Annotated in this window: 51 protein-coding genes; 20 read left to right on the top strand and 31 right to left on the bottom strand. The window is 64.2% G+C overall.

Annotated elements, in window-relative coordinates; all coding sequences use genetic code 11:
- The first annotated feature begins 11 nt into the window (after window positions 1-11).
- The 4 genes from JV551A3_RS07885 to JV551A3_RS07870 all read left to right on the top strand — a co-directional run bounded on the left by JV551A3_RS07885 (window position 12) and on the right by JV551A3_RS07870 (window position 5,161).
- Window positions 12-2,603 (top strand): glycosyltransferase, encoded by a 2,592-nt coding sequence (locus JV551A3_RS07885; RefSeq protein ID WP_133970530.1) that lies wholly within the window; start codon window positions 12-14, stop codon window positions 2,601-2,603.
- Window positions 2,604-2,802: 199 nt separating this feature from the next.
- A complete protein-coding gene (gene dapE, locus JV551A3_RS07880; protein WP_133970529.1) occupies window positions 2,803-3,954 on the top strand; it encodes a succinyl-diaminopimelate desuccinylase in 1,152 nt (383 codons plus the stop codon).
- Window positions 3,954-4,766 (top strand): putative RNA methyltransferase, encoded by an 813-nt coding sequence (locus tag JV551A3_RS07875; RefSeq protein ID WP_133970528.1) that lies wholly within the window; start codon window positions 3,954-3,956, stop codon window positions 4,764-4,766. The genes dapE and JV551A3_RS07875 overlap by 1 nt, the downstream gene beginning before the upstream one ends.
- A 17-nt stretch (window positions 4,767-4,783) precedes the next feature.
- Complete coding sequence (locus tag JV551A3_RS07870; RefSeq protein WP_112251022.1) at window positions 4,784-5,161, top strand: hypothetical protein; 378 nt, start codon at window positions 4,784-4,786, stop codon at window positions 5,159-5,161.
- A 117-nt stretch (window positions 5,162-5,278) separates the two neighbouring features.
- On the opposite strand, the gene JV551A3_RS07860 is transcribed toward JV551A3_RS07870, so the two are convergent.
- Window positions 5,279-5,488: a cold-shock protein gene (locus JV551A3_RS07860; RefSeq protein WP_003252255.1), complete on the bottom strand. Its 210-nt coding sequence runs from the start codon at window positions 5,486-5,488 to the stop codon at window positions 5,279-5,281.
- Window positions 5,489-5,720: 232 nt separating this feature from the next.
- Between JV551A3_RS07860 and plsB the strand changes: the two genes are divergently transcribed.
- The 4 genes from plsB (at window position 5,721) to JV551A3_RS07840 (ending at window position 10,189) form a co-directional block, all read left to right on the top strand.
- Window positions 5,721-8,207 (top strand): glycerol-3-phosphate 1-O-acyltransferase PlsB, encoded by a 2,487-nt coding sequence (gene plsB, locus JV551A3_RS07855; protein WP_133970527.1) that lies wholly within the window; start codon window positions 5,721-5,723, stop codon window positions 8,205-8,207.
- 80 nt (window positions 8,208-8,287) lie between these two features.
- Window positions 8,288-9,001, top strand: coding sequence for a hypothetical protein (locus tag JV551A3_RS07850; RefSeq protein ID WP_133970526.1), 714 nt, complete (start codon window positions 8,288-8,290; stop codon window positions 8,999-9,001).
- 70 nt (window positions 9,002-9,071) lie between these two features.
- Window positions 9,072-9,470, top strand: coding sequence for a YbaY family lipoprotein (locus JV551A3_RS07845; RefSeq protein WP_133970525.1), 399 nt, complete (start codon window positions 9,072-9,074; stop codon window positions 9,468-9,470).
- 32 nt (window positions 9,471-9,502) lie between these two features.
- Window positions 9,503-10,189, top strand: coding sequence for a DUF4197 domain-containing protein (locus JV551A3_RS07840; protein WP_133970524.1), 687 nt, complete (start codon window positions 9,503-9,505; stop codon window positions 10,187-10,189).
- A 43-nt stretch (window positions 10,190-10,232) separates the two neighbouring features.
- On the opposite strand, the gene JV551A3_RS07835 is transcribed toward JV551A3_RS07840, so the two are convergent.
- The 3 genes from JV551A3_RS07835 to JV551A3_RS07825 all read right to left on the bottom strand — a co-directional run bounded on the left by JV551A3_RS07835 (window position 10,233) and on the right by JV551A3_RS07825 (window position 14,883).
- On the bottom strand, window positions 10,233-10,610 hold the full coding sequence (locus tag JV551A3_RS07835) for a hypothetical protein (protein WP_133970523.1): 378 nt from the start codon (window positions 10,608-10,610) through the stop codon (window positions 10,233-10,235).
- 100 nt (window positions 10,611-10,710) lie between these two features.
- A complete protein-coding gene (locus tag JV551A3_RS07830; RefSeq protein ID WP_133970522.1) occupies window positions 10,711-13,776 on the bottom strand; it encodes an efflux RND transporter permease subunit in 3,066 nt (1,021 codons plus the stop codon).
- Between the two features lie 6 nt (window positions 13,777-13,782).
- The gene (locus tag JV551A3_RS07825) at window positions 13,783-14,883 is read right to left on the bottom strand and encodes an efflux RND transporter periplasmic adaptor subunit (RefSeq protein ID WP_133970521.1); all 1,101 of its coding nucleotides are present in this window, start codon (window positions 14,881-14,883) and stop codon (window positions 13,783-13,785) included.
- Window positions 14,884-15,051: 168 nt separating this feature from the next.
- Between JV551A3_RS07825 and JV551A3_RS07820 the strand changes: the two genes are divergently transcribed.
- On the top strand, window positions 15,052-15,693 hold the full coding sequence (locus tag JV551A3_RS07820; protein ID WP_133970520.1) for a TetR/AcrR family transcriptional regulator: 642 nt from the start codon (window positions 15,052-15,054) through the stop codon (window positions 15,691-15,693).
- 129 nt (window positions 15,694-15,822) lie between these two features.
- On the opposite strand, the gene JV551A3_RS07815 is transcribed toward JV551A3_RS07820, so the two are convergent.
- The gene (locus JV551A3_RS07815; protein ID WP_133970590.1) at window positions 15,823-16,599 is read right to left on the bottom strand and encodes a class I SAM-dependent methyltransferase; all 777 of its coding nucleotides are present in this window, start codon (window positions 16,597-16,599) and stop codon (window positions 15,823-15,825) included.
- Window positions 16,600-16,702: 103 nt separating this feature from the next.
- Between JV551A3_RS07815 and JV551A3_RS07810 the strand changes: the two genes are divergently transcribed.
- Entirely contained in the window at window positions 16,703-17,323 is a 621-nt protein-coding gene (locus tag JV551A3_RS07810; protein ID WP_112251004.1) for an energy transducer TonB, read from the top strand.
- Between the two features lie 12 nt (window positions 17,324-17,335).
- Here the strand turns inward: JV551A3_RS07810 and JV551A3_RS07805 are convergent, their stop codons facing one another.
- From JV551A3_RS07805 to ppc, 7 genes are all read right to left on the bottom strand, one after another.
- Window positions 17,336-18,025, bottom strand: coding sequence for an extensin-like domain-containing protein (locus tag JV551A3_RS07805; RefSeq protein WP_133970519.1), 690 nt, complete (start codon window positions 18,023-18,025; stop codon window positions 17,336-17,338).
- Window positions 18,025-18,855 (bottom strand): isocitrate lyase/PEP mutase family protein, encoded by an 831-nt coding sequence (locus JV551A3_RS07800; protein WP_133970518.1) that lies wholly within the window; start codon window positions 18,853-18,855, stop codon window positions 18,025-18,027. The genes JV551A3_RS07805 and JV551A3_RS07800 overlap by 1 nt, the downstream gene beginning before the upstream one ends.
- A gap of 28 nt (window positions 18,856-18,883) precedes the next feature.
- A complete protein-coding gene (locus JV551A3_RS07795) occupies window positions 18,884-19,753 on the bottom strand; it encodes a DUF72 domain-containing protein (protein ID WP_133970517.1) in 870 nt (289 codons plus the stop codon).
- Between the two features lie 3 nt (window positions 19,754-19,756).
- Window positions 19,757-20,047, bottom strand: a complete 291-nt coding sequence (locus JV551A3_RS07790) for a hypothetical protein (RefSeq protein WP_133970516.1) — start codon at window positions 20,045-20,047, stop codon at window positions 19,757-19,759.
- Between the two features lie 131 nt (window positions 20,048-20,178).
- Window positions 20,179-20,853 carry a tRNA (adenosine(37)-N6)-threonylcarbamoyltransferase complex dimerization subunit type 1 TsaB gene (gene tsaB, locus JV551A3_RS07785; RefSeq protein ID WP_133978553.1) on the bottom strand — a complete coding sequence of 225 codons (675 nt, stop codon included), beginning with the start codon at window positions 20,851-20,853 and terminating at the stop codon, window positions 20,179-20,181.
- Window positions 20,854-21,143: 290 nt separating this feature from the next.
- Window positions 21,144-21,794, bottom strand: a complete 651-nt coding sequence (adk, locus tag JV551A3_RS07780) for an adenylate kinase (protein WP_112250993.1) — start codon at window positions 21,792-21,794, stop codon at window positions 21,144-21,146.
- Window positions 21,795-22,052: 258 nt separating this feature from the next.
- The gene (ppc, locus tag JV551A3_RS07775; protein WP_133970514.1) at window positions 22,053-24,680 is read right to left on the bottom strand and encodes a phosphoenolpyruvate carboxylase; all 2,628 of its coding nucleotides are present in this window, start codon (window positions 24,678-24,680) and stop codon (window positions 22,053-22,055) included.
- Between the two features lie 281 nt (window positions 24,681-24,961).
- Between ppc and JV551A3_RS07765 the strand changes: the two genes are divergently transcribed.
- The 3 genes from JV551A3_RS07765 to JV551A3_RS07755 all read left to right on the top strand — a co-directional run bounded on the left by JV551A3_RS07765 (window position 24,962) and on the right by JV551A3_RS07755 (window position 26,840).
- Window positions 24,962-25,306 (top strand): pilin assembly protein, encoded by a 345-nt coding sequence (locus tag JV551A3_RS07765; RefSeq protein WP_133970512.1) that lies wholly within the window; start codon window positions 24,962-24,964, stop codon window positions 25,304-25,306.
- A 278-nt stretch (window positions 25,307-25,584) separates the two neighbouring features.
- Entirely contained in the window at window positions 25,585-25,998 is a 414-nt protein-coding gene (locus JV551A3_RS07760; RefSeq protein ID WP_133970511.1) for a DUF4398 domain-containing protein, read from the top strand.
- A 50-nt stretch (window positions 25,999-26,048) separates the two neighbouring features.
- Window positions 26,049-26,840, top strand: a complete 792-nt coding sequence (locus tag JV551A3_RS07755; RefSeq protein WP_133970510.1) for an OmpA family protein — start codon at window positions 26,049-26,051, stop codon at window positions 26,838-26,840.
- 246 nt (window positions 26,841-27,086) lie between these two features.
- Here JV551A3_RS07755 and JV551A3_RS07750 read toward each other — a convergent pair whose 3' ends face one another.
- The 15 genes from JV551A3_RS07750 to JV551A3_RS07675 form a co-directional block, all read right to left on the bottom strand.
- Window positions 27,087-27,413: a hypothetical protein gene (locus JV551A3_RS07750; protein ID WP_133970509.1), complete on the bottom strand. Its 327-nt coding sequence runs from the start codon at window positions 27,411-27,413 to the stop codon at window positions 27,087-27,089.
- Window positions 27,410-28,333: an alpha/beta hydrolase gene (locus JV551A3_RS07745; protein WP_133970508.1), complete on the bottom strand. Its 924-nt coding sequence runs from the start codon at window positions 28,331-28,333 to the stop codon at window positions 27,410-27,412. The genes JV551A3_RS07750 and JV551A3_RS07745 overlap by 4 nt, the downstream gene beginning before the upstream one ends.
- Entirely contained in the window at window positions 28,305-29,582 is a 1,278-nt protein-coding gene (locus tag JV551A3_RS07740) for a flavohemoglobin expression-modulating QEGLA motif protein (protein WP_085601946.1), read from the bottom strand. The genes JV551A3_RS07745 and JV551A3_RS07740 overlap by 29 nt, the downstream gene beginning before the upstream one ends.
- Window positions 29,583-29,717: 135 nt before the next feature.
- Window positions 29,718-30,266 (bottom strand): hypothetical protein, encoded by a 549-nt coding sequence (locus tag JV551A3_RS07730; RefSeq protein ID WP_003258915.1) that lies wholly within the window; start codon window positions 30,264-30,266, stop codon window positions 29,718-29,720.
- A gap of 29 nt (window positions 30,267-30,295) precedes the next feature.
- On the bottom strand, window positions 30,296-31,000 hold the full coding sequence (locus tag JV551A3_RS07725) for a TetR/AcrR family transcriptional regulator (protein ID WP_133970506.1): 705 nt from the start codon (window positions 30,998-31,000) through the stop codon (window positions 30,296-30,298).
- Between the two features lie 205 nt (window positions 31,001-31,205).
- Entirely contained in the window at window positions 31,206-32,708 is a 1,503-nt protein-coding gene (gene lysS, locus JV551A3_RS07720) for a lysine--tRNA ligase (RefSeq protein WP_114170942.1), read from the bottom strand.
- Window positions 32,709-32,800: 92 nt separating this feature from the next.
- A protein-coding gene (prfB, locus tag JV551A3_RS07715) for a peptide chain release factor 2 (RefSeq protein WP_133970505.1) occupies window positions 32,801-33,896 on the bottom strand; the annotation gives its coding sequence in 2 pieces (ribosomal slippage) (window positions 32,801-33,823 and window positions 33,825-33,896; 1,095 coding nt in all).
- A gap of 261 nt (window positions 33,897-34,157) precedes the next feature.
- Window positions 34,158-35,162, bottom strand: a complete 1,005-nt coding sequence (gene wspR / locus JV551A3_RS07710) for a Wsp signal transduction system regulator diguanylate cyclase WspR (protein WP_133970504.1) — start codon at window positions 35,160-35,162, stop codon at window positions 34,158-34,160.
- A 51-nt stretch (window positions 35,163-35,213) separates the two neighbouring features.
- Window positions 35,214-36,227, bottom strand: a complete 1,014-nt coding sequence (gene wspF / locus JV551A3_RS07705; protein ID WP_133978551.1) for a Wsp signal transduction system protein-glutamate methylesterase WspF — start codon at window positions 36,225-36,227, stop codon at window positions 35,214-35,216.
- Window positions 36,224-38,521 carry a hybrid sensor histidine kinase/response regulator gene (locus JV551A3_RS07700; protein WP_133970502.1) on the bottom strand — a complete coding sequence of 766 codons (2,298 nt, stop codon included), beginning with the start codon at window positions 38,519-38,521 and terminating at the stop codon, window positions 36,224-36,226. Before JV551A3_RS07700 ends, wspF begins: the two co-directional genes overlap by 4 nt.
- Window positions 38,518-39,180 (bottom strand): chemotaxis protein CheW, encoded by a 663-nt coding sequence (locus JV551A3_RS07695; protein WP_133970501.1) that lies wholly within the window; start codon window positions 39,178-39,180, stop codon window positions 38,518-38,520. The genes JV551A3_RS07700 and JV551A3_RS07695 overlap by 4 nt, the downstream gene beginning before the upstream one ends.
- Entirely contained in the window at window positions 39,177-40,451 is a 1,275-nt protein-coding gene (locus JV551A3_RS07690) for a CheR family methyltransferase (protein WP_133970500.1), read from the bottom strand. The genes JV551A3_RS07695 and JV551A3_RS07690 overlap by 4 nt, the downstream gene beginning before the upstream one ends.
- Window positions 40,448-40,954 (bottom strand): chemotaxis protein CheW, encoded by a 507-nt coding sequence (locus JV551A3_RS07685; RefSeq protein WP_133970499.1) that lies wholly within the window; start codon window positions 40,952-40,954, stop codon window positions 40,448-40,450. Before JV551A3_RS07685 ends, JV551A3_RS07690 begins: the two co-directional genes overlap by 4 nt.
- Before the next feature lie 5 nt (window positions 40,955-40,959).
- The gene (locus JV551A3_RS07680; protein WP_133970498.1) at window positions 40,960-42,582 is read right to left on the bottom strand and encodes a methyl-accepting chemotaxis protein; all 1,623 of its coding nucleotides are present in this window, start codon (window positions 42,580-42,582) and stop codon (window positions 40,960-40,962) included.
- Between the two features lie 391 nt (window positions 42,583-42,973).
- Window positions 42,974-43,666, bottom strand: a complete 693-nt coding sequence (locus tag JV551A3_RS07675) for a tellurite resistance TerB family protein (protein ID WP_133970497.1) — start codon at window positions 43,664-43,666, stop codon at window positions 42,974-42,976.
- A gap of 217 nt (window positions 43,667-43,883) precedes the next feature.
- Between JV551A3_RS07675 and ydcS the strand changes: the two genes are divergently transcribed.
- The 5 genes from ydcS to JV551A3_RS07650 all read left to right on the top strand — a co-directional run bounded on the left by ydcS (window position 43,884) and on the right by JV551A3_RS07650 (window position 49,368).
- Window positions 43,884-45,035 (top strand): putative ABC transporter substrate-binding protein YdcS, encoded by a 1,152-nt coding sequence (gene ydcS, locus JV551A3_RS07670; RefSeq protein ID WP_133970496.1) that lies wholly within the window; start codon window positions 43,884-43,886, stop codon window positions 45,033-45,035.
- Between the two features lie 150 nt (window positions 45,036-45,185).
- Entirely contained in the window at window positions 45,186-46,217 is a 1,032-nt protein-coding gene (locus JV551A3_RS07665) for an ABC transporter ATP-binding protein (protein WP_133970495.1), read from the top strand.
- Window position 46,218: 1 nt separating this feature from the next.
- Window positions 46,219-47,130: an ABC transporter permease gene (locus tag JV551A3_RS07660; RefSeq protein ID WP_133970494.1), complete on the top strand. Its 912-nt coding sequence runs from the start codon at window positions 46,219-46,221 to the stop codon at window positions 47,128-47,130.
- Window positions 47,120-47,926, top strand: coding sequence for an ABC transporter permease (locus JV551A3_RS07655; RefSeq protein ID WP_133970493.1), 807 nt, complete (start codon window positions 47,120-47,122; stop codon window positions 47,924-47,926). Before JV551A3_RS07660 ends, JV551A3_RS07655 begins: the two co-directional genes overlap by 11 nt.
- 17 nt (window positions 47,927-47,943) lie before the next feature.
- Entirely contained in the window at window positions 47,944-49,368 is a 1,425-nt protein-coding gene (locus JV551A3_RS07650) for a gamma-aminobutyraldehyde dehydrogenase (protein ID WP_133970492.1), read from the top strand.
- Between the two features lie 126 nt (window positions 49,369-49,494).
- Here the strand turns inward: JV551A3_RS07650 and JV551A3_RS07640 are convergent, their stop codons facing one another.
- The 3 genes from JV551A3_RS07640 to JV551A3_RS07625 all read right to left on the bottom strand — a co-directional run bounded on the left by JV551A3_RS07640 (window position 49,495) and on the right by JV551A3_RS07625 (window position 53,266).
- Entirely contained in the window at window positions 49,495-50,601 is a 1,107-nt protein-coding gene (locus tag JV551A3_RS07640) for an NADH:flavin oxidoreductase/NADH oxidase (protein ID WP_133970491.1), read from the bottom strand.
- Window positions 50,602-51,006: 405 nt separating this feature from the next.
- Entirely contained in the window at window positions 51,007-52,716 is a 1,710-nt protein-coding gene (gene recJ, locus JV551A3_RS07630; protein WP_133970489.1) for a single-stranded-DNA-specific exonuclease RecJ, read from the bottom strand.
- A 7-nt stretch (window positions 52,717-52,723) separates the two neighbouring features.
- Complete coding sequence (locus JV551A3_RS07625; protein ID WP_013971198.1) at window positions 52,724-53,266, bottom strand: YaeQ family protein; 543 nt, start codon at window positions 53,264-53,266, stop codon at window positions 52,724-52,726.
- A gap of 131 nt (window positions 53,267-53,397) precedes the next feature.
- Here JV551A3_RS07625 and JV551A3_RS07620 point away from each other — a divergent pair, with 131 nt between their 5' ends.
- Complete coding sequence (locus JV551A3_RS07620; RefSeq protein WP_133970488.1) at window positions 53,398-54,597, top strand: CaiB/BaiF CoA transferase family protein; 1,200 nt, start codon at window positions 53,398-53,400, stop codon at window positions 54,595-54,597.
- A 20-nt stretch (window positions 54,598-54,617) separates the two neighbouring features.
- Complete coding sequence (locus tag JV551A3_RS07615; RefSeq protein WP_133970487.1) at window positions 54,618-55,493, top strand: TIGR02285 family protein; 876 nt, start codon at window positions 54,618-54,620, stop codon at window positions 55,491-55,493.
- A 68-nt stretch (window positions 55,494-55,561) separates the two neighbouring features.
- Here the strand turns inward: JV551A3_RS07615 and JV551A3_RS07610 are convergent, their stop codons facing one another.
- Window positions 55,562-56,392 carry an IS3 family transposase gene (locus JV551A3_RS07610; RefSeq protein ID WP_235874553.1) on the bottom strand — a complete coding sequence of 277 codons (831 nt, stop codon included), beginning with the start codon at window positions 56,390-56,392 and terminating at the stop codon, window positions 55,562-55,564.
- Window positions 56,393-56,588: the final 196 nt, after the last annotated feature.

Genomic DNA, 56,588 nt, shown 5'->3' with positions numbered 1-56,588 from the left:
TATGGACGACAATGTCTTCACGTAAATTCGGCCTGAACCTGGTCGTGGTCCTGGCCATCGCCGCGTTGTTCACCGGGTTCTGGGCACTGATCAACCGCCCGGTCTCCGCCCCCGCCTGGCCAGAGCAGATCTCTGGTTTCTCGTATTCACCGTTCCGTCTGGGCGAAAGCCCGCAGAAGGGGCAGTACCCCAGTGACGACGAGATGCGCCAGGACCTGGAACAGTTGAGCAAACTGACCGACAGCATCCGGATCTACACCGTGGAGGGCACCCAGGCGGATATCCCGCGTCTGGCCGAGGAATTTGGCCTGCGGGTGACGCTGGGCATCTGGATCAGCCCGGACCTGGAGCGCAACGAACGCGAAATCGCCACGGCCATCCAGCTGGCCAACAACTCGCGCAGCGTGGTTCGGGTAGTGGTCGGCAACGAAGCGCTGTTCCGTGAAGAAGTCACCCCGGAAAACCTGATCAAGTATCTCGACCGGGTACGCGCAGCCGTCAAGGTGCCGGTGACCACCAGCGAGCAATGGCACATCTGGAAGGAAAACCCGCAGCTGGCCAAGCACGTCGACCTGATTGCCGCACACATCCTGCCGTACTGGGAGTTCGTGCCGATGAAGGATTCGGTCGAGTTCGTGCTCGACCGCGCCCGCGAGCTGAAGCACCAGTTCCCGCGCAAACCCCTGCTGTTGTCGGAAGTCGGCTGGCCGAGCAACGGCCGCATGCGCGGTGGCGCCGATGCCACCCAGGCCGACCAGGCCATCTACCTGCGCACCCTGGTCAACACCCTCAACCGGCGTGGCTACAACTACTTCGTCATCGAAGCCTATGACCAGCCGTGGAAGGCCAGCGACGAAGGCTCGGTGGGTGCCTACTGGGGCGTGTACAACGCCGAGCGCCAGCAAAAATTCAACTTCGACGGCCCGGTGGTGGCGATTCCGCAATGGCGGGCCCTGGCAGTCGCCTCGGTGGTGCTGGCGATGATTGCCCTGATGGTGCTGTTCATCGACGGTTCGGCCCTGCGCCAGCGAGGCCGCACCTTCCTGACCTTCATCACCTTCCTGTGCGGGTCGGTGCTGGTATGGATCGCCTACGACTACAGCCAGCAATACAGCACCTGGTTCAGCCTTACCGTAGGCGTGTTGCTGGCCCTCGGCGCGCTGGGCGTGTTCATCGTGCTGCTGACCGAGGCCCACGAACTGGCCGAGGCGGTGTGGATACACAAGCGCCGTCGCGAGTTCCTGCCGGTGCAGGCCGACAGCGCCTACCGGCCCAAGGTGTCGGTGCATGTGCCGTGCTACAACGAGCCGCCAGAGATGGTCAAACAGACCCTCGATGCCCTGGCCGCGCTGGACTACCCCGACTACGAAGTGCTGGTGATCGACAACAACACCAAGGACCCGGCCGTGTGGGAGCCGCTCAAGGCCCATTGCGAGAAGCTCGGCGAGCGCTTCAAGTTCTTCCACGTCGCACCCCTGGCCGGCTTCAAGGGCGGGGCGCTGAACTACCTGATCCCGCACACCGCTAAGGACGCCGAAGTGATCGCGGTGATCGACTCGGACTACTGCGTCGACCGCAACTGGCTCAAACACATGGTGCCGCACTTCGCCGACCCGAAGATTGCCGTGGTGCAGTCGCCGCAGGACTACCGCGACCAGCACGAAAGCGCCTTCAAGAAGCTGTGCTACAGCGAGTACAAGGGCTTCTTCCACATCGGCATGGTCACCCGCAACGACCGTGATGCGATCATCCAGCACGGCACCATGACCATGACCCGGCGCAGCGTGCTGGAAGAGCTGGGCTGGGCCGAGTGGTGCATTTGCGAGGACGCCGAACTTGGCTTGCGAGTGTTCGAGAAGGGCCTGTCGGCCGCCTATGCCCACAACAGCTACGGCAAAGGCCTGATGCCAGACACCTTCATCGACTTCAAGAAGCAACGCTTCCGCTGGGCGTATGGTGCCATCCAGATCATCAAGCACCATGCCAGCGCCCTGTTGCGCGGCAAGGGTAGCGAGCTGACCCGCGGCCAGCGCTACCACTTCCTGGCCGGCTGGCTGCCATGGATCGCCGATGGCATGAACATCTTCTTCACCATCGGTGCGCTGCTGTGGTCGGCGGCGATGATCATCGTGCCGCACCGAGTCGACCCGCCGCTAATGATCTTTGCCATTCCGCCGTTGGCGCTGTTCTTCTTCAAGGTCGGCAAGATCATCTTCCTCTACCGCCGCGCGGTAGGGGTGAACCTGAAAGATGCCTTTGCTGCGGCACTGGCGGGGCTGGCACTGTCGCATACCATTGCCAAGGCGGTGCTGTACGGGTTCTTTACCAGCAGCATGCCGTTCTTCCGCACGCCGAAAAACGCCGACAGCCATGGGTTGCTGGTGGCGATTTCCGAGGCGCGGGAAGAGCTGTTCATCATGTTGCTGTTGTGGGGCGCGGCGCTGGGTATCTACCTGGTGCAGGGCCTGCCGAGTTCGGACATGCGCTTCTGGGTGGCGATGTTGCTGGTGCAGTCGTTGCCTTATGTGGCGGCGCTGGTGATGGCGTTCCTGTCGTCGCTGCCCAAGCCCGGGGAAAAGGCCGTCGAGGCGCAGCAGGCTTGAGATCGTGGGGGCGCTTTGCGCCCCGTTCGCGACACAAGGCCGCTCCTACACCGGATCGCATCCTGTCAGATGTGGCGCGATCGCCTGTAGGAGCGGCCTTGTGTCGCGATGGGCCGCAAAGCGGCCCCATTGGCCTGACGGTTTGATATAAGATAACGCCCCTCAGATTTCCCCGCCTTGCCTTGCCCCGGAGTCCCCCATGACGGCCCCTGCCGAGCTCTCGCCCACCCTACAACTGGCCTGTGACCTGATCCGCCGCCCCTCGGTCACCCCCGTCGACGCCGACTGCCAGGCGCAGATGATGAATCGCCTGGGCGCCGTGGGCTTCCAGCTGGAACCGATGCGCATCGAGGACGTCGACAACTTCTGGGCCACTCACGGCAACCAGGACGGTCCGGTGCTGTGCTTCGCCGGCCACACCGATGTGGTACCCACCGGCCCGGTACAGCAATGGCAGCATGAGCCGTTCGAAGCGCTGATCGACGCCGATGGCATGCTCTGCGGCCGTGGCGCCGCTGACATGAAAGGCAGCCTGGCCTCCATGGTGATTGCCAGCGAGCGCTTCGTGCAGGACTACCCGAACCACCGCGGCAAGGTCGCGTTCCTGATCACCAGCGACGAGGAAGGCCCGGCCCACCATGGCACCAAGGCCGTGGTCGAGCGCCTGAAAGCACGCAACGAGCGCCTGGACTGGTGCATCGTTGGCGAGCCCTCCAGCACCACCTTGCTGGGTGACGTGGTCAAGAACGGCCGCCGTGGCTCGTTGGGCGCCAAGCTCACAGTGCGCGGCAAGCAGGGCCATGTGGCCTACCCGCACCTGGCACGCAACCCGATCCACCTGGCCGCACCGGCCCTGGCAGAACTGGCGACGGAGCACTGGGACGAAGGCAATGCGTTCTTCCCGCCGACCAGCTTCCAGATCTCCAACCTCAATTCCGGCACCGGTGCCACCAATGTGGTCCCGGGCGACCTGACCGCACTGTTCAACTTCCGCTTCTCCACCGAGTCGACTGTCGAAGGCCTGCAGGCGCGGGTATCGGCAATCCTCGACAAGCATGAGCTGGACTGGTCGATCGACTGGGCGCTGTCGGGCCTGCCGTTCCTTACCGAACCGGGCGAATTGCTGGACGCCGTTTCGGCCAGCATCAAGGGCGTCACCGGTCGCGACACCCAGCCGTCGACCAGCGGCGGTACCTCCGATGGCCGCTTCATCGCCACCATGGGTACCCAGGTGGTCGAACTCGGCCCGGTCAACGCCACCATCCACCAGGTGGATGAGCGGATCCTGGCCAGCGACCTCGACCTGCTCACCGAAATCTACTACCAGACCCTGGTCCGGTTGCTCGCCTGATGCTCGCCTGCCCTCTTTGCCAGGCGCCACTGAGCCGGCTCGACAACGGTGTGGTGTGCCCGGCCGGCCACCGCTTCGACCGGGCCCGCCAGGGTTACCTGAACCTGCTGCCGGTGCAGCACAAGAACAGCCGCGACCCCGGTGACAACCAGGCCATGGTCGAAGCCCGCCGCGATTTCCTCGACGCCGGCCACTACGCGCCGGTGGCGCGCCGCCTGGCCGAGCTGGCCGCCGAGCGCCAGCCCGGGGCCTGGCTGGACATCGGCTGCGGCGAGGGTTACTACACTGCGCAGGTCGCCCAGGCTCTGCCGGCTGCCGACGGCTACGCCCTGGACATCTCTCGCGAGGCAGTCAAGCGTGCCTGCCGCCGCGCGCCCGAGGTTACCTGGATGGTCGCCAGCATGGCCCGCGTGCCGCTTGCCGACGCCAGCTGCCAGTTCATCGCCAGCGTGTTCAGCCCGCTGGACTGGGCCGAGGCCAAGCGCCTGCTCGGCCCAGGCGGTGGCCTGATGCGGGTCGGCCCCACCAGCGGCCACCTGATGGAACTGCGCGAAGTGCTCTACGATGAAGTACGCCCTTACGCCGACGACAAACACCTGGCCCTGGTCCCCGAAGGCATGGCCCTTGCCCACAGCGAAACCCTGGAGTTCCGCCTGAGCCTGGCCGCACCCAAGGCCCGCGCCGACCTGCTGGCCATGACCCCGCACGGCTGGCGTGCCAGTGCCGAAAAGCGTGCCCGGGTGATCGACCAGCCCGAGCCGTTCGAGGTCACGGTTTCCATGCGTTATGACTATTTCGTGCGCCAAGACTGAGCAAACCCGGAGCCCTTATGCGCCAACCTGATATCGAGATCTACCTGAAGGACGCCGACGTCGACCACAAGCAGATTGCCGAATGGCTCGCCCAGGCAATCGGCCCATGCAGCGAATGGAAGCAGAAAGGCCATACCTTCAAATGCCTGGCCGGTAACATTCCGGTCACCTGGCTACCCAAGGCTGTAGGGAAATGGAACAGCCTGTACCTGGAAAGCGACCAGACGCCGTGGGCCGATGACGTCGCCTGCGCCCGCGCCGCATTTGCTGCACTGGGTGTGGAAGTGCGTTGCGCGCCAGGTGGCTGGGTGGAGGAAGATGGGGAAGAAGATGCCGACCGCTGGGTCCGCATCAGCGCCGACGGTGAAGAGGAAATCACCTGGCGCACCGCTTGAGCGGTATTTTTTGTGGGAGCCGGCTTGCCGGCGATGCAGGCAACACGGTGCCTGGCACCGGCTTCGCCGGTGATCGCCGGCAAGCCGGCTCCCACACAAACCGTTACAGCTTGAGGCTCAGAGGCCCACTACGTCTTCGGCTTGCAGGCCTTTCTGGCCCTGCACGCAGGCGTATTCCACCCGCTGCCCTTCGACCAGGGTACGATGCCCCTCACCGCGAATCGCCCGATAGTGGACGAAGACATCCGCACCACCTTCGCGCTGAATGAAGCCATAACCCTTGGCATCGTTGAACCACTTTACATTCCCAGTCTCACGAGACGACATCTGAACTACTCCGGATTTTTATTGTGAAGATCGCCTTGCAGACACAGGGTCTGCTCCCTGTGTCGACGCCGCTTGCGCAAATATCTTGCAAGTGGCAGGCCGAGTATATGACACAGAACAAAAAAATTTGATGACCGTCGCGCCGTTCGGCGATTTTTGCTGAACTTGCGCGGATACGGCAGACTAAATGGCTGGATACCCACCTGAAAATCACACCCAGGGCACACACCCCATGACCCGTTCCCCCCTGCGCCGCCTGATCTTCGGCGCCCTGCGTCGCCTGTTGTACCTGTGGGTACGCTCCGAGACCATCAACCAGTCCTCCCTCACCCTCAAGCTCGACCGCAGCCGCCCGGTGTTCTACGCCTTGCCCTCGCCCGCACTCACCGACCTGGCCGTGCTCGACCATGAATGCACCAAGGCAGGCTTGCCGCGCCCGGTGCTGCCAGTAGCGGTTGGCCCGCTGCAGGAACCGGCGGCATTCTTCTACCTGACCCCGGACCCGGACTGGCTCGGCCGCCATGACAAGCGCGGCGCCCCGCCCACCCTGGAGCGCCTGGTCGCCGCCGTCAGCCAGCATGCCGAAGAGGATGCGCAGATCATTCCGGTCAGTGTGTTCTGGGGCCAGACCCCGGCGAGTGAATCCAGCCCGTGGAAGTTGCTGTTCGCCGACAGCTGGGCAGTTACCGGACGCCTGCGCCGGCTGCTGACCGTACTGATCCTCGGGCGCAAGACCCGGGTGCAGTTCTCCGCGCCCATCCACCTGCGCGAACTGGTACAGCACAACAAGGGCCACGAGCGCACCGTGCGCATGGCCCAGCGCCTGATGCGCGTGCACTTTCGCAACCTCAAGACCGCCGTTATCGGCCCGGACATCTCGCACCGGCGCAACCTGGTCAAGGGCCTGATCCACGCTCCCCAAGTGCGCCAGGCCATCGTCGATGAGGCGCAGCGCGAGAACCTGCCGCTGGCCAAGGCCGAAGCCCAGGCTCTGCGCTATGGCAACGAGATCGCCTCGGACTACACCTACACCGCCATCCGCTTTCTCGAAGTAGTGCTGAGCTGGTTCTGGAACAAGATCTACGATGGCATCAAGGTCAACCACATCGAGCAGGTGCAGGGCATCGCCCCTGGCCACGAAGTGATCTACGTACCGTGCCATCGCAGCCACATCGACTACCTGCTGCTGTCGTACCTGTTGTTCCGCAACGGCCTGACACCGCCGCATGTGGCTGCGGGCATCAACCTCAACATGCCGCTGGTGGGTAACCTGCTGCGCCGTGGTGGTGCCTTCTTCATGCGCCGCACGTTCAAGGGCAACCCGCTGTACACCGCAGTATTCAATGAATACCTGCATACCCTGTACACCAAGGGTTTCCCGGTCGAATACTTCGTCGAAGGCGGCCGCTCGCGCACCGGGCGCATGCTGCAGCCACGCACCGGGATGCTGGCCATTACCTTGCGCAGCTTCCTGCGCTCGTCGCGCACGCCGATCGTGTTCGTGCCGGTGTACATCGGCTACGAGCGCGTGCTCGAAGGGCGCACCTACCTGGGCGAACTGCGCGGTGCCAGCAAGAAGAAAGAGTCGATCTTCGACATCTTCAAGGTATTCGGCGCGCTCAAGCAGCGCTTTGGCCAGGTGTACGTGAACTTCGGCGAGCCGATCCGCCTGGCCGGCTTCCTCGACCAGCAACAGCCCGGCTGGCGTGAACAGGACCACGGCCCGCAATACCGCCCTGCCTGGCTCAACGCCGCCACCACCCGCCTGGGCGAAACCGTGGCCCGCCACCTCAACGAGGCGGCCGCGATCAACCCGGTCAACCTGGTGGCCCTGGCGCTGCTGTCCACCAGCCGCCTGGCCCTGGACGAGCGCGCCCTGACCCGCGTGCTCGACCTGTACCTGGCCTTGCTGCGCCAGGTGCCCTATTCGCCGCACACCACCCTGCCCGAGGGCGATGGCCAGGCGCTGATCGAACACGTGCGCGGCATGAACCTGGTCGCCGAGCAGAAGGACGCCCTTGGCCGCATCCTGTACCTGGATGAAGGCAACGCGGTACTGATGACCTATTACCGCAACAACGTGCTGCACATCTTCGCCCTGCCGGCGCTGCTGGCCAGCTTCTTCCTCAGCAGCTCGCGCATGAGCCGCGAACTGCTGGGCCAGTATGTGCATGCGCTGTACCCCTACCTGCAGGCCGAACTGTTCCTGCGCTGGACGCCGGAGCAACTGGATGCGGTGATCGACCAGTGGCTGGCCGCCCTGGTCGAGCAAGGGCTGCTGCGCCAGGACAACGATACTTACATTCGCCCGCCACCCAGCTCGCGGCAGTTCGTATTGCTCACCCTGCTCGCTCGCACCATCACCCAGACTCTGCAGCGCTTCTACATGGCCACTTCGCTGCTGCTCAACAGCGGACAGAACAGCCTCAGCGCCGAAGAACTGGAAGACCTGTGCGTGATGATGGCCCAGCGCCTGTCGATCCTGCACGGCCTGAACGCCCCGGAGTTCTTCGACAAGACGCTGTTCCGCCATTTCATCCAGACCTTGCTCGAGCAAGGCGTGCTGCACGCCGACGCGCAAGGCAAGCTGGGTTATCACGACAAGCTCGGCGAGTTGGCAGAAGGCGTGGCCAAGCGCGTGTTGTCGGCCGAGCTGCGCCTGTCGATCCGCCAGGTCGCACTGCACCGTGATGAACCCACGGACGTCACGCAAGGATAGGGTTTCCAGCTCCACCAGGATGCCTCAGGGGGCCAGGATTGCGCTACCGCAATCCTATCCCCCACACCTGAGTAACAAACATGTCCGATACACTTGAAATCCGCGGTACCCTCTTTGCCCCCTTCGTCCCCGCGGTTGCCGAGCCCCCGACACGCCTTTGCATAATCGTGACAGGCTTGCTGGAAGGCGAAGAACAGATGCTCGCCACTTGCAGCTCACAAGCCACTGGGGCACCGCTGCCTTTTCGCTTGCACCTTGACCGCAACAGCCTGGGTGATATCGCAGAACTCACCCTCGAGGCTCGTTGCACGGCGGGCATAGGTGAGGATGCCGTGCTAGCCCGCACGACGCAGAAGGTACTCATTACCGATGTCCTGCAGGGCATTGCCTTGGAACTTAACCTGGTCGCTATGGATAGTGCCCCCGTGGATCCGGAAAAACATCCACTGCCACCGACCGTCATCGAGCTGACCGGGTTAGTGAGTATTCCACCTGAGTTATGCCAGGAGGTGGCCTATCTGGATGCCACTTTGTTGGTCGTTCAGGAAGATGGCCATAGCACCCGTTACAGCAGCAACCTCGCAGAGCACTCCCTGTACTTGAAAGGTGAGAGTGCACCGTTCTCGTTGTTCATCGACGTCGCAACGCTCCCGAAAGATCGCCCCACCAAGCTGCATCTAGGGTTGTACAACTTGGAGCGTAATACTATTTACGCAGGTAACGTGCTCAAGAACCTGGACTTTTCCAACCCACCTGACCTGTCCATGATTGCCTTGCGCAAGCCACGCCGCTGATTGATCGAGGAAAATCCGCTAAAGTCCTTGGCGTTGGCCACAAGCCAACGCCAAGGACCACGGAGATTCCATGAAAAAGCTCTTTATGCTGTGTTGCGCATCATTGCTTGCAGCCTGTTCCAGCCAAACCCCGTCCAACCAGGCCAGCCTGGATGGCGAAGTCTTCTACCTGCAGCGCATCGCCCTGCCACCTGCCGCCACCCTGAGCGTCGAGTTGCAGGATGTCTCGCTGATGGACGCCCCCGCCTTGATCCTTGCCCGCCAGGCTGGCCCGGTAAAAGGCAACGTGCCGCTACCGTTCCACCTCACTTACGACCCGGCCCAGGTCAAGCCAGGCCACCGCTATGCGGTCAGCGCGCGGATTGAACTGGGCGGCAAACTGCTGTTTATCAACACCGAACACCAAGGCGTCGCACTCGACGGCAGCGACCAGCAGCCGGTACGGGTCAAAGTCGACCCGGTGCGCTGAGCCCGCCCCACTTCATCGATAAGGAAATACCCATGATTCGCGCTTCCCTGCGCTTCACTACCCTGTGCACCGGCCTGCTGCTGTCGGCCAGTGCTCTGGCCCTGTCGCTTGGTGACCTGAGCCAGTCCGACGCCACCGGCGGCCTGAAGGATGCCCTTACCCAAGGCGCGCAGATTGCCGTCAAGCAGTTGAGCACGCCAGGCGGCTTCAGCAACAACCCTGATGTGCGCATCGAGCTGCCGGGTAACCTCGGCAAAGCCGCCAAAGCCATGAAGATGTTCGGCAAGGGCGACCAGGTCGAAGCCCTGGAAACCAGCATGAACAAAGCCGCCGAAGCCGCCGTGCCGCAGGCCCAGGCGATTCTGGTGGATGCTGTGAAGAAGATGACCGTGACCGATGCCAAGGGCATCCTCAGCGGTGGTCAGGACTCAGCCACCCAGTACCTGAACAAGAGCAGCCGCGAGCAGATCCGCGCCAAGTTCCTGCCGATCGTCAAGCAGGCAACCGACAAGGTCGGTGTCGCCCAGCAGTACAACGCCTTCGCCGGCCAGGCCAAGGGTCTGGGGCTGATCAAGGATGACGCCAACATCGAGAACTACGTGACCGAGAAGGCGCTGGATGGCCTGTTCGAGATGATTGCCAAGCAGGAAGAGAGCATCCGCCAGAACCCAGCGCAGGCAGCTACCAGCCTGGCCAAGAAGGTTTTCGGCGCCCTGTGATGCCGGAGGAAGGACTGCCTGCAGCCCTTCCTTACCTCAGAACCTACGCGACGTTGACAGAGTCCAACTTGAGCGTCACCTTGGAATTCATCTCGCCTACCGTATGGCTAGTGAATGTCCTATCGCGATAAAGCACTCGTTCCTCATCATGCAATTTGCCGTTGATGTACACGGCGGGAGTGCGAATTTCTACACTGATCGCCATTTCATCAAGTGAACGTACGAGTCGGGAGTCGTAGTACAACCGCATATGGATTGGCGTAGGCCCCTCGTAACGCTGACGCAGCTCGACAATGGTCCTGTCGGTATCCATAAGGAAAGCGTCATACAGACTCAGATGCACGAATGTGCTTCGTTCAAAATTGTCTTTGGGCGTGGTGACTATTTCAACATCAAGCCATTTGTAGTGTGATCCGGTCATGGGAATGCTCTGTTGGGGGTTATAAACGCATGTCGCAGGCTGATCTTCAGCCTTCCAGCTTCCCCCTGGCATCCCGACAAATTTCCCTCCCCTGCACTCGTCAACCTTTCTTCACTCTGAACCACGCTGCATAAAGCGCCGGCAGGAACAGCAACGTCAACGCCGTGGCCACGATCAACCCGCCCATGATCGCCACCGCCATCGGCCCGTAGAACACGCTACGCGACAACGGAATCATCGCCAGCACCGCCGCCAGTGCAGTCAGCACGATAGGGCGGAACCGCCGCACCGTGGCTTCGATGATCGCCTGCCAGCGCTCCAGCCCCGCCGCGATGTCCTGCTCGATCTGGTCCACCAGGATCACCGAATTGCGCATGATCATCCCCGCCAGGGCAATGGTGCCGAGCATGGCGACAAAGCCGAACGGCTGGCGGAACACCAGTAGGAACAAGGTCACGCCAATCAGCCCCAGAGGCGCAGTGAGGAACACCATCACCGTGCGCGAGAAGCTGCGCAGCTGGATCATCAGCAAGCTCAGCACCACCACCACGAACAGCGGCATACCGGCATTCACCGACTTCTGCCCGCGCTCGGAGTCTTCGACCGTGCCGCCGACTTCCAGCAAATAGCCATCCGGCAGCTTGGCGCGGATGTCACGCAGAGTCGGCTCTATCTGCTTGACCAGCGTCGCCGGCTGCTCCTTGTCGTAGATATCGGCGCGCACGGTCACCGTCGGCAGGCGGTTACGGTGCCAGATGATGCCTTCCTCGAAGCCGTACTCCAGGGTCGCGACCTGCGACAGCGCCACGCTCTGGCCATTGTCGGTCGGCAGTGCCAGGCTGCCGAGGTTGCCCAGCTCGCTGCGCTCCTGCCGGGTGCCGCGCAGCAGGATCTCGATCAGCTCGTTGTCTTCGCGGTACTGGCTGACCGTGGTGCCGGTCAGCGAGCTTTGCAGGAAGCTCGACAGGTGCGCGGTGCTCACGCCCAGGGCGCGGGCGCGGTCCTGGTCAATCTCGAGGAACACCGCCTTGCTCGGTTCTTCCCAGTCCAGGTGAACGTTGACCACATGCGGGTTCTGGCGCACCTTGTCGGCCACTTCACGGGCCAGCGCACGAGCCTTCTCGATGTGCTCGCCAGTCACCCGGAACTGCACCGGGTAACCCACGGGCGGGCCGTTTTCCAGGCGCGTGACCCGGCCACGCAGGTCGGGGAACTGCTGGTCCATGGTGCTGATCAGCCAGCTGCGCAGGCGCTCGCGGTCCTCCATCGACTCGGCCAGTACCACGAACTGGGCGAAGCTGGCCGCCGGCAGCTGCTGGTCCAGCGGCAGGTAGAAACGCGGCGAACCGGTGCCCACGTAGGCCACGTAGTTGTCGATACCTTCCTGCTGCTTGAGCAGCGCCTCCAGTTGCTTGACCCGCTCGGCGGTGTTGGCCAGCGAGGCACCTTCGGCCAGTTTGAGGTCGACCATCAACTCCGGGCGCCCGGAAGCCGGGAAGAACTGCTGGGGCACGAAACGGAACAGCAGGATACTGCCGACAAAGGCGGCAATGGTCAGCAGGATCACAGTCTTGCGCCGCCGCACGCACCACTCCACCACACGCCGTACGCGCTGGTAGAACGGTGTGGCGTAAGGGTCTGGCGCGTGGCCGTCCTTGCCATGGCGGGCGGCATGCAGCTTGGCCAGATCTGGCAGCAAGCGCTCGCCCAGGTAAGGCACGAATACCACCGCGGCCACCCAGGAGGTCAGCAAGGCGATAGTCACCACCTGGAAGATCGAACGGGTGTATTCGCCCGTACTGGAGGCTGCCGTGGCAATGGGCAGGAAGCCCGCCGCCGTGATCAGGGTGCCGGTGAGCATCGGGAACGCAGTGCTGCTCCAGGCGTAGCTGGCCGCCTTGAGGCGGTCGTAGCCCTGCTCCATCTTGATCGCCATCATCTCCACGGCAATGATCGCATCATCGACCAACAAGCCCAGGGCCAGCACCAGCGCGCCAAGGGAGATCTTGTGCAGGCCGATGCCGAAGTAGTTCATGGCGGCGAAGGTCATGGCCAGCACCAGCGGGATGGCCAGCGCCACTACCAGCCCGGTGCGCAGGCCCAGGGAGAAGAAGCTCACCAGCAGCACGATGACCAGTGCCTCGACCAGCACCTGGACAAACTCGCCCACGCCGGCCTTGACCGCCGCCGGCTGGTCCGAAACCTTGCGCAGCTCCATGCCGGCCGGCAGGCTGCGGGCCAGGCGTTCGAACTCGCTTTCCAATGCCTTGCCCAGAACCAGGATGTCGCCGCCGTCCTTCATCGACACCGCCAGGCCAATGGCATCCTCGCCCATGAAGCGCATGCGTGGTGCGGGCGGGTCGTTGAAGCCGCGGTGCACTTCGGCCACATCGCCAATTCGGAAGGTGCGATCGCCCACGCGGATGGGGAACTGGCGAATCTGCTCGACGCTGTCGAAGCGCCCGCTCACCCGCAGTTGCAGGCGATCGCTGGGCGTTTCGAAGAAGCCGGCGGTGCTGACCGCATTCTGTTCCTGCAGGGCCTGCTGCACGGCCTCCAGCGGCACGCCGAGGGTAGCCAGCTTGAGGTTTGACAGCTCGATCCAGATTTTCTCGTCCTGCAGGCCGATCAGCTCGACCTTGCCCACATCCTTGACCCGCTGCAACTGGATCTGGATACGGTCGGCATAGTCCTTGAGCACCGCGTAGTCGAAGCCATCACCGGTCAGGGCATAGATGTTGCCGAAGGTGGTGCCGAACTCGTCATTGAAAAACGGGCCCTGGATTTCCGGCGGCAAGGTGTGGCGGATGTCCGCAACCTTCTTGCGGATCTGGTACCACAGCTCGGGGATGTCCTTGGAATGCAGCGAGTCGCGGGCCATGAAGGTGACCTGCGATTCGCCCGGGCGGGAGAACGAGACAATCCGCTCGTACTCACCGGTTTCCATCAGCTTCTTCTCGATGCGCTCGGTGACCTGCCGCGACACTTCCTCGGCAGTGGCACCAGGCCACAGAGTACGAATGACCATGGCCTTGAAGGTGAACGGCGGGTCCTCGCTCTGGCCGAGCTTGGTGTAGGACATGGCGCCAATGGCCGCCAGCAGGATCATCAGGAACAGGACGATCTGGCGGTTGCGCAGCGCCCAGGCAGAAAGGTTGAAACCCATCGGGACTTACTCCTTAGCCGTCAGGTTCACTACGCGATTGGTACGGTCCACGGGGCGTATCTCCTGGCCCTCGCGCAATACATGGCCACCCGCGGCGACTACCCAGTCGCCGGGGGCGAGGCCTTCGAGCACGGGTACGCTGTCGGCACCATAAGCCCCCAGGCGTACCACTGCCCGCTCCAGGCGGCTGTCCTTGGTGACCCGCCAGACGTAGGCCTGACCGTTTTCCGCAGTGACTGCCGACAGCGGCACCGCCAGCGGGATCAGCCCTTCGTGAGCGATGAACACTCGGGCACTCTGGCCCAGCTCCGCCGGTGTGGCGGCCGAGGTAAAGGCGATGCGGGCAGCGAAGGTGCGCGACCGCGGGTCGGCGGCCGGTGACAGCTCGCGGATGCGCCCCTGGAAGCGCTCTTGCGGGTGCGACCACAGCTCAACGCTCACCGGCTGGCCCACGGCGAAGCGGGCGAACTGCTGCTCCGGCAAGCCGATGGCCACTTCCCGCTCGCCATCGGCGGCCAGGGTGAACACGGTCTGCCCTGCGGCGACCACCTGGCCCACTTCCACCTGGCGCTTGGCGATCACACCGGCCTGGGGGGCGCGCAGCACGGCATATTCAGCCTGGTTGCCAGCCACGTCGAACTCGGCCTTGGCCTGTTTCAGCCGGGCCAGGCCGGCGCGGTAGAGGTTTTCGGCGTTATCGAACTGGGAATGGCTGACCATCTGCCGGTCCAGCAGCTTCTGGTAGCGATCGCGCTCGGCGCGCACCAGCGACAGGTTGGCCTCGGCGGCTGCCAGCTGGGCACGGTTGGCTTCCAGCTGCAAGCGCACATCCTGCGGGTCCAGTTCGGCGAGCGGCTGGTCGGCCTTGACCCGCTGTCCTTCCTCGACCAGGCGTTTGCTGACCTTGCCGCCAATGCGGAAAGCCAGTTCCGGCTCGAAGCGCGCCCGCACTTCGCCGGGGTAACTGTCGGCAGCGGCTTCGGCTGGCTGCGGCTGCACCACCAGCGCCGGGCGCGGCGCGGCAGGTGGGGCGGCATCCTGGCCGCACGCCGCCAGGAACAGCACGGCAGCGGCGGGCAGAGCGATGGACAAGGCATGGCGCAACATGATGAATCCTTTCGCGGAGGGCACGACTGAATATTTATACTGGCTAGTATATTAAATCAGCGAACCGGAGCCGGGAAGCCAGGCCCGGAAGAAAATCAATATAAATGCAGGACGCGATCTGCAGCCGGAAGCTGTTCGAGCCGGTAAGATGGTCGTCCTTTTGAAAAGATGCGGATTCCAATGTCCAACGACGCACCCATCGGCCCGGGCCGGCCAAAGGATCTGGCCAAGCGCGAGGCGATTCTCGAAGCGGCCAAGGCCCTGTTCCTCAGCCTTGGCTACGCCAACACCAGCATGGATGCGGTCGCTGCGGCGGCAGGTGTTTCGAAGCTTACTGTGTACAGCCACTTCACCGACAAGCAGACGCTGTTCTGCTCGGCGGTGATGGCCACCTGTCAGATCCAGTTGCCTGACCTGCTGTTCGAGTACCCCGACGGGGCGCCGGTGGAGGAGGTACTGCTGACAATCGCCCGTGGTTTCCAGGCGCTGATCAGCAGCGACGAAGCAGTCAAGCTGTGCCGTCTGATCATGGCTCAGGGCAGCCTGGACCCGAGCTTTGGCGAGTACTTCTACGAAGCCGGGCCCAAGCGCGTGCTGGCCGGCATGGAAGCGCTACTGCGCGGGGCGCATGAGCGTGGGTTGCTGCGTGTCGACAACCCGCTGCGTGCGGCGGAGCACTTCTTCTGCCTGGTCAAGGGCGCACCGGATTACCGCTTGCTGCTGGGGTGTGCGGGGCCGCTGGGGGAGGATGAGGCCGAGGCACATGTGCGCGAGGTGGTCGGGGTGTTCATGCGGGCGTTCCAGCCCTGATATCTGGATGCCTGTGCGGGCCTCTTCGCGGGTAAACCCGCTCCCACAGGATCGATGTGATCCTGAAGTTTGTGCAGCACTTGTGGGAGCGGGTTTACCCGCGAAGAGGCCCGAACAGGCATAGCCAAATCAGGCCTTCAGCGCCTTCTTCGGGTAAATGTCATACCGGCTCGACTTGCCCTCCAGGCTGTGGCTCGGCTTCGGCCCATCGATGATCGGCGCCTTGCGCGGTCGCTTCACCACCACCCGGTGGCTGGCCAACGCCAGCGCAGCTTCGAGCAACGCCGGGGCGTCCAGGTCATCACCGACCAAGGGCCGGAACACACGCATTTCCTTTTTCACCAGCGCGCTCTTGTCGCGGTGCGGGAACATCGGGTCGAGGTAAATGACCTGCGGGGCTTCGCCTTCCCAGGCACGCATACGCTCGATGGCGTTGCCGGTCAGCAGCCGCATGCGCCCGACAATCGGCCCCACTTCTTCATCCACGCGGGCCCGCGCCAGGCCATCTTCCAGCAACGCGGCAATCAGCGGCTGGCGCTCGATGAGGGTCATCTGGCAGCCCAGGCTGGCCAGCACGAACGCATCCTTGCCCAGCCCCGCCGTGGCATCCAGCACCTGCGGTCGCACCCCCTGAGCGATGCCCACCGCCTTGGCAATCATCTGCCCGTTGCCGCCGCCAAACTGGCGCCGATGCGCGGCCTGGCCTTCGACGAAGTCCACCCGCACCGGCCCCGGCGCCTGCGGGCCCAATTGCTGAATCTGCAAACCATCAACGCCCACCTGCACGGCAAACCCGGCAGCATCGTCCTGCAGCGGCAACTCAAGGCGCTGTGCCCACACAGCGGCTTGCGCCTCGAATTCAGCCGACAGCGCCTCGACCCGGATACCTGTGCCCTGCTCTTCCATCATTCACACCTAGAAATTGAACCCAGCCACTAATGTATCGGCCCTCGCAGCCGATACAGGCAATATCCCGCTATTCTGCCAGAGCACAACGCGCGCGACTGCCATGTCAGATACTCTTCCCATTGGCTTGACCTACCTGTCGCCTGTCGGCAACTACAGTCAGCACAACACCCAGGCACTTGGGGGCGTCAGCCACCTGTGGCAGGATTTCTTTGCCCGGGCCATGGCCGAGCAGCAGGAAGAGCCGGTAGACAGCGTCAGCCAGTCGTTCGTGCAATACGACCAGAGCAGCGGCGAGCCGATCGGCGGCGCCCGCGCACTGGCCCTGATCGACGCCCAGCGTGCCTGCCCGGTACACGACACCGAGGTGGCACCGCCCGAGCCCCTGTTCCTGCCCAAGGCAGAACTCGAAGCCAATCTGCTGCCGCCCGCCCCCGAGCCGTTCAGCGCAATCGAGCTGATCGAGCAGCAGCGCCAGCTCGATATCAGCAACAGCTGGCTTCGCCCGGTGGTGATGAGCCAGGGTCACCCCATTGCCGAACCCGGCCCCGGCCCTACCCCGCGCTCGCTGTTCCTGCCGATTGCCGAGTTCGAGACCAACCTGCTGGAGCCGGCCCCCGAGCCGTTCGACACCCCTACTTTGGCCAAGCAACAGAACGAGCTGGAGTTCGACATTCACTGGGCACGCCCGGTGGTGCTGAACAACGTGCGCGCCCACGCCTGACCGCGCCCACGCTCAGCGACAGATCTGCCAGCGGCCCATGTCCACATGAAAGTGGTTGTGATGTGCAGCGTTGTAGTCTGGCCCCAGTACCGTGCTGAAACTGTCGCAGGCCGACTGCTGCACCTGGCGCAGGAACTCCGCCTTCTGCCCACCCGCCTGCCAGTCCCGCGCAAGGACGATACGCTGGCCGTCTTGCAGGCGAAAGCCACTGATGTCCAGGGCATCGGCCGTGGCGTGCTGGCTCAGCCGGCCCTGCTTGCGATGATAGACATTGCGGCAAGCAAAACTGCCCAGGTGGTCGACCTGCACCACCGGCTGCCCCAACACCCGTTGCGCCACAGGCTGCAGGCCATGGTTTTCGAAAAGTGCATACGCCACTGCCAACGGACAACTGGCCAGGAAGCTGCTGCCAAGCCGAGCCTGACCACCTTCGATACGCCATACATTGCGCAATGGGCAGTCGGCAGAAGCTGAACTGTCGGCTTGTGCCCGGTAGCGTAACTGGCTGGTTTGAAGTGCCAGGCGACACAGCGCCGGGTCATCGCGAAGGCGGGACAGCTTGTAGGGAGTCAGCAGGTTCGGGGGCTGACGCACGTCCAGTGGCGCCCACGGGTTCCACGCGGCGGGCAGACGCCAACCCAGCTGCCAGGCCAGCCCCGCAAGCAACGACAGGCCGGCCAGCAACGCCAGCACGGCCCTCATCAGCGGCGGAACAGGTCGTTGAGTTGGGCGAACGGCAGCGCCTGCTCACCGTAGCCGAAGGTGCCCTCATCGCGAATCTCCAGCGCAGCCCGGTGGAAGGCCCCCAACGCCGCACGGGCAAGCGATGAGCCGACACTGATGCGGCGCACGCCCAGGTCCTGCAACTGGTTGACGCTCAGCGGCACGCCCGCCATGCCCATCAGCACATTCACCGGCCGTGGCGCGACTGCCTGCACCACCGCGCGGATTTCCTCGACAGTACGCAGCCCGGGCGCGTAGAGCACATCGGCACCGGCTTCGGCATAGGCCTGCAGGCGCCGAATGGTGTCGTCCAGGTCCATGCGCCCATGCAGCAGGTTCTCCGCCCGGGCGCACAGGGTGAACGGGAACGGCAGGCTGCGCGCCGCTTGCACGGCTGCGCGCACGCGCTCTACTGCCAGCCCGAAATCATAGATCGGCGTATCGCTGCGACCACTGGCATCCTCGATAGAGCCCCCTACCAAGCCGGCTTCGGCGGCCCGCAGAATGGTCTGTCCACAATCTTCGGGCAGGTCGCCAAAGCCGTTCTCCAGGTCGGCGGCCACCGGCAACGGGGTGGCATCGACGATCTCGCCGGCATTATCAAGGGTATCCTCCAGGCTCAAGGCGCCTTCGGCGTCCGGCCGGCCCAGGCTGAAGGCCAGGCCTGCACTGGTGGTAGCCAGCGCCTCGAAGCCCAGGCTGGCCAGCAACTTGGCCGAGCCGGCATCCCAAGGGTTGGGGATGACGAAAGCGCTGTCGCGCTCGTGCAGGGCCTTGAAGGCTTCGGCTCGCAGGGTTTGCACATCCATGGTTCAACCTCCGGCAGTCAGGGAAAGGTCAGAGTAGCCCCAGTTGTTCGACCTCGGGCGTGCGCGGCAATTCCGGCAACGCGGCAAGGCCCGGCAGCCGCTGCATCAGGCGTTGGTGAAAACGCTGGGCCAGCGCCGCCGCCAGGCGGTTGTCCGAGGTGTGCAGGAAGATGTAGGGGTTGCGGCCTTCCTCGATCCAGGCGGCGATCTTGTCCACCCAAGGGGTAAGAAAGACCTCGTTGGCCTCCAGCTGCGGGTGGCCGATGAAACGCACCTGCGGGTGCTGGCTGAAGGCTGCCGGGCGTGGCGGTACCTTGGGCTTCTTCGCTTGTGCATGCAGCACGGCGGCGTCACGAGAGGTGCAGCTGAACAAGGCGCGCGGGTCGAGGCAGATACGTTCCACGCCACGCTCATGCAGCAGGCGGTTGAGCAACCGCTCCTCTTCGCCCTTGGCAAAGAAGGCCTGGTTACGCACCTCCACCGCCACCGGCACTCCGACTTCGTCAAGGAAGTGGCAAAGCTCGCCCAGCCGTGCGGGGCTGAACTGGGCCGGCAACTGCAGCCAGTACGGGGCTACGCGCTGGCCAAGCGGGGCCATCAGGCGGGTGAAGTCAAAGGCCGGTTCCAGCTGATCGCGCAAGTCGCCTTCATGGCTGATGTCTCGCGGGAACTTGGCAGTGAAGCGAAAGTGTTCGGGCATGGTCTGCGCCCAGCGCGCAATGGTGCCGGGTGCGGGACGTGCATAGAAAGTGGTATTGCCCTCGACGGCGTTGAATACCTGGCTGTAGTAGCCGAGCATTTCACTGCTGTTGGCGTCGGCGGGATACAGGTAGTCGCGCCAGGCGTTTTCGCTCCATGACGGACAACCGAGAAAATAAGGCAGTGGTGATGGACTCATCCACTAAATGTACAGGTCGAGCCCCAGTACTTCCATGTCCCAGTCGGTAAAACCGGCGGTGCTCAGGTAGCTGGCCAATGCGGTAGCGGTGCGGCGGTCACGGGCGCGTGGGAAGATCATGTCCTGCTGGCGGGCTGGCAGGCCACCGCTGCGACGGCGGGCGGTGGTTTCCTGAGGGGCGCTCTCGACCTCCTCGATCACCTCGGCATCATCGATGGCCTCGTCACGCACCGCTGCCTTGCGCGGCGTGCGCTTGATCGGATAGGACTGCGATGAGAAACCGTCGATACGCATGGCATGAGCACTCAGGACCAATGATGGCAATTTAGCAGCATCAGGGGTCCATCGCTAATGCTCGAGTGATAACTGGACCACAGATCGCGCAAAAGGTTTTAGTGTCATCGGCGATAACCGACGAGCAGCACTCAGCGCTTCTTGGGTGTGGCTACATTATCGCGCAGGTACACCGGCTGCGCCTGTTCGGCAACGATTGCCTCGCCGCGTGCCCAGGCAAAGCTGGCCAGGGCGAGAATGTCCAGGGCGTTGGGCAAGGCACTGGCATTGCTGGCGGCCACTTGCACCGCCAGGCGCTCGGCATAGCCCCAACCGGTACCGGCACCGAACCACTCGCCAGCACTGCCCACCGGCAGCGCCACCTGCTCGGGCGGCAGCACTGCCTCCTGGCCGACCAGGCGCATTTCACCGTTGGTGGCCCGGTAGCAGCCCCAATACACTTCATCCATGCGCGCATCAATGGCGGCCGCCACTTGCTGCACACCCTGTTCGCGCAGCGCGCCCTGTGCCAGTGCGGCCAGGTTGGACACCGGCAAAACCGGGCGCTCCAGAGCGAAGGCCAGGCCCTGGACCACACCGATGGCGATACGCACCCCAGTGAACGCGCCCGGGCCACGGCCAAAGGCGATGGCATCCAGTGCATTGAGCGCCACGCCGGACTCGGCCAGCAGGTGCTTGATCATCGGCAGCAGCTTCTGGGCATGCATGCGCGGGATCACCTCGTAATGGCTGGTTACCTTGCCGTCATGCAGCAGTGCGACGGAACAGGCTTCGGTGGCGGTATCCAGGGCCAGGAGGGTGGTCATCGAACGGGTATCCAGGTACTAGGGGGAAAAGAGCGGCAGTATAGAGCAGCGGCGGCGTTGTGTCCCTAAGGGGCCGCTGTATGGCCATTAAGCGCTACATGGCGAACTGGCACGGTCTCTGTGGGAGCGGGCGTGCCCGCGAACACCGGCCCAGCCGGTGCCAGCCACCGCGTTGAATTCTTCGCGGGCACGCCCGCTCCCACATAGGCCGCATCAGGACCGCAATGCCGCGCCCCACAAACGACAACGGCCCGCAAGCGGGCCGTTGTCGAGGTGCGTCAGGTACTGGATCAGCTCAGGGCTGCCAGGACCTTGGCGGTGATGGCTTCGACCGAGCCGACGCCTTCGATGTGGCTGTACTTCGGCTTGCCGCCATTGGCAGCCGACAGCTTCTGGTAGAAGTCCACCAGCGGCTTGGTCTGGCTGTGGTAGACCGACAGGCGATGGCGAACGGTCTCTTCCTTGTCGTCATCACGCTGGATCAGGTCTTCACCTGTCTCGTCGTCCTTGCCTTCTACTTTCGGCGGGTTGTACTGAACGTGGTAGGTGCGGCCCGAGGCCAGGTGCACACGGCGGCCAGCCATGCGGCCGACGATTTCCTCGTCGTCCACGGCGATTTCCACGACGGCGTCGATGTCGACACCGGCCGCGACCATGGCTTCGGCTTGCGGGATGGTGCGTGGGAAGCCGTCGAACAGGCAGCCCTTGGCGCAATCAGGCTGGGCGATGCGCTCCTTGACCAGGCTGATGATCAACTCGTCGGAGACCAGCTGGCCGGCATCCATGACTTTTTTCAGTTCCAGGCCCAGCGGGGTACCGGCCTTGACGGCGGCACGCAGCATGTCACCGGTGGAAATCTGGGGGATACCGAACTTTTCGGTGATGAACTTTGCCTGAGTACCTTTACCGGCCCCGGGAGCTCCCAGCAGAATTACGCGCATCTCGTGCTCCTCAAATTTTTTTATGAAATTCAATGGATTCGGCAACCAGGGCCAAGTCCGGAAAAATCGGGTATGACCATAAATCGGTCAGAAGGCTGCTCAAGATACACAGCGCCCGGCAGCCAGACAAGCGTCCCAAAGTTGCAGGAATGCGCCACCTACGGCTGGCCTGGCAGGCGGTTGCGCCCGGCGCAACCCCCCGCTTCGCCCACCTGCATGTCCGCCACGGCACCCGCCGTGGCCGCACCGGGCCTACCTTCAGCCGGTGTTGCGCAGGCCGGCTGCAATACCCGCCACAGTGACCAGCAAGGCCTGCTCCAACGGGCTGTCCAGAGCGGCTTCGCGGCTGCGCGAACGGGCCAGCAACTCGGCCTGCAGGCGGTGCAACGGGTCCAGGTAGGTATTGCGCAGGCTGATGAATTCCAGCGTCTCGGGGCTGTGCGCCAGTAGCACCGGCTGCCCGGTGAGGCCCAGTACCACCTGGCACGACTGCGACAATAGGTCGCGCAGGTGCGCACCCAAAGGCAGCAGGTGCGGTTGCACTAGACGTTCGTCGTAGGCCTCGGCGATCTGCGCATCGGCCTTGGCCAGTACCATCTCGAGCATGTCGATGCGGGTGCGGAAGAACGGCCATTGCTCGCGCATTTGCGCCAGCAGTTCACCCTGGCCACGGGCCAGGGCATTGTTCAATGCCGTCTCCCAGCCAAGCCAGGCTGGCAGCATCAGGCGGGTCTGGGTCCAGCCGAAGATCCACGGGATGGCCCGCAAGCTTTCGATGCCACCGGCGCGGCGCTTGGCCGGGCGGCTGCCCAGCGGCAGGCGCCCCAGTTCCTGCTCGGGGGTCGACTGGCGGAAGTACTCGACAAAATCGGGGTTCTCCCGCACCACGCCGCGGTAGGCCTTGACGCCATCGGCGGCAAGCTGGTCCATCACCTCGCGCCAGGCCGGCTGCGGTGGTGGCGGCGGCAACAAGGTGGCTTCGAGCACGGCAGCCAGGTACAGGTTGAGGTTCTGCTCGGCAATACCCGGCAAACCGAACTTGAAGCGAATCATCTCGCCCTGCTCGGTGGTGCGGAAACGCCCCGCAACCGAACCCGGCGGCTGCGACAGGATCGCTGCGTGGGCCGGGCCACCGCCGCGGCCTACCGTGCCGCCACGGCCGTGGAACAGCAGCAACTCGACCTGGTGCTCGGAGCAGATACGCACCAGGTTTTCCTGCGCCCGATACTGCGCCCAGGCCGCAGCTGTGGTACCAGCGTCCTTGGCCGAGTCGGAATAGCCGATCATCACTTCCTGCGGGCCGCGCAGGTTGGCGCGGTAGCCTGGCAGGCCGAGCAGGCGTTGCATCACCGGGCCGGCATTGTCGAGGTCGGCCAAGGTCTCGAACAGCGGCACCACGCGCATGGGCCGAGTCAGGCCGGCCTCCTTCAGCAGCAGCTGCACCGCCAGCACATCCGAGGCAGCACCGGCCATGGAGATGACGTAAGAGCCCAGCGATGCGGCTGGCGCGGCGGCAATTTCCCGGCAGGTGGCCAGCACCTCGGCGGTATCAGCCTGCGGCTTGAAGTGCGCGGGCAGCAGTGGCCGGCGGTTTTTCAGCTCGGCCTGGAGGAACTCGATGCGCTGCTCTTCATCCCAGTCGGCATAATGCCCCAGGCCCAGGTAGTCGGTAATCTCGCTCAATGCATCACGGTGGCGGGCGGCGTCCTGGCGTACGTCCAGGCGGCCCAGGAACAGGCCGAAGGTCACGGCGCGGCGCAGGCAGTCGAGCAACGGGCCTTCGGCGATCACACCCATGCCGCAGGCGTGCAGGGACTGGTAGCACAGCTCCAGCGGCGCGATCAGGTCGCGGTTGTCCACCAGCACCTCGGCGCTGGCCGGCTGGCTGCTGGTCAAAGCCGAATGCGCCCAGGCGCGCGTTGCGCGCAGGCGATCGCGCAGTTGCTTGAGCAGGGAACGGTAGGGTTCGGCGCTGTCGCCGACCCGCTCGCGCAGGGCATCGTCGGCCTGCTGCATGGACAACTCGGAAGCCAGCGCATCGATGTCGCGCAGGAACAGGTCGGCAGCCATCCAACGTGCCAGCAGCAGCACTTCGCGGGTGACCGCTGCGGTCACGTTGGGGTTGCCATCACGGTCACCGCCCATCCACGAGGCGAAGCGAATTGGCGCCGCCTCCAATGGCAGGCGCAGGCCGGTAGCCTCCAGCAGGGCCTTGTCGACCTTGCGCAAGTGGCTGGGGATGGCGTGCCACAGCGAATGCTCGATCACCGCGAAGCCCCACTTGGCTTCGTCCACCGGCGTGGGTCGGGTGCGGCGGATTTCTTCGGTGTGCCAGGCCTCGGCGATCAGCCGGCGCAGGCGCTCGCGCACCTGCTGGCGTTCGCTCGGGGTCAGGTCGCGGTGGTCCTGGGCAGCCAGTTGGCCGGCGATGGCGTCGTACTTCTGGATCAGGGTGCGGCGAGCCACCTCGGTGGGGTGCGCGGTGAGTACCAGCTGGATGTCGAGCTTGGCCAATTGCCGGGCCAGGGCATCATTGCTGTGCCCTGCCTGCTTCAGGCGCGCCAGCAGCTCGGGCAGCACCCGGGCCTCGAACGGCTCGGGCTGATCGGTATCGCGGCGGCGGATCAACTGGTACTGCTCGGCCATGTTGGCCAGGTTGAGGAACTGGTTGAAGGCCCTGGCCACGGGTAGCAAGTCCTCATCGGCCAGGTCCGCCAGGGTCGAGCTCAGTTGCTCGCCGGCACTGCGGCGGTCGGCCTTGGCACTGTGGCGGATGTCCTCGATCTTCTGCAGGAACGCCTCGCCGTGCTGCTGGCGAATGGTATCGCCGAGCAGCTCACCCAACACATGGACATCTTCACGCAAACGCACATCGATATCGGTCATTGGCCCTCTCTCCGGCGCGGCTCTGGCGCATTGCATCCCTTTACAGCCTTTACGCAATCCCTTGTGGGAGCGGGCGTGCCCGCGAAGAATCCAACGCGGTGTCTGGCACCGGCGTTGCCGGTGTTCGCGGGCACGCCCGCTCCCACAAAGGCTGCGGCATACCTGGCAAGAGTGCCCACAGCCAGGCGCCGATGGCAAGCCGTGATCGGCCAAAGCAAACTAAAGTGAAAGCACGACACTCCCATGCAATGCAGCCCTTGAAGGCGCCACCAGAGGTCATCATGAAAATCCGTGAACTCGCCCAGCACTGGGAACAGAATGCCGCCGGTACCCTCAGCCCCACGGGCCATATCCTGCATCTGGACCTTGAGTCAGAAGCGCGCCTGGCGGCGCTGATCGACATGTACCCCAAGCGCACCGCCGAAGAACTGCTCGGTGAACTGGTCGCGGCAGCCCTCGAGGAACTGGAGGCCAGCTTCCCCTATGTGCAAGGCCGCCAGGTCATCGCCACCGACGAGGAAGGCGACCCGCTGTACGAGGACATCGGCCCTACCCCGCGCTTTTTGTCACTGTCGCGACAGCATCTGCAAGCCCTGATCAACCCCGCAGCGGACAACGAAAAGTAACCCGCCACCCCAGCGTTCCGGGCCTGATAAAAGGCCCGGAATACCGCAGCATCCCACAAAAGTTCCAGGCCAACCGCACTGACCGATCAGTCAGAAATAGTTATCCGTTCGGGATGTTTTTTTCTGAACTATCCGAAAAACGCGTCAGTCACAGCCAATAGCCATCACGCTAAAACCCTGCACACCTGCCGTTGTGCACCGTTGAGCTGAAGCGCGCGCACGTGTCAGGGAACGAGCGATGGACTGCTACGGACAACGTCGTAAACAGGAGTGATCCAATGGAACTGACCACCAAGAACACCCGCATCCACAAACCCTCATCCACTCATGTGCGCGGGTTCAAGCTGGCAGCACTGGCCCTGGGCAGCAGTTTGGTCCTGGCCGGCTGTGCCGGCAACCCGCCCACCGAGCAGTATGCAGTCACCCAGTCCGCCGTGAACTCCGCCGTCAGCGCTGGCGGCACCGAGTTCGCCGCCGTGGAGATGAAAGCGGCCCAGGACAAGTTCAAGCAGGCCGAGATCGCCATGCACGACAAGAAGTACGACGACGCCAGGCGCCTGGCCGAACAGGCCGAATGGGACGCCCGCCTCGCCGAACGCAAGGCCCAGGCGGCCAAGGCCCAGAAGGCCGTGCAGGATGCCCGCGAGGGCGTTCAGGACGTACGTGAGGAAGGCCTGCGCAGCGCTCAGTGAGCCCTGCCCCGCCCACCTCGGCCTTCGCAAACGATCAAAGGATGAACACTATGCGCAACTACGTCATGATTCCCGCCCTGCTGGCCCTGAGCGTCGGTCTTGCTGCCTGCTCGCATGACCCTAATGCCAACCTCGAATCGGCCCGCACCAACTTCTCCTCGCTGCAGAGCGACCCGCAATCGAGCAAGGTTGCAGCGCTGGAGACCAAGGACGCCCAGGACTGGCTGAACAAGGCCGACAAGGCCTACATGGACCGTGAAGACGAGAAGAAGGTCGACCAGTTGGCCTACCTGACCAACCAGCGCGTCGAGGTGGCCAAGCAGACCATCGCCCTGCGCACCGCCGAAGGTGAACTGAAAAACGCCTCGGCCCAGCGCGCCCAGGCCAAGCTGGACGCCCGCGACGCACAGATCGCCAAGCTGCAGGACAGCCTCAACGCCAAGCAGACCGACCGCGGCACGCTGGTCACCTTTGGTGACGTGCTGTTCGACTTCAACAAGGCCGAACTCAAGAGCAACGCCTACCCGAACGTCACCAAGCTGGCGCAGTTCCTCCAGGAAAACCCGGAGCGCAAGGTGATCGTCGAGGGTTATACCGACAGCGTAGGCTCGGCCAACTACAACCAGACCCTCTCCGAGCGCCGCGCCAACAGCGTGCGCATGGCACTGGTACGTGCCGGCGTCGACCCGGCACGCATCGTCGCCCAGGGCTATGGCAAGGAGTACCCGGTAGCGGACAACTCGAGCAATTCGGGGCGTGCGCAGAACCGTCGGGTGGAGGTGACCATCTCCAACGACAACCAGCCAGTAGCGCCGCGCTCGGTGAGCCAGGTACAGCAGTAAGACTGGCTAGCTGAACTGACAAGCCCCGCGATCGAAGCGGGGCTTTCTTTTGCTTGTTCCGGCCTCTTCGCGGGCACGCCCGCTCACACAGGTACGGCGCCAGTTTCGAGCTTTGCGCGATCCCTGTGGGAGCGGGCATGCCCGCGAAGAGGCCAGTTCAGGCAGCAGATATCTTGAGCTTTGCACAGTCCCTGTGGGAGCGGCTTTAGCCGCGAAAGGGCCTGCACAGGCAACAAAGATCGAGGCTCACTGCACCTGCTGCGGGGTTTCCTCTCCCATGCAACGCACCGCGCGCTTGCGGTTGTCTACCAGCACCCCCGTCAGGCCTTTCTGCTGGGTATCGAACAGCACCAGTACGCCATCCACGCACTGGGCCACTTGTGGCGCCGGGTCCAGCGAGACCTTATAGTCCTCGCCGGGGAGGGTCTTGAGCATGGTGAAGTCCTGCAGCAACAGGGCATCCTCGGGCTTGGCGAAATGCAGGTAACCGTAGTACCACAAGGCCCCAACCGTCACGATGATGCTACCGACACCGGTCAGGATCAGCGGGATGGCGTTGCGTTCTTCACTCATTGCTTGTTCTTCTCGTCAGGGTAATTGGGTACTTCAGCCAGCCGCCGCAGGCCGTTGAAATGGCTGGGGTCGTCGAGGAAGCGCAGCATCACCTGGCGCCAGGTCGGGTCGGCGAAGGTCTGCACGTGGCCACCACGGGTAAGTTGCAGCACCCGCGGCGCTGGCGCGTGCTGGTACAGGCGGATGCCGTTGTCCATCGGCACCAGGGTGTCGTCGATGCTGTGGAAGAACAGCTTGGGCGGGCTGCTCAGTTGTTCGATCGAGCGGATCGCGCTATCGCCGTCCGGCACCAGCCAGGACAGCGGCACCTGCAGCGGCCAGGTCATCCACGAGGTGCTGAGGGCAAAGCGCCCGACCGCACGGTAACTGGCCGGCACCCCGTCGAACACCAGGGCACTGAAACGCTGGCGCTGCTCCGGGTGAGCCGCCAGGTAGTGAATGGCCATGGCCCCGCCAAGGCTCTGCCCCAGCAGTACCAGCGGCTTGCCCTTGACCTCCGGCGCCTGGTCCAGCCAGGCCATGGCCGCAGCGATGTCCTGGTACACCTCCGGCAGGCTCGGCTCGCCCTGCGACAGGCCATAGCCGCGGTAATCGATCATCAACACCTGGTAGCCCTGCTCCGGCAGCCAGTAGCTGCCGCCCAGGTGCCCGGGCAGGTTGCCGCCATTGCCGTGCAGGTGCAGCACCGAACCCTTGACCTCGACCCCGGCCTTGGCCGGCAACCACCAGCCATGCAGGCGGATGCCATCAGCAGTGGTCAGGGTGACATCGCGGTACTCGAGCCTCGCCCGCTCGGGCGTGAACGCCTGGCCACGCTCGGGGTAGAACAGCAGGCTGCTGCAACCGCTCAGGCCCAGCAGGATCAAACCCAGGGCCAGCAGGCGGCAGCACTCAGAGAATGTTCGCGTAATCGGCTTCAATGCGATCCAGGCTCAGGTGGTTGAGGAAGTTGGAGAAGCACATCCAGGCCGACAGCGCGTTGAGGTCGCGGAACTGCTCGGGCAGGTACTTGGGCGGCTCGACCAGGCCTTCCTCGACCAGCTGTCGCAGGGTACGCATGTCTTCCAGAGTGGTCTTGCCACAGAACAGCAACGGGATCTGTTCGAGCTTGCCCTTCTTCACGGCCAACTGAATGTAGTTGTAAACCATGATGAAGCCTTTGAGGTAGGACAAGTCCTTGGTAAATGGCAGCCCATTGGGCACCGACCCGCGGAACACCCGGCTGGCGTTGCTGTAGCTCTGCGCCATCTCGAAACCCTGCTCGCGGAAGAAGTTGTAGACCTGCATGAAATCGGCCCCCTCCTCGACCATGTGGATGGCGCGGGTGCGGTTGGTGAGCTTGCGCAGGCGGCTGGGGTAGGAGGCGAAGGCGATCACCTCCATGAGGATGGCCAGGCCTTCCTGGGTCACCGTCGACGAGGGCGGGCCCTTGGCCAGGAAGGTACAGATCGGCTGGTTCAGGCCGTTGAGCGTGGTGCCGACATGCACTAGCCCTTCATGCACCTCCAGGGCGCGCACGTCACGGGAGTTGAACATGGCGTCGGCACGCACCTTGATGTAGTCGGCCCCGGCCGCGGCATCGGCGACGATGCCGTCGGACTCGAACACACGGATGGTTTCCTCGGCCTCGCCGAACACCTTGTTCAGCCGGTGCTGGAGGATTTCCACGGCTTCCTTGGCGGTGAGGTTTTTCGGTTCGTCCTTGAGGTCGCCACGGCCATCGATGTTGTTCAGGTAGTCCGACAGCATCAGGCCGAGGTCGGCCAGGGTCGGGTCACCAGCGTGGAAGGCGTCGGAGGCAGCGCCGTACAGCTCCTGGGAGATAAGGCCGAAATCCTCGGTGCCACGCGCTTCGAGCATGCGCACCACCATGCGGTATTCGCGGCACATGCGCTTCATGATCTGCCCGACCGGGTTGAACTGGCCGAGCTGGCGAATGATGTCGCGCTCGATGCCCTGGAACTCGGCCTTGACCGCGCTGGAATCGAACGCCAGCGGGCGCGATTGGTAGTAGGCACGGTCGACGGCCGGCGGCTCCTTGCCCTTGGCCTTGAGGAAGCCCTGGCGGATGTTGTCGTCCCACTTCACCGCGTCCAGAACCCGGATCGGGGTCTGTGCCGCAACGATGCGGTCGGACAGGGCGCGGATGGTTTGCTGGTATTCGTCCACCGGGGACTCCTTTCTAGTACAGGAAACCTGTACCGGCCTCTTCGCGGCTAAAGCCGCTCCCACAGGTACTGCATCAGGCTCGAAACCGGTGCGGTCCCTGTGGGAGCGGCTTCAGCCGCGAAGAGGCCAGCACGGTCATTTGCCGGAGCGCTGGAACCGCGCCACTTCAACGAACAGGTCGGAGTTGGCCGGGTCGTCCAGGTACGCCAGCACCCGCGCCGACGGGCTGTCGATCAGCACACCGTCGCCGTTGTCCTCCGGCACCTCGGTGCTGCGCCCGGTCAGCTCCTTCTTGTCCACTGCCTGCTGCACCTGTTCGACATCCAGGTTGTAGACCACCAGCTCCTTGCCATCGACGATATCGAAACCGCCGATCAGGAAGTTGCCACCCAGGCGTTTCGGCACCCCAGCCGACAGGTACCAGCGGTTGCCGTGGCGCGACACGGTGAACACGTATTCCTCCGGGGCCTTGCCCTTGGCCGTGGCCACCGCCTTGTAGGCATCACCACCGCTGCGGCTGATCACCAGCTTCAGCGGCTCGCCCCAGGCGTCCTTGCTGCTCCACTTGCCGAGCAGGGCCTTGGGCGCCGCCTGGTTGCTCGGCAAGGGCTCGTGGAAGGTCACCAGACAACCGCCCAGCAGCAGGAATGACAGAGTCAACAACACCACACGCCAGGCTTTCATCAGGTTCTCCTTGAAAATTCGGTCTCGGCTCAGGCCGATGCCAGCACCAGCTGCAGGTATCGGCTAAGCATAGCGAGCATCTGCCCATCGGCTTGCGCGTTCGCATCCTTGAGCAGGCCCTGATATTCCATCTGCTCGATAATCGCCGTCAACATCTGGGCGTCCTGTTCCGGTTGCAGCGAGCCCACCACCTGCAGCAATTGGCGGGTGCCATGCAGCAGGATCTGCTCATGAGCGCACACCAGTTCAGCCAGGCGCGGGCATAGCAGCGCCTCCTGGCGGAAGGCCTGCTCGGCCATCAGGAAGTCGCGGCGGTTCAGCAGTTGCCGCTGCACGTAGTCGGCAGTCATGCGTGCTACTTCGTCAGCCAACCGTGCCCGTGCCTGCGGGCTGCCGTCACCCTGCGCCAGCAACTGGCGCAACACCACCTCGGTATTGGCCCACAGCTTGGCCATGTAGGCGGCGCTGCGTTCGACATACTGGGCGAAGGTATCGGTGAGCAGGTCCTCGATGTCCTTGAAGTAATAGGTGGTGGCCGACAGTGGCACACCGGCCTCGGCGGCGACGGCGCGGTGGCGCACGCCACGTACGCCATCGCGCACGACAATGCGCATGGCGGCGTCGAGGATCAGTTGGCGACGCTGTTCGCTGCCCTGGCGGGCAGTCTTGCGGCCTTGGTATTGCACGCTTTCGGCGACGGCGGTGGCGATGCCGGCGGCGCCCTGGTGAGGCATTGCGGGTGTCACTGGGGGTACCTCATGGACAGTGTTTCGTCAGTACCGGCCTCTTCGCGGCTAAAGCCGCTCCCACAGGTCCCCCACTACCCTCAGGCTGGTGCGGTCCCTGTGGGAGCGGCTTTAGCCGCGAAGAGGCCGGTACTGACAACATAAAGCTTCAGGCAAGAAAAAGCCGCCTCGAAAGGCGGCTCGTTCAATTCACTCAGGCCTGCGGACGCATGTGCGGGAACAGGATCACGTCGCGGATCGACGGCGAGTTGGTCAGCAGCATCACCAGGCGGTCGATGCCGATGCCTTCACCAGCAGTCGGTGGCATGCCGTACTCCAGGGCGCGAACGAAGTCGGCGTCGTAGTGCATGGCTTCGTCGTCACCGGCGTCCTTCTCGGCCACCTGGGCCAGGAAGCGCTCGGCCTGGTCTTCGGCATCGTTGAGCTCGGAGTAGGCGTTGGCAATCTCGCGCCCACCGATGAACAGCTCGAAACGGTCGGTAACAGCCGGGTTGTCGTCGTTGCGACGGGCCAGCGGCGACACTTCGAACGGGTACTCGGTGATGAAGTGCGGCTGCTCCAGCTTGTGCTCGACCAGCTCTTCGAAAATCATCACCTGCAGCTTGCCCAGGCCTTCGTGGCCCAGCACCTTGGCGCCGGCTTTCTTGGCGATCTCGCGAGCGCGGTCGACGTCCTGCAGGTCGGCGGCGGTCAGCTCGGGGTTGTACTTGAGGATCGAGTCGAATACCGACAGGCGGGCGAACGGCTCGCCAAAGTGGAACACCTTGTCGCCGTACGGCACGTCGGTGGTGCCCAGCACCAGCTGCGCCAGCTCGCGGAACAGCTCCTCGGTGAGGTCCATGTTGTCGCGGTAGTCGGCGTAGGCCTGGTAGAACTCGAGCATGGTGAATTCAGGGTTGTGACGAGTCGAAACGCCTTCGTTACGGAAGTTGCGGTTAATCTCGAACACCTTCTCGAAGCCACCAACCACCAGGCGCTTGAGGTACAGCTCCGGCGCAATACGCAGGAACATGGCCATGTCCAGGGCGTTGTGGTGGGTTTCGAACGGCTTGGCCGCGGCACCACCAGGGATGGTTTGCAGCATCGGCGTCTCGACTTCGAGGAAGTCGCGCTCGATGAGGAACTTGCGGATGTGCGAAATCACCTGCGAACGCACACGGAAGGTGTGGCGGGTTTCTTCATTGACCATCAGGTCGACGTAACGCTGGCGGTAGCGCTGCTCGGTGTCGGTCAGGCCGTGGTGCTTGTCGGGCAGCGGGCGCAGCGACTTGGTCAGAAGGCGCACGTTGGTCATTTCGACGTACAGGTCGCCCTTGCCGGAACGGGCCAGGGTGCCTTCGGCGCTGATGATGTCGCCCAGGTCCCAGGTCTTGACCGCTGCCAGGGTTTCTTCCGGCAGGGTCTTGCGGTTGACGTAGACCTGGATGCGGCCGGTCATGTCCTGAATGACCATGAACGAGCCGCGGTTGAGCATGATGCGGCCAGCGACCTTGACCGGAATCGCTGCAGCTTCCAGTTCTTCCTTGGTCTTGTCCGCATACTGCTTCTGCAGGTCGTTGCAGTAGCTGTCGCGACGGAAGTCATTGGGGAAGGCATTGCCCTTCGCGCGCTCGGCGGCAAGCTTTTCCTTGCGCAGGGCGATCAGGGCGTTTTCTTCCTGTTGCAGGTCTTGCGCTTCGGTCTTGAGGTCGCTCATTTCGTCATTCTTTCCATCAGGTGTTCGGTGCCCCTTTCGGGCAGGGCACGCGGTACCGGCCCAGGCCTGGTACCGCGGCGTTTGTGTGCGTTTTACAGCCCCTGCTTGAGGCTCGCTTCCAGGTACTGGTCAAGGTCGCCGTCCAGGACCTTCTGGCAGTCGCTGCGCTCGACACCGGTACGCAGGTCCTTGATACGCGAGTCATCCAGCACGTAGGAGCGGATCTGGTGGCCCCAGCCGATGTCCGACTTGCTGTCTTCCAGCGCCTGGGAGGCGGCGTTGCGCTTCTGCATTTCCAGCTCGTACAACTTGGCCCGCAGCATTTTCATGGCGGTGTCTTTGTTGGCGTGCTGCGAACGTTCGTTCTGGCAGGCCACCACGGTGTTGGTCGGCACGTGGGTGATACGTACCGCCGAGTCGGTGGTGTTTACGTGCTGACCACCGGCACCGGAGGAGCGATAGGTATCGATGCGCAGGTCGGACGGGTTGATATCGATCTCGACCTTGTCGTCGATCTCGGGCGACACGAACACCGCCGAGAACGAGGTGTGGCGACGGGCACCGGAGTCGAACGGGCTCTTGCGCACCAGGCGGTGCACGCCGATTTCGGTGCGCAGCCAGCCGAAGGCGTACTCGCCCTTGATATGCACGGTGGCGCCCTTGATGCCGGCGACTTCACCTTCGGAAAGCTCGATGATGGTGGCGTCGAAACCACGCTTGTCGGCCCAGCGCAGGTACATGCGCAGCAGGATGTTGGCCCAGTCCTGCGCCTCGGTACCACCGGAGCCGGCCTGGATGTCCAGGTAGGCGTTGTTCATGTCCATCTCGCCGCTGAACATGCGACGGAACTCGAGCTGGGCCAGTTTTTCTTCCAGGCTTTCCAGCTCGGTCACGACGTCGCCGACGGCGCCTTCGTCATTTTCCTCGACGGCCATGTCGAGCAGGTCCTGGCAGTCCGCCAGGCCGCCGGACAGCTTGTCCAGGGTCTCGACGACCTGTGCCAGCATCGCACGCTCGCGGCCCAGGGCCTGGGCGTACTCGGGCTTGTTCCAGACGTTGGGGTCTTCCAGCTCGCGGTTGACTTCGATCAGGCGGTCATGCTTGTGATCGTAGTCAAAGATACCCCCGAATGGACTGGGAACGCTCGGTAAGGTCCTTGATGGTGTTCAGGATCGGTTGGATTTCCATGGGCGGGAAGCTCTCGTGCGAATTCGGTGAAAAGCCTGCGAGTATAACCGAGTCCGCCGCAAGGCGGCAGACCCGCCGGGCGGTAGCATGTATATCGAGCACTTGGAAATTGCACGGTCCTTGTGGGAGCGGCCTTGCGTCGCGATTGGGCCGCGCAGCGGCCCCTGATTTTCAGCTCAGCAGTAGAGATTGCCGGGGCCGCTGCGCGGCCCAATCGCGACGCAAGGCCGCTCCCACAGGGGCCGCTCCAGCTTCAGCGTTTCAGGCGATGCCGACCTGGTTGCGCCCACTGTTCTTGGCTTGGTACAGGCCTTTGTCCGCAGCCGAAATCAGCTGCCGGCTATGGCTGCCGATGGCCGGAGTCTGGGTGGCCAGGCCGATGCTCACGGTCAGGTACGAGTCGGGCACCGGTGCAGTGTGCGGGATGCCCAGGCCGAGCACGGTCTGGCGCAGCTTCTCGGCCACCAGGCGTGCCCCACCAGGCGACGTGTTGGGCAATACCAGGACGAACTCCTCGCCGCCATAGCGCGCCGGCAGGTCGGTCGGCCGCGAGCACGCGCCGCGGAGTGCCTCGGCTACCTGGCGCAAGGCCTCGTCACCGGCCAGGTGGCCGAAGCTGTCGTTGTAGGCCTTGAAGTAGTCCACATCGATCATCAGCAGCGACAACTGCTGCTGCTCACGCATGGCCCGGCGCCATTCCAGCTCCAGGTACTCGTCGAAGTGGCGGCGGTTGGACAACCCGGTCAGGCCATCGGAATTCATCAGCCGCTGCAGCATCAGGTTGGTATCGAGCAGTTGCTGCTGACTGACGCGCAGGGCACGGTAGGCCTCGTCGCGCTGCAGCAAGGTCAGGTAGGAACGCGAGTGATAGCGGATCCGCGCCACCAGTTCGATGGTATCCGGCAGCTTGACCAGGTAATCGTTGGCCCCGGCAGCAAAGGCTGCGCTCTTGACCAGCGGGTCTTCCTTGGTCGACAGGACGATGATCGGGATGTCCTGCGTCGCCGGGTTGTTGCGGTATTCACGCACCAGGGTCAGCCCGTCCAGGCCAGGCATGATCAGGTCCTGAAGAATCACCGTAGGCTTGATGCGCACCGCCTGGGCCACCGCCTGGTGCGGGTCGGCGCAGAAGTGGAAGTCGATGTTCTCTTCATTGGCCAGGCCACGCCGCACCGCCTCGCCGATCATGGCCTGGTCATCGACCAGCAACACCATCGCCGAGTTCTCGTTGGGGGTCGTGAAACCTTCGATCGGTAAATCATTCATACCTGTTCACCCGATCACTGCCGGCCTGGCGGCGTGATTCAATACACTTCGTCATTTTGCGAAAAATTCCATCAAGCGCCCGGCTATGCGTTCCAGCGGGCGGATTTCCACTGCGGCATCGATGGCCGCAGCGGCCTTGGGCATCCCGTACACCGCACTGCTGGCCTGGTCCTGGGCAATGGTCAGGAAGCCCTGCTGGCGCATCAGCTTCAGGCCCTGGGCACCATCGCGGCCCATGCCGGTAAGCAACACGCCCACCGCATCACCGTTCCAATAGCGCGCCACACTCTCGAAGAACACATCGATCGAAGGCCGATAGATTTCATTGACAGGTTCGGCAGTGTAGGCCAGTTGGCCGTTCTGTAGCAGGCGGATGTGGTGATTGGTGCCGGCCAGCAATACCTGCCCCGGCTGCGGCGGCTCGCCTTCACGGGCCAGACGCACCGGCAGCCCGGCTGCGCTGCTGAGCCATTCGGCCATGCCCGCGGCAAACACCTGGTCCACATGCTGGACCAGCACGATGGCCGCCGGAAACGCCGCCGGCAGGCCCTTGAGCAGTACTTCAAGGGCGGCGGGGCCGCCAGCGGACGAGCCGATTGCTACCAGTCCGCGGTGCTGGGACGCTGCCCGCACGGATGCGGCGACCGGGCGTGCAGCCGGTGCGCGCTGCTGACCAATCAACCAGCTTATGTTGAGGATCTTGCGCAGCAGTGGCGCTGCCGCTTCACGCGGGTCGCCCGCCCCCAGTGCCGGCGTGTCGACAACGTCGAGAGCGCCGTGGCCCATGGCCTCGAACACCCGGTGCACGTTCTGCTTGCGGTCGACCGTGACGATGACGATGGCACATGGGGTTTCGGCCATGATCCGCCGGGTGGCCTCGACACCATCCATGACCGGCATGATCAGGTCCATGAGGATCAGGTCTGGCTGCAGCTCGGTGCAGCGCTGCACCGCCTCGGCACCATTGCTGGCCACCCACACCACCTGGTGCTCCGGCTCCAGGGCGACCGCCCGGCGCAGCGCCTCGACGGCCATGGGCATGTCGTTGACGATGGCGATCTTCATCCCTGAGCACCTCCGATCAGCTCAACCACAGCATCCAGCAACGCATCGTCATGGAAACTGGCCTTTGCCAAATAGTAGTCGGCGCCAGCGTCCAGGCCACGCCGTCGGTCTTCCTCACGGTCCTTGTAGGACACCACCATTACCGGCAGTGACTGCAGACGCTGGTCGCGGCGCACCAGAGTGACCAGCTCGATGCCATCCATGCGCGGCATGTCGATGTCGGTGATCAGCAGGTCGAAGTCCTCGCCACGCAAGGCGTTCCAGCCGTCCATGCCGTCCACCGCCACGGCCACATCGTAGCCACGGTTGCCGAGCAGCTTGCGCTGCAGTTCCCGCACGGTAAGTGAATCGTCGACCACCAGGATGCGCTGGCGCGCCGCGCCACGGGCGCCGCTGCTGCCGCGTTCGATGCGTTCCAGGCTGCCGGTACTGAGCAATTTTTCCACCGAGCGCAGCAGGTCCTCGACATCGACGATCAGCACCACCGAGCCATCGTCGAGCAAGGCGCCGGAAGAAATGTCCTGCACCTTGCCCAACCGTGGGTCGAGCGGCATCACCACCAGCACCCGCTCGCCCACCAACCGCTCCACGGCCACGCCATACAGTTGCTCGCGCTCGCGGATCACCACCACCCGCAGGCTGCTCTCCTGCGTCTGCCCGGCCGGGCGGTTGAGCAGTTGGCTGGCCGCGACCAGGCCGATGTGCCGGCCTTCGTGCCAGAAGTGCTGGCGCCCCTCGATCTGCACGATCTCGTCGGCGCCCACTTCGAGCGTGCGTTCGATATGGGCGAGCGGGAAGGCATAGGCCTCGCCGCCCACCTCGACCACCAGGCTGCGCACGACCGACAGGGTCAGCGGCACCTGCAAGTGGAAACGGCAGCCCTGCCCGGCCAGCTGGGTCAGCTCGATCGAACCGCGTAGCTCACGGATCATGTGCTGCACCGCATCCAGGCCCACGCCGCGCCCGGACACCTCGGTGACCTTGTCGCGCAGGCTGAACCCGGGCAGGAACAGGAACGTCAGCAACTCTTCCTCGCTCATCCGCGCCACCGTGTCGGCGGGCGACAGGGCGCGCTCGACAATGCTGCTGCGCAGGCGCTCGAGGTCGATGCCGGCACCGTCGTCAATCAGTTCCAGGCTGAGCATACCGGCCTGGTGCGAGGCTCGCAGGCGAATTATCCCCTCCTCCGCCTTGCCCGCCAGCAGGCGCCGCTCGGGCAGTTCGATGCCGTGGTCGACCGCGTTGCGCAACAGGTGGGTCAGCGGTGCTTCGAGTTTTTCCAGCACATCACGGTCGACCTGGGTCTTGTCCCCTTCCACCAGCAGCCGCACCGGTTTGCCCAGCGAACGGCCAAGGTCGCGCACCATGCGGCTCTGGCCGGTCAGCACATCGGCAAACGGCCGCATCCGGCAAGCCAGCGCGGTGTCGTACAGCAGTTGTGCGCGCTGGCTGGCCTGCCAGCCGAACTCGTCCAGGTCGGCAGCCTGCTGCTGCAGGATCTGCTGGGTTTCCGCCAGCAGGCGCTGGGTCTGAGCCAAGGCTTCAAGCACCTCGCTGCTCTGCCCACTGTCCTCAAGTTGCATGCGCAGGCCGTCGAGCGCCTGCATGCCTTGGCCATGCATGCGCTTGAGGCGCTGCAGGGTGGCCAGGTACGGCTTGAGCCGCTGGGTTTCCACCAGCGACTTGCTGGACAGGTCGAGCAGGCTGTTGAGGCGGTCGGCGGTGACCCGCAGCACCCGCTCAGTACCCTCGCCGGTGCGCTTGCCGGCCTTGCGACGGGGAGCCAGGTCGAGCTCGGGCTCCAAGGGTTCGGCAGGCAGCGGCACAGGTTCGTCTTGCGCGATTTGCACCGGTGTTTCCGGCAGCGCTGGCACGGCTGGCGGCGCCAAGGGCTTGGCTGCCGCCCCCGGGTCGAGCAGGCTGGCCATTTGCGCAAGGAACACCGGCAGCGTCGCCTGGGCACCGGTATCGCCAGGCGTGGCGATGCGCATCAGCAGGTCGGTGCCCTGCAGCAGGGCGTCGATATGCTCGGCGCTCAGCCGCAGGCGGCCCTCCTGGGCGGCCACCAGGCAGTCTTCCATGACATGGGCGACGCTGACGCCAGCGTCCACCCCGACGATCCGCGCGGCGCCCTTCAGCGAGTGGGCCGCGCGCATGCAAGCCTCGAGCTGGTCGGCTTGCGTGGGATTACGCTCAAGGGCCATCAGGCCGGCGCTGAGCACCTGGGTCTGCGCCTCGGCCTCCAGGCTGAACAGTTCGAGCAACGATGCGTCGCGCATTTGCTCTGGGGTCATGACAGGCTCCGCTGCACGGCTGACAGTAAGTGTTGATCGTCCAGCACCCGCACGCTGCGGCCACGCCATTGCAGCACCGCTGCCGTGAAGCGGGAGGCGTCCTGGCCGCTGCCCAGCAGCAGCGGGTCGAGCCGGTGAATGCCGTCGATCTCCTCGACCGCCATCACCACTGGCCCGCCCTCCGCAGCCAGGATCAGCATGCGTGGCATCGCCCGGCCGGTACGTTGCTCGGCAGCATTGGCCCGCACACCCAGCAGGTCCGCCAGTGACAGGCACGGCACCAGCGCACCACGCACGTTGGCCACCCCCTGCAACACCCGCGAGCGCTGGTGCGGCAGCGAATGTACCGCCTGCAGCGGGGCAATTTCGGCCAGGCAGGCGGTGGCCAGCGCCAGCCATTCTTCGCCAAGGCGGAACAGCAGCATGGAGCGGCCGGTGTTTTCGTCGGCCGGCGGCGCCACGGCAGCCTGGTGGTCCTGCATCAGCGCGTAGCGGTCGAGCAGGCGTGTGGCCGCAGCGGCATACACCTCGCAGTTGCGGCAGTGAACGTGACGTTCCAACAGCGGGCACTGCTTGTCGCCGTGCACGCCAATGCGGTTCCAGCAGTCGTCGATGTGCGCGTCATCCTCGGCGAGCAATTGCATCGCGGATTCCTTCATCGTTCAGACTCCCGGCCGACCCGTGCGGCGCGCTCCTGCAGGCGCCGGGCACCGGCCAGGTCGCCCTGGGCCGCCAACAAGGCCGCCAGGTGCACCAGCGCCTCGGGGTGCTGCGGCTCCAGGTACAGGGCTTTGCGATAGTGGGTCAGTGCCTGCTGCGCATCGCCTTCGGTATCGCTGAGCAGCCCCAGCCAGTAGTAAACCTGCGCCGAAGGCGCGAACTGGCCCAGGTAGCGCTGGCATTCGGCACGGGCCTTTTCGCTGGCGCCGGCATTGGCAAGCCGGGCAATGCTGGCCAGCAACTCGCTTGGCTCCTCGCGCTTGTGCTCGCGCGCCGGCGCTGGCTTGGCGGCCACGGGCAGCACCCGCAGCGGGCGCGGCAACGCTGCGCTCGGTAACGGATAGCCAGGCCTGGCAGGTGCTGGCGACATGCGCCGCAAGGGCTGGGCCGGGGGCGTAGCCAGCGCTGCGCTATCGCCCTGCTGACGCACGTAGGCGAACGACTGCGCAATCCCCAGCGGGCGCATGCCCAATCGCGCCAGCAAGCTGCCTTCTGCCGGGCCGATGAACAGCACGCCCTGGGGGTGCAGCAAGCGCTTGAGCATTTCGAACACCCGTTGCTGGGTCGGCACGTCGAAATAGATCAGCAAGTTACGGCAGAACACGAAGTCGTACAGGCCATCGCGGCTGGCCAGGGCCGGGTCGAGCACGTTGCCCACCTGCAGGCTGACTTGCTCGCGCACCCGTTCATGCAACTGGTGGCCTTCCTCCAGGGCATCGAAGTAACGCTCGCGAAAGCCCAGGTCGCTGCCACGGAAGGCATTGCGCCCATAAACGGCCTGCCCGGCCTTGGCCACGGAACTGGGGCTGATGTCCATGCCGTCGATCATGAACGCCCCCGGCGCGATACCCGCATCGAGCAAGGCCATGGCCAGCGAATAGGGCTCCTCGCCAGTCGAGCAAGGCAGGCTGAGCAAGCGCAGCGGGCGCGCCCCGGCCAGCTCCGCCAGGCGCTTGTGCGCCAGGCTGGCCAAGGCGGTGAAGGATTCGGGGTAACGGAAGAACCAGGTTTCCGGGACGATGACCGCTTCGATCAGTGCCTGCTGTTCATCCATCGACTGCTGCAGGTGCAGCCAGTAATCATCCAGGTCTGCGGCGTTCACGGCCACGCAACGCTGGCGCAGCGCACGCTCGACCATGGTAGCGCCCACCGACTCCACATCCAGGCCGATGCGTTCGCGCAGGAAGCGGAAAAAATGCTGTTCGTTCATGTCGGCATCCCTGTCGGATCATCCGCGTACAGCAACGCGTGCACGGCATCGGGCAACAGGTCGCTGACTTCGATGCGCTGCAGCAAACCCTGTTCGTCCTGACGCACCGGGCCCAGGTACGGGGCCTCACCGCTATCCACGCCATACGGCTGGAACTCGTCGGGGTGGCAACGCAGGGTTTCGGTGGCCTGTTCCAGGATCAGGCCAAGCTGCAGGCCGCCTCGGTAGTGCACCAGCACCAGGCGGGTACTGGTGCGCTGCGCTGCCGGCTGGCCGAAGCTCAATGCCGCCAGGTCGACCACCGGTACCAGCAGGCCCCGGTGCGCAAGAATGCCTGCGACCCAGGCAGGCGCCTTGGCGATCGGCTTGAGCGGCTGGCGCGGCAGCACCTCGATCACCTCGTGCACGCTCAGGGCAAAGCGTTGGTCGCGGATGCGAAACTGCAGGTACAACGCCCCCTTGGCGTTGCCCGCCCGCGCGGCGCGCGGCTGCAAGTCGTTCATCGCAGTCAGACTTTGAAGCGCGACACGCCGCCACGCAGGCCTGCGGCCACCTGGCTCAGCTCATCGATGGCGAAACTGGCCTGGCGCAGCGACTCGACAGTCTGGGTACTGGCATCGCTGAGCTGGGCCAGTGCCTGGTTGATCTGCTCGGCACCGGTGGCCTGGGCCTGCATGCCTTCGTTGACCATCAGCACGCGCGGCGCCAGGGCCTGCACCTGGTGAATGATCTGGCTGAGCTGCTCTCCCACCTGCTGCACCTCGAACATGCCGCGGCGCACTTCTTCGGAGAACTTGTCCATGCCCATGACCCCGGCCGACACCGCCGACTGGATTTCGCGCACCATTTGCTCGATATCGTAGGTGGCCACGGCGGTCTGGTCGGCCAGGCGGCGCACTTCGGTGGCCACCACGGCAAAGCCGCGGCCGTACTCGCCGGCCTTTTCCGCTTCGATGGCAGCGTTTAACGACAGCAGGTTGGTCTGGTCGGCGACCTTGACGATGGTCACCACCATCTGGGTGATATTGCTGGCTTTTTCATTAAGGATGCCGAGCTTGGCATTGACCAGGTCGGCGGCGCCCATCACCTGGTGCATGGTTTCCTCCATGCGCGCCAGGCCTTGCTGGCCGGAGCCGGCCAGGCTGGAGGCCTGATCGGCGGCCGAGGTGACTTCGGTCATGGTACGCACCAGGTCGCGCGAGGTGGCGGCGATTTCCCGCGAGGTGGCGCCGATTTCGGTGGTGGTGGCGGCCGTTTCGGTAGCGGTGGCCTGCTGTTGCTTGGAGGTTGCGGCGATTTCGGTCACCGAGGTGGTCACCTGCACCGACGAACGCTGGGCCTGGGCCACCAGGTTGGCCAGGGCCTCGGCCATTTCGTTGAAGCCGCTTTCGATGGCACCGAACTCGTCCTTGCGGTCCAGGCTCAGGCGCATGCTCAGGTCGCCCGAGCGCAGTTTGTCGAGGGCGTGGACAATACGCTGCATGGGCGCGGTGATGGCGCGCATCAGCAACAGGCCACACACGCCTGCGGCGATGATTGCCAGCAGGAGCGAAATGATCATGCTGCCCTTGGCCGTGCTCACTGCACCGACAATCTCGTTGGTGTCGGTGTCGGCGGCGGCGCGGTTGTGCTCGATCACTTCGTTGAGGTGCTTGCGGCCCTCGAGCCAGGCCGGGGTCAGCACATCGGTGATCAACCGCTGGGCTTCGGCGTAGTTGCGTTGTCGATAGGCTTCCAGCACCTGGTCGACGATCTTGAGGTAGGCGACTTCCATCTGGGTGAAGGCGTCGAAGCGCGCCTGGTCGTCATCATCCTGAATGGTGCCCTGGTAGCTGGTCATGTGCTCCTTCAGGCGGTCCTCGAAGCTCTTGAACAGCTCTGCGTCGGCCGAGGTGAATTCGCGGTGGTTGGACAGCCCCACCAGCTGCTGGCTGGTGACGTAGCTGTCGACCCAGGCGCTGCGGATCATCGAGCTGTAGTAGAGGCCGGGAATGCTGTCGGTCCCCACTGCCTGCTCGGCGGAGGCGATGGTCACCAACCGCGAGTAGGCGGCCACGATCATCAGCAGCATGATGGCGATGATCACGGCAAAACTTGCCAGGATCCGTTGGCGCAAGGTCCAGTTCTTCACATTCAGCCCTCAGGAATTCACAACGAGCGGGGAAAATCGCCGAAGTATAGCCCAGGCGCCCAGCGCTCATGCGGCTGAAATGTGGGAATGGAGTAAAAGCTACCGGGTGCTTGCCGCGATATTTTCAGCGCCTGTGAGATCGAGCGCCGCCCGCGCGGCGCTTCGCAGCGCAAGGCTGCTCCTACATCTGTTTCGGGCCAGTAACGCCTGTGCCAACGCACGCGACCGCCTTGTTAGTCCCGCACGATATCGAGATGGACGCCAAGGGCCCGCGCGCCCATGGTCCAGGAATGATTGGCCCGAAACAGATGTGGGAGCAGCCTTGCGCTGCGAAGCGCCGCGCGGGCGGCGCTCGATCTCATAGGCGCTGAAAATGTCGTGACAAGCACTGCTACTGCACTACCGCCTGCCTTGCCTGACTTTCCAGCTCCTGGCGCAAGGCAGGGTCCAGGCGCAACTGGCGGGCCAGTTCGTCCAGGTAGGCGCGCTCCATGAAGTTTTCCTGGTCGACCATCATCACGCTGGCCAGGTACATCTCGGCGGCCATTTCCGGCGTTTGCGCGGCTCGGGCCACTTCGGCCGGGTCCAGCGGCTTGTTCAGCTCGGCATGCAGCCAGTGCTGCAACTCGCGGTCGTCGTCCAGGCGGGTGAATTCGCCCTCGATCAGCGCACGCTCGCGTTCGTCGATATGGCCATCGGACTTGGCAGCCGCCACCAGGGCCCGCAGTACCGCCTGGCTGTGCAGCTCGGCCTGGGCCGGCGGCAGGCGGTCGATGGTCTGTGGCTCGGTGGCGGCCACCTGCTGGCGCGCCTGCCAGTTGCCGTAGGCCTTGTAAGCCAGCACACCGAGCGCGGCCAGGCCGCCATAGGTCAGGGCCTTGCCACCATATTTGCGGGCTTTCTTGTTGCCCAGCAGCAAGCCCATGGCGCCCGCCGCCAGGGCGCCGCCACCGGCACCCGAAAGCAGGCCGCCAAGGCCGCCAGCACTGGCCCCTGGTTTGCCAGAGCTGGCCTTGCCGGCCTGGCTGGCGAGCAAGTCCTGGCCGGACTTGAGCAACTGGTCGAGCAATCCCCGGGTATTCATCAAACGGTCTCCACGTTGGCCAAGGGAGCCGTCAGGTTAAGCCCTGCCCACGCTATCGCCACGAGGGGATTTGCTTCCGGATGTTGCATTGGCTGGCAAAAAGCCAACTAGACTCGATATCGCCAATACCGCGCGTAACCGCACTACGTTTATAACGATCGCTTCACGGCTTGCTTGATGACTGCCCCGACCAAAATCTCCAAGAAGAGGGAACACCATGTCAGTGCACAAGACCGCATTGCTCGGCGCAACCGCCTGCGCCGTGCTGGCCAGCGCCAGCCTGCAGGCCGCCGAACCGCCCAAGGCCCTGGGGGCCGGCGAGGGCCGCCTGGACATCGTCGCCTGGCCCGGCTACATCGAGCGCGGTGAAAGCGACAAGGCCTACGACTGGGTAACCGGCTTCGAGAAGGAAACCGGCTGCAAGGTCAGCGTCAAGACCGCCGCCACCTCGGACGAGATGGTCAGCCTGATGACCAAGGGCGGCTACGACCTGGTCACCGCCTCGGGCGATGCGTCGCTGCGGCTGATCGCGGGCAAGCGGGTACAGCCGATCAATACCGCCTTGATCCCTAACTGGAAGAACATCGACCCACGGCTGCAGAGCGGTGACTGGTACGTGGTCGACAAGCAGGTCTACGGCACCCCGTACCAGTGGGGGCCGAACGTACTGCTGTACAACACCGACGTATTCAAGCAGGCGCCCACCAGCTGGGGCGTGCTGTTCGAGCCGCAGAACCTGCCCGACGGCAAGCCGAACAAGGGCCGCGTGCAGGCCTACGATGGGCCGATCTACATCGCCGATGCGGCGTTGTACCTGAAGACGGCCAAACCCGAGCTGGGCATCCAGGACCCGTACGAACTGAACGAAGCGCAGTACAAGGCCGTACTGGAACTGCTGCGCCAGCAGCAACCGCTCATTCACCGCTACTGGCATGACGCCACGGTGCAGATGAGCGACGTGAAGAACGAAGGCGTGGTCGCTTCCAGTTCCTGGGGCTACATGGTCAATGGCCTGAAGGCAGAGAAGCAGCCCGTGGCCTCGACCATACCCAAGGAAGGCGCGACCGGCTGGGCCGACACCACCATGCTGCACAGCGAAGCCAAGCACCCCAACTGTGCCTACAAGTGGATGGACTGGTCGCTGCAGCCGAAGGTACAGGGTGACGTGGCGGCCTGGTTCGGTTCGTTGCCGGCGGTGCCGGCGGCCTGCACCGGCAGCGAGCTGCTGGGGGCCGAGGGCTGCAAGACCAACGGTTTCGACAACTTCGACAAGATCGCCTTCTGGAAAACCCCGCAGGCCCAGGGCGGCAAGTTCGTGCCATATAGCCGCTGGACCCAGGATTACATTGCGATCATGGGTGGGCGCTGAGGTTGCTTGAATGCCTGTGCCGGCCTCTTCGCGGGTGAACCCGCTCCCACAGGTAAAGCCCCACCCTTGCAGGCGGTGATGATCCTGTGGGAGCGGGTTTACCCGCGAAGAAGCCGGTACAGGAGAAACCGTGTTGTCCGGAGCCTATGCATGCCCCTAGCCGTCCAGTTCACCCAAGTTTCCCGCACCTTCGGCGAGATCAAGGCCGTCGACCAGGTCAGCATCGACATCATCGATGGCGAATTCTTCTCCATGCTCGGCCCCTCTGGCTCCGGCAAGACCACCTGCCTGCGCCTGATTGCAGGCTTCGAGCAACCCACCAGCGGTTCGATCCGCATCCACGGCGTCGAGGCTGCCGGCGTACCGCCCTACCAGCGCGACGTCAACACCGTATTCCAGGACTACGCCCTGTTCCCGCACATGAACGTGCTGGACAATATTGCCTACGGCCTGAAAGTAAAGGGCGTGGCCAAGCCCGAACGGCAAAGCCGCGCAGAAGAAGCCCTGGCGATGGTGGCCCTGGCCGGCTACGGCGCACGCAAGCCGGCGCAGTTGTCCGGTGGCCAGCGCCAACGCGTGGCCCTGGCCCGCGCGCTGGTCAACCGGCCACGAGTACTGCTGCTGGACGAGCCGCTTGGCGCGCTGGACCTGAAGTTGCGCGAACAGATGCAGGGCGAGCTGAAAAAGCTGCAGCGCCAGCTGGGCATCACCTTCATATTCGTGACCCACGACCAGACCGAGGCGCTGTCGATGTCCGACCGCGTCGCAGTGTTCAACCGCGGCCGTATCGAGCAGGTCGACACCCCGCGCAACCTGTACATGCAGCCGGCGACCACCTTCGTCGCCGAATTCGTCGGCACCTCCAATGTGCTGCGTGGCGAATTGGCCATGGCGCTCAATGGCAGCCCGGCGCCCTTCTCCATCCGCCCCGAACACATCCGCCTCGGCGCCCCGGCCACAGCCGGCCAGCACGTCCAGGTCAGCGGCCTGCTGCGCGACATCCAATACCAGGGCAGTGCCACCCGCTACGAGCTGCAACTGGACAGCGGCCAACTACTGGCGGTGAGCCAGGCCAACGACCGCTGGCAGGCGCAGGTACAGGCCTGGCAACCCGGGCAACCGGTACAGGCACACTGGCCCCGCGAAGCCATGACGGTGCTGCAGGAAACCGAGGGCCGCTGACATGAGCACACTGCGCGGCCTGTCCAACCTGCTGTACCGGCGCCCCAACCTGTACCTGGCCCTGCTGCTGATCCCACCACTGACCTGGTTCGGCGCAATCTACCTGGGCTCGCTGCTGAACCTGCTGTGGCAGGGCTTCTATACCTTCGACGACTTCACCATGGCGGTAACCCCGGACCTGACCCTGGGCAATTTCGCCGCGCTGTTCAACCCGTCGAACTTCGACATCATTCTGCGTACCCTGGGCATGGCGCTGGCGGTGTCGCTGGCCAGCGCGGTGCTGGCCTTCCCCATCGCCTACTACATGGCGCGCTACACCAGCGGCAAGACCAAGGCGTTTTTCTACATCGCGGTAATGATGCCGATGTGGGCCAGCTACATCGTCAAGACCTACGCCTGGACTCTGCTGCTGGCCAAGGGCGGCGTGGCCCAGTGGTTCGTCCAGCAACTGCACCTGGATGCCCTGCTGCAGACGGTGCTGGCGGTGCCGGGCGTGGGCGGCAGCACGCTGTCTACTTCGCACCTGGGGCGCTTCATGGTGTTCGTGTACATCTGGCTGCCGTTCATGATCCTGCCGATCCAGGCCTCGCTGGAACGCTTGCCGCCGTCGCTGCTGCAAGCCTCGGCAGACCTCGGCGCCCGGCCCGGGCAAACCTTCCTGCAGGTGGTCCTGCCGCTGTCGATCCCAGGCATAGCCGCCGGCTCGATATTCACTTTCTCGCTGACCCTGGGCGACTTCATCGTGCCGCAGCTGATCGGCCCGCCCGGTTATTTCATCGGCAGCATGGTCTATGCCCAGCAAGGGGCGATCGGCAACATGCCGATGGCCGCCGCATTCACCCTGGTGCCGATCGTGCTGATCGCGGTGTACCTGTCCATCGTCAAGCGACTGGGGGCCTTCGATGCACTCTGAAAAAGCCTCGACCGGGCTGCGCCTGGCGGCCTGGGGCGGGTTGCTGTTCCTGCATTTCCCGATCCTGATCATCTTCCTGTATGCCTTCAACACCGAAGACGCGGCATTCAGCTTCCCGCCCAAGGGCTTTACCCTGAAGTGGTTCGCCGTGGCCTTCGCCCGGCCCGATGTGCTGGAAGCGATCAAGCTGTCGCTGCAGGTGGCCTGCCTGGCCACGCTGATCGCCCTGGTGCTCGGCACGCTGGCCTCGGCGGCGTTGTACCGGCGCAGCTTTTTCGGCAAGGAGAGCATTTCGCTGATGCTGATCCTGCCCATCGCCCTGCCCGGCATCATCACCGGCATCGCCCTGCTCTCGGCGTTCAAGGCCTTGGGGATCGAGCCCGGGGTGTTCACCATCGTGGTCGGCCACGCCACCTTCTGCGTGGTGATCGTCTACAACAACGTGATCGCCCGCCTGCGGCGTACTTCGCAGAGCCTGATCGAAGCCTCGATGGACCTGGGCGCCGACGGCTGGCAGACCTTTCGCTACATCATCCTGCCCAACCTCGGCTCGGCGCTGCTGGCCGGCGGCATGCTGGCCTTTGCCCTGTCGTTCGACGAAATCATCGTCACCACCTTCACTGCCGGCCACGAACGCACCCTGCCGATCTGGCTGCTCAACCAGCTCAGCCGCCCGCGCGACGTGCCGGTGACCAACGTGGTCGCCATGCTGGTGATGCTGGTGACCATGTTGCCGATACTTGGCGCCTATTACCTGACCCGTGGCGGCGAAAGCGTCGCGGGCAGCGGCAAATGACCCTGGAGGAGTCCCCGATGCAAACGCAGATGCTGATCAATGGCCAGCTGGTCGCTGGCCAAGGCCCGGCCTGGACCGTGCTCAACCCGGCGCTGGGCACTGCCCTGGCGCAAATCAACGAAGCCAGCGAGGCCCAGGTGGACAGCGCCGTGCGCGCCGCCGACCAGGCCTTCGACAGCTGGTCGCAAACCAGCCCCAAGGAACGCTCGCAAACCTTGCTGGCGCTGGCCGACGCCATTGAAGCCCATGGCGATGAACTGGCCCGCCTGGAATCGCAGAACTGCGGCAAGCCGCTGAGCGCCGCGCTGAATGACGAGATCCCGGCAATTGCCGACGTGTTCCGCTACTTTGCTGGTGCGGCGCGCTGCCTGGGCGGCTCGGCAGCCGGCGAGTACCTGCCAGGCCATACCTCGATGATCCGCCGTGACCCGCTGGGTGTGGTGGCCTCGATCGCGCCATGGAACTACCCGTTGATGATGCTGGCGTGGAAGATCGCCCCGGCCCTGGCTGCCGGCAACACCGTGGTGATCAAGCCCTCCGAGCTGACCCCGCTGACCGCCCTGCGCCTCGGCGAACTCGCCCGCGACCTGCTGCCACCTGGGGTGCTGAACATCCTCTTCGGCCGCGGCCAGACGGTGGGCAACCCGCTGGTGAGCCACCCCAAGGTGCGCATGGTCTCGCTGACCGGCTCGATCCCCACCGGCGCGCACATCATCAGCGCCACTGCCGACAGCGTGAAACGCATGCACATGGAACTGGGCGGCAAGGCCCCGGTGCTGGTGTTCGACGATGCCGACATCGATGCCGCCATCGACGGTATCCGTACCTTCGGCTTCTACAACGCCGGCCAGGACTGCACCGCAGCCTGTCGGCTGTACGTGCAGGATGGCATCTACGAGCGTTTCGTCGAACGCCTGGGGGCCGCAGTGGTCACCCTCAAGCCAGGCCTGCAGGAAGCCGAGGACACCGAGCTGGGGCCGCTGATCAGTGCCCAGCACCGCGACAAGGTCGCCGGCCTGGTGCAACGAGCCATCGCCCAGCCGCACATTCGCCTGGTCACCGGTGGCAAGGCAATCGAGGGCGACGGTTTCTTCTTCGAGCCGACCGTGCTGGCCGATGCCCTGCAAGATGACGAGATCGTGCGCAATGAAGTGTTCGGCCCGGTGGTGTCGGTGACTCGCTTCAACGACGAAGCGCAGGCACTGGAATGGGCCAACGACTCCGAATACGGCCTGGCCTCATCGGTATGGACCCGCGACACCGGCCGCGCCCACCGCCTGGCAGCGCGCCTGCAGTATGGCTGCACCTGGGTGAATACCCACTTCATGCTGGTCAGCGAAATGCCCCATGGCGGGCAGAAGCATTCGGGGTATGGCAAGGACATGTCGATGTATGGGCTAGAAGACTACACCTGTGTGCGGCATGTGATGATCAAGCACTAGTCCAAGGTTGAATCTACTGGCCTCTTCGCGGGCTCGCCCGCTCCCACAGGTACTCCACAAACCTCAAGGGCTGTGATGTACCTGTGGGAGCGGGCGAGCCCGCGAAGAGGCCAGTGCAGGTAAAACCTAGTCCCGCAAATCCGACTCGTGAATCGGGTTGGCCCGGCTGGTGGCGCGCTGGTATTGCGCAGGCCAGGTAGCTTTGTTGCCGCCCAGATCGTCGTCGGCGTGCAGCGGCCAGTACGGGTCGCGCAGCAGTTCGCGGGCGAGGAAGATGATGTCGGCCTGGCCGGTGCGCAGAATGTGCTCGGCCTGGGCCGGTTCGGTGATCATGCCAACGGTGCCGGTGGCGATTTCCGATTCCTTGCGCACACGCTCGGCGAAGCGGGTCTGGTAGCCGGGCCCGGTGGGGATTTCTGCGTTGACCGAGGTGCCGCCGGAGGACACGTCGATCAGGTCGACGCCCAAGCCGCGCAGGCGGCGGGCCAGTTCGACGGTTTCATCCGGGTTCCAGCCGTCCTCGACCCAGTCGGTCGCCGATACCCGCACGAACAGTGGCAGCTCGGCTGGCCAGACCTTGCGCACGGCCTCGACCACCTGCAGGGTCAGGCGGATGCGGTTTTCGAAGCAGCTACCGTACTCGTCGCGGCGCTGGTTGCTAAGTGGTGACAGGAACTGGTGCAACAGGTAGCCGTGGGCGGCGTGGATCTCGACCACCTTGAAGCCGGCCTTCAGGGCGCGCTCGGTCGAGGCGACGAAGGCGGCGATCACCTGCTCGATTTCATCCTTGTTCAATTCACGCGGCGGGGTGTGCTGCGGGTCGAAGGCGATCTTCGACGGCCCTACCGGCTGCCAGCCGCCCTCCTCGGGTTTGACGCTGCCTTGCTTGCCCAGCCACGGGCGATAGGTGCTGGCCTTGCGCCCGGCGTGAGCCAGCTGGATACCGGGCACGCCCCCCTGGGCGGTGATGAAGCGGGTGATGCGTTGCAGCGGGGCGATCTGAGCGTCGTCCCACAGGCCGAGGTCTTCAGCGGTGATGCGGCCATCGGCGGTCACCGCCACGGCTTCAGTGATTACCAGGCCAGCGCCACCCACAGCGCGGCTGCCTAAATGGACGAGGTGCCAATCGTTGGCCAGGCCATCGATGGCGGAATACTGGCACATCGGCGAAACGGCGATGCGGTTGGGCAGGGTCAGCTGACGCAGGGTGTAAGGCTCGAGCAGCAGGCTCATGAGGGCACCTCCCAAGGACTCCAATGGTGATCCGGCCCGGGCACTCAATTGCACATCCCTGGCCCAGGTCCGGTCATAACTTCAGACTAGACCAGAATGGTTGGGGGGGAGGTTCCATGGGATTTGGTAGAGGTTGAACGGTGGGAGCGGGTTCACCCGCGAAACAGGCAACTCGGCGGATGGCACCGGCTTCGCCGGTGATCGCCGGCAAGCCAGCTCCCACAGGTACAGTGCATGCCTCAAGCCCGATGCAGGCCCTGTGGGAGCGGGCGTGCCCGCGAAGCAGGCGACTCGGTGGATGGCACCGGCTTCGCCGGTGATCGCCGGCAAGCCAGCTCCCACAGGTACAGTGCGAGCCTCAGGCCCGGTGCAGGCCCAGACCGCCAGCAGCGGTGGTACATACCCTCAACCCGGCTCCATGTGGGCAATCATCAGTTGCACACTTTCATTACCACGAAACTCGTTCACATCCAGCTTGTACGCCAATTCCACCCAACGCACCGTGGGGTTCGGCCATACTTCGCGGTCAATGCCAAAGGCAATACCGTCCAGCCGCACCGAGCCACACTCGCTCTTGAGCACCACCTTCAGGTGCCGCTCGCCCACCACACGCTGCTCCACCAACTGGAACACGCCATGGAACAGCGGCTCGGGGAAGTGCTGGCCCCAAGGGCCGGCATGGCGCAGGGCCTTGGCCAGGTCGAGGTGGAACTCCTCCACCGCCAGGCTACCGTCGGACAACAAGCGACCCGTCAGGTCCTCTTCGCGTAGCTGGCGCCGAACTTCTTCGTCGAACGCCTCGGCAAATGCCGGGAAATTGGCCTCGGGCAACGACAAACCCGCCGCCATCGCGTGGCCACCGAACTTGCTGATCAGCTGCGGGTGGCGCGCCGCCACGGCATCCAGTGCATCACGAATATGGAACCCCGGCACCGAACGCGCCGACCCTTTGAGCATACCCTCGCCAGCGTCGGCGAAGGCGATAGTCGGCCGGTGGTAACGCTCCTTCAGGCGCGAAGCCAGAATACCGATCACCCCCTGGTGCCAGTCCGCATCGAACAGGCACAGGCCATATGGCATCGACTCGACCGGCAGGTCCTTGAGCTGGGCCAGGGCCTCGCGCTGCATGCCCTGTTCGATGGACTTGCGGTCCTGGTTCAGGTCGTCCAGTTGCTGGGCCATGTCCTGGGCCAGGGCCGCGTCTTCACACAGCAGGCATTCGATGCCCAGGCTCATGTCGTCCAGGCGCCCGGCAGCGTTCAGCCGCGGGCCGAGGATGAAGCCGAGGTCGGTCGAGGTGATGCGCCGGTGATCGCGACGGGCCACTTCAAGAATGGCCTTGAGCCCCGGTCGGGCGCGGCCGGCGCGAATGCGTTCGAGGCCCTGGTGCACCAGGATGCGGTTGTTGGCATCCAATGGCACCACGTCGGCGACGCTGCCCAAGGCAACCAGGTCGAGCAATTCGCCGATGTTCGGCTGTGGCTGCGTTTCGTAACGCCCCAGGCTGCGCAGGCGCGCACGCAGCGCCATCAGCACGTAGAAGATCACCCCTACCCCGGCCAGCGCCTTGCTCGGGAAGCTACAATCCGGCTGGTTGGGATTGATGATGGCGTCGGCATCGGGCAACTCCGCGCCCGGCAGGTGGTGGTCGGTGACCAGCACCTTGAGCCCGGCGGCCTTGGCGGCAGCCACACCGTCGACGCTGGAAATGCCATTGTCCACGGTGATCAACAGCTGCGGCTGGCGTTGCAGCGCCACCTCGACGATTTCCGGGGTCAGACCGTAACCGTATTCGAAGCGGTTGGGCACAAGGTAGTCGACATGGGCCGCACCCAGCAGGCGCAGGCCCAGCACGCCGACGGTACTAGCGGTGGCGCCGTCGGCATCGAAGTCGCCAACGATGAGGATGCGCTGGCGCTGGTCGATGGCCTCGACCAGCAGATCCACGCCAGCCTCGATGCCCTTGAGCTGCTGGTACGGCAGCAGGCGCGCCAGGCTTTTGTCCAGTTCGGCCTCGCTCTGCACGCCGCGGGCGGCGTACAGGCGGGTCAGCAAGGGCGGCAGGTTACCCAGGAATGGCAGGGTCGGCGGCAACGGGCGAGGTTCGATACGCATGGGTAATTCAGCCGCGCTCACCCAGCAGCCATTCCAGCTGCACTTCGTGCTGGCCACGGTCGTCGGTGACGAACAGCGTGCCTTCACTGATCATCACGTCCCACTTGATGGTGCGTGGCATGTCGGTGGCGAGGGTTTCCAGCACCTCCTGCGGCACGGCGGCGATGCTCAGGTTCTTCAGGCCCTTGACCGCATCTACCACCTTGTTCTGCCATACGCGCAGGCTGCCGTAGGCCAGCAGGCTGGTGCGCTCGGTGCGGCGTGAGCACCAAGTCAGCCGGTCAGCGTCCGGCTGGCCTACTTCGATCCAGTGCAGGATGCGATCGTCCAGGCTCTTTTCCCACAGCGCCGCTTCGTCCACATCGGACAGGCCACGGCCGAACGACAGGTTTTCGTTGTACCACAGGGCGTAGGCCAGCAGGCGCACGGCCATGCGTTCTTCGGTTTCCGAAGGGTGGCGGGCGATGGTCTGACGGACGTTTTCGTACACGCCGCGGTCGAGGTCGGTCAGGTTCAGTTCGAATTTGTAGGTGGTGGACGGCTGGGCCATGGTCGACGGGCTTCGTGCAAAAGAAAAGTGGCACAGTCTAACCCATCCGCACCTTCCATGCGCCGCAGCAGTACCCGGCGAAACCGACGTGTGATAAAACCACGGCTCTGCCCAGCTGCCACGGATGCCCCATGTCGACGCCCAGCAAACCCCTCGCCGGCCTCAAAGTTGTCGAACTCGGCACCCTCATCGCTGGGCCGTTCGCCTCGCGCATCTGTGCCGAATTCGGCGCCGAGGTGATAAAGGTCGAATCGCCCGACGGCGGCGACCCATTGCGCAAATGGCGCAAGCTGTACGAGGGCACCTCGCTGTGGTGGTTCGTGCAGGCCCGCAACAAGCAGTCGCTCACCCTCAACCTCAAGCACCCCGAGGGCCGCGAGATTCTCAAACGCCTGCTGGCCGAGGCCGACATCCTGATCGAGAACTTCCGCCCGGGCGTACTGGAAAAACTCGGCCTGGGCTGGGACGTGCTGCATGCACTGAACCCGCGCCTGGTCATGGTGCGCCTGTCGGGCTTTGGCCAGACCGGGCCGATGAAGGACCAGCCGGGCTTCGGCGCCGTGGGCGAATCAATGGGCGGCCTGCGCTACATCACCGGCTTCGACGACCGCCCACCGGTGCGCACGGGCATTTCCATCGGCGACTCGATTGCTGCCCTGTGGGGGGTTATCGGCGCACTGATGGCGCTGCGGCACCGGGAAGTCAACGGCGGCCAGGGCCAGGTGGTGGACGTGGCCCTGTACGAAGCGATCTTCGCCATGATGGAAAGCATGGTCCCGGAGTTCGATGTGTTCGGCTTTATCCGCGAACGCACCGGCAACATCATGCCGGGCATCACACCCTCCTCCATCCACACCAGCGCCGACGGCAAGCATGTGCAGATCGGTGCCAACGGCGATGCGATCTTCAAGCGCTTCATGCACGCCATTGGCCGCACCGACCTGGCCGACGACCCGACCCTGGCCACCAACGATGGCCGCGACCTGCGCCGTGACGAGCTTTACGGGGTAATCGACCGCTGGGCCAACAGCCTGCCACTGGAGCAACTGATGCAAGTGCTGAACACCGCCGAAGTACCGGCCAGCCGCATCTATTCGGCCGAAGACATGTTCAACGACCCGCAGTACCTGGCACGCGAAATGTTCCTGCAGGCGAAACTGCCGGACGGCAAGCCATTCCGCATGCCGGGCATCGTGCCCAAGCTGTCGGACACCCCCGGCTCCACCGAGTGGGTAGGCCCGGCGCTGGGCGAACACACCGAGGCGCTGCTCGGCAACCTGGGCTACGACGCAGCGGCTATCGCCAGCCTGCGCGCAGCAGGCACGGTCTGACCCTGGCGCGGCCCTGGTCCATGCGCGCTGCCCGTTGCCTACGTCACCTGGTCCTGCTGTGCGGGCTGCTGCCCGCATTGCTATTACAAACTGCCAGTGCCAAGGAGCGCCTCTTCTGGCTGGTGCGCGACCTGCCGCCGTTCACCATTCTGGAAGGGCCGGAAAAAGGCCGTGGGGTGATCGACCAACTGTTGCCTCTGCTGATCAGGCAGATGCCCGAATATGACCACAGCATCGTGCGCGTCAACCGCGCCCGCGGCATCCAGATGCTGCAGGACCCGCAAACTTTCACCTGCGACCCGACCCTGCTGTGGACGCCGGACCGCGCCGAATACGTGCGGTTTTCAACGCCCTCTCTGGGCGTGATCAGTGGCGGCCTGGTGCTGCGCAAGGACAGCGAGGCGCTGGTAGCGCCTTACCTCGATGGCCAGCAGGTAGACCTGCATGGCCTGCTGAGCAAGACTTCGCTGAAGCTGGGGGTTGTCGCCGAGCGCAGCTATGGCACACAGATCGACGCCATTCTGCGCCAGTTGCCCGACACCGCGTTCAGCCGCCACTACGGCAACGACGCCACTGCCAACCTGCTGCAGATGCAACAGCTGGGGCGCCTGCGCATGGTGCTCGGCTACTGGCCCGAAGTGCGCTACCTGATCGAGCAGCAAGGCGGAGCACTGGCTGACTACCGGTTTCATCCTGTTCAAGGGGTGAACCGCTACCAGTTTCTGCATGTAGGCTGTTCGAACAGCGAGTTGGGGCGTATAGCGATTGCGCACATAGACCAGTTGCTGCCTGCCCTGCGCCGGGACGTGTTGCCGGCATTGTATGCACGCTGGCTGGACCCGGCGTTGCAGGAAGACTACCTGGAAGAGAGCAAGCGCTTCTTCGAAGACCACTAGCTGTCGGCTCGGCCCCTGTAGGAGCGGCCTTGTTCTGGTCAAGTATTTCCGGACACCAGTTACGGTGATCAAGCCGCCTGCTGCTCCATAGCTATTGGCGACAAGTAGTTGTTGTAGCTATGGAGTCTGATTCGGTTGTATCGCATGAAGAAGCTGGTCATGTCCTGCTTGGCCTCTTCAATTTCCTTGTAGCCCTTGGGCGGCACCCATTCTGACTTGAGCGTCCCAAAGAAACGCTCTGTCGGTGCGTTATCCCAGCATTGTCCCCTCCGGCTCATGCTCTGCGTTATCCCATGCTCAAGCAGCTCGGACTGGAAGCGCTGGCTGGTGTATTGGCAGCCTTGATCCGAGTGAAACATCAAGCCTGCATGCTTGCCCCTGACCCCTACCGCCATCCTCAGCGCCTTGCTAACCAAGTTGGCGTCGTTGATCAGGGAAAACGCCCAGCCAACGATCCGACGCGCGAACAAATCAATCACTACTGCTAGGTGATACCAGCGCTTCCCGACCATCAAACTGGTCACATCACCGCACCAGACCTGGTTAATTGCTGTTGGCTCAAAGTTACGCGCGAGCAGATTCTTGGCCACAAACGCTTCAACGCCTTTGGAGCGATTTCGATGCGGACGGCGTTGCTTGCTGTCCAGATTTGCCTCCTCCATGAGTTTTCCGGCCAGATACCTCCCCACCTTGAGCTGCTGGGCCTTCAGGTGCTCAGAGATCATTCTCGCACCCGCGCTTCCCCTGCTTTCGCCGTGCAGTTGAATGACTTTTTCTCTGAGTTCGTCACGCTTGGTATTCGGCACTGAACGGCGGCGAAGCCAGTCATAAAACGCGCTACGGGACACGCTCAGCGCACTGCAAAGGAGGCTGGTCGGATACGANCCTGACTCTCTCAGTTCCTCGATCAGGAAAAACGATCGGGATCCGACATCAAGAGAGCCGTAGCCTTTTTTAAGATTTCAGCCTCGGTCTCCAGGCGCTTGATCTTNGCTCGCAGNTGCTGGAGCTCTCGCTGTTCGTCGCTGATCGCTTTGGTACCGGCTACTGGCTGGCCCTTCTGTCGCTCTTTACGTACCTGATCAACCCAGCGGC

Source organism: Pseudomonas inefficax, assembly GCF_900277125.1.
GTDB classification, from domain to species: domain Bacteria; phylum Pseudomonadota; class Gammaproteobacteria; order Pseudomonadales; family Pseudomonadaceae; genus Aquipseudomonas; species Aquipseudomonas inefficax.
Note: the sequence above shows the minus strand (reverse complement) of the source record. Positions and strands in the feature narration are given on the sequence as shown.

Coding starts and splice junctions, on each gene's coding strand:
- JV551A3_RS07755 (WP_133970510.1), top strand. CDS start 26,049: ATGCGCAACTACGTCATGATTCCCGCCCTGCTGGCCCTGAGCGTCGGT.
- JV551A3_RS07640 (WP_133970491.1), bottom strand. CDS start 50,601: ATGAGCCTGCTGCTCGAGCCTTACACCCTGCGTCAGCTGACCCTGCCC.
- adk (WP_112250993.1), bottom strand. CDS start 21,794: ATGCGCGTAATTCTGCTGGGAGCTCCCGGGGCCGGTAAAGGTACTCAG.
- JV551A3_RS07660 (WP_133970494.1), top strand. CDS start 46,219: ATGAGCACACTGCGCGGCCTGTCCAACCTGCTGTACCGGCGCCCCAAC.
- JV551A3_RS07850 (WP_133970526.1), top strand. CDS start 8,288: ATGTCCGATACACTTGAAATCCGCGGTACCCTCTTTGCCCCCTTCGTC.
- lysS (WP_114170942.1), bottom strand. CDS start 32,708: ATGAGCGACCTCAAGACCGAAGCGCAAGACCTGCAACAGGAAGAAAAC.
- JV551A3_RS07665 (WP_133970495.1), top strand. CDS start 45,186: ATGCCCCTAGCCGTCCAGTTCACCCAAGTTTCCCGCACCTTCGGCGAG.
- JV551A3_RS07675 (WP_133970497.1), bottom strand. CDS start 43,666: ATGAATACCCGGGGATTGCTCGACCAGTTGCTCAAGTCCGGCCAGGAC.
- JV551A3_RS07830 (WP_133970522.1), bottom strand. CDS start 13,776: ATGGGTTTCAACCTTTCTGCCTGGGCGCTGCGCAACCGCCAGATCGTC.
- JV551A3_RS07815 (WP_133970590.1), bottom strand. CDS start 16,599: ATGGAAGAGCAGGGCACAGGTATCCGGGTCGAGGCGCTGTCGGCTGAA.
- JV551A3_RS07810 (WP_112251004.1), top strand. CDS start 16,703: ATGTCAGATACTCTTCCCATTGGCTTGACCTACCTGTCGCCTGTCGGC.
- JV551A3_RS07870 (WP_112251022.1), top strand. CDS start 4,784: ATGCGCCAACCTGATATCGAGATCTACCTGAAGGACGCCGACGTCGAC.
- plsB (WP_133970527.1), top strand. CDS start 5,721: ATGACCCGTTCCCCCCTGCGCCGCCTGATCTTCGGCGCCCTGCGTCGC.
- JV551A3_RS07615 (WP_133970487.1), top strand. CDS start 54,618: ATGCGCGCTGCCCGTTGCCTACGTCACCTGGTCCTGCTGTGCGGGCTG.
- ppc (WP_133970514.1), bottom strand. CDS start 24,680: ATGACCGATATCGATGTGCGTTTGCGTGAAGATGTCCATGTGTTGGGT.
- JV551A3_RS07695 (WP_133970501.1), bottom strand. CDS start 39,180: ATGAAGGAATCCGCGATGCAATTGCTCGCCGAGGATGACGCGCACATC.
- JV551A3_RS07875 (WP_133970528.1), top strand. CDS start 3,954: ATGCTCGCCTGCCCTCTTTGCCAGGCGCCACTGAGCCGGCTCGACAAC.
- JV551A3_RS07655 (WP_133970493.1), top strand. CDS start 47,120: ATGCACTCTGAAAAAGCCTCGACCGGGCTGCGCCTGGCGGCCTGGGGC.
- JV551A3_RS07885 (WP_133970530.1), top strand. CDS start 12: ATGTCTTCACGTAAATTCGGCCTGAACCTGGTCGTGGTCCTGGCCATC.
- JV551A3_RS07835 (WP_133970523.1), bottom strand. CDS start 10,610: ATGACCGGATCACACTACAAATGGCTTGATGTTGAAATAGTCACCACG.
- JV551A3_RS07805 (WP_133970519.1), bottom strand. CDS start 18,025: ATGAGGGCCGTGCTGGCGTTGCTGGCCGGCCTGTCGTTGCTTGCGGGG.
- JV551A3_RS07730 (WP_003258915.1), bottom strand. CDS start 30,266: ATGAAAGCCTGGCGTGTGGTGTTGTTGACTCTGTCATTCCTGCTGCTG.
- JV551A3_RS07625 (WP_013971198.1), bottom strand. CDS start 53,266: ATGGCCCAGCCGTCCACCACCTACAAATTCGAACTGAACCTGACCGAC.
- JV551A3_RS07860 (WP_003252255.1), bottom strand. CDS start 5,488: ATGTCGTCTCGTGAGACTGGGAATGTAAAGTGGTTCAACGATGCCAAG.
- JV551A3_RS07840 (WP_133970524.1), top strand. CDS start 9,503: ATGATTCGCGCTTCCCTGCGCTTCACTACCCTGTGCACCGGCCTGCTG.
- dapE (WP_133970529.1), top strand. CDS start 2,803: ATGACGGCCCCTGCCGAGCTCTCGCCCACCCTACAACTGGCCTGTGAC.
- tsaB (WP_133978553.1), bottom strand. CDS start 20,853: ATGACCACCCTCCTGGCCCTGGATACCGCCACCGAAGCCTGTTCCGTC.
- JV551A3_RS07845 (WP_133970525.1), top strand. CDS start 9,072: ATGAAAAAGCTCTTTATGCTGTGTTGCGCATCATTGCTTGCAGCCTGT.
- JV551A3_RS07820 (WP_133970520.1), top strand. CDS start 15,052: ATGCGGATTCCAATGTCCAACGACGCACCCATCGGCCCGGGCCGGCCA.
- JV551A3_RS07790 (WP_133970516.1), bottom strand. CDS start 20,047: ATGCGTATCGACGGTTTCTCATCGCAGTCCTATCCGATCAAGCGCACG.
- JV551A3_RS07795 (WP_133970517.1), bottom strand. CDS start 19,753: ATGAGTCCATCACCACTGCCTTATTTTCTCGGTTGTCCGTCATGGAGC.
- wspF (WP_133978551.1), bottom strand. CDS start 36,227: ATGAAGATCGCCATCGTCAACGACATGCCCATGGCCGTCGAGGCGCTG.
- ydcS (WP_133970496.1), top strand. CDS start 43,884: ATGTCAGTGCACAAGACCGCATTGCTCGGCGCAACCGCCTGCGCCGTG.
- wspR (WP_133970504.1), bottom strand. CDS start 35,162: ATGAATGATTTACCGATCGAAGGTTTCACGACCCCCAACGAGAACTCG.
- JV551A3_RS07800 (WP_133970518.1), bottom strand. CDS start 18,855: ATGGATGTGCAAACCCTGCGAGCCGAAGCCTTCAAGGCCCTGCACGAG.
- JV551A3_RS07700 (WP_133970502.1), bottom strand. CDS start 38,521: ATGACCCCAGAGCAAATGCGCGACGCATCGTTGCTCGAACTGTTCAGC.
- JV551A3_RS07750 (WP_133970509.1), bottom strand. CDS start 27,413: ATGAGTGAAGAACGCAACGCCATCCCGCTGATCCTGACCGGTGTCGGT.
- JV551A3_RS07760 (WP_133970511.1), top strand. CDS start 25,585: ATGGAACTGACCACCAAGAACACCCGCATCCACAAACCCTCATCCACT.
- JV551A3_RS07650 (WP_133970492.1), top strand. CDS start 47,944: ATGCAAACGCAGATGCTGATCAATGGCCAGCTGGTCGCTGGCCAAGGC.
- JV551A3_RS07685 (WP_133970499.1), bottom strand. CDS start 40,954: ATGAACGACTTGCAGCCGCGCGCCGCGCGGGCGGGCAACGCCAAGGGG.
- recJ (WP_133970489.1), bottom strand. CDS start 52,716: ATGCGTATCGAACCTCGCCCGTTGCCGCCGACCCTGCCATTCCTGGGT.
- JV551A3_RS07825 (WP_133970521.1), bottom strand. CDS start 14,883: ATGTTGCGCCATGCCTTGTCCATCGCTCTGCCCGCCGCTGCCGTGCTG.
- JV551A3_RS07690 (WP_133970500.1), bottom strand. CDS start 40,451: ATGAACGAACAGCATTTTTTCCGCTTCCTGCGCGAACGCATCGGCCTG.
- JV551A3_RS07765 (WP_133970512.1), top strand. CDS start 24,962: ATGAAAATCCGTGAACTCGCCCAGCACTGGGAACAGAATGCCGCCGGT.
- JV551A3_RS07620 (WP_133970488.1), top strand. CDS start 53,398: ATGTCGACGCCCAGCAAACCCCTCGCCGGCCTCAAAGTTGTCGAACTC.
- JV551A3_RS07725 (WP_133970506.1), bottom strand. CDS start 31,000: ATGCCTCACCAGGGCGCCGCCGGCATCGCCACCGCCGTCGCCGAAAGC.